Here is a 56,913-nt window from a genome sequence, read left to right on the forward strand (position 1 = left end):
ACGGTGATCCCGGCGCAGGAGTCGGCCAGGAGGCGGTCGAGGTCGTCGAGCTGGGTCCAGCGCACGCAGGCATCGAAAACGAGACCGGCGCGGGCGACCTCGGCGAGCCCCTTGCGCAGTGCGGGCGCCGCGAGCCGCTCGGGAGGCAGGTCCTGGAGCAGATGGCGGACCCCGCGCGCCAGCGGCAGTCCGGCCACCCGGTCGATCCGTTCGCCGGCGTCGGGCGCCCCCAGATCGGCCGCGACGACCATCGCCGCCAGCCCGGGCCAGTCCAGTCCAGCGGCCCAGCGGGCCTCGTCGAGGGCCGAGTCCGGGGTGACATCGGCCTCGACGAACACCCAATGGGTCACCGCCCCGTCGGCGTCGTCAATGTCGCCCGGCAGCCTCGGCCGGTCCAGCGCCGTGCCCGCGAGCCAGTCGTAACGCAGCCGACGCGGGTCCCAGACGTGCACATGTGCGTCGATCAGGTCCACACCGGTCCCGTCGGCGCGGCCGGCCTCGCCGTCGTCGCCCGCAATGCCGGTCGGCGGTGTCCGCCCGTCCCCGGCCCGCGGCCCGGTCACTGTCCGCCGTCCCGCTGCGCCGCAAGGTCCCAGATCAGTTCGAGCGGGCCGGTGCCCTCCGCGCCGTCAGCGTCACGGAACAGTTCGACGAACCGCCCGATATCACGCTGCCATGCCTGGTCAGCGGGCTCTTGAGGAAGCGCCGCGTAGGCCGCGTCCCAGTCGTCGCAGTCGACCAGGTGGAACAGCCGCCGTCCCGAACGCCAGATGGTCCAGTCATGGATGCCGAGCCGACCGAACGCGGCGACCAGGTCGTCAGGGATCCGCAGGTGCCGTTCCCGGTAGAGATCGAGGGCGCCCTCTCGGATCTCGGAGTGCAGCGCGACACGCATCAGCGGGCCTTTCTGAGCCAGTGCTCCACGCCGGAGACGTGGGCGACCATCAGTGCCTGGGCGAGCTCCGCGTCCCTTTGCCGTACGGCCTCCAGGATGCTGCGGTGCTCGTCGATCGTGCGGGCGACCGAGCCGCCCTCGGTGATGCCGCGCCAGACGCGGGCGCGGACAGTGTGGCTCGACAGAGAGTCGAGGAGACTCGTCAGATAGGCGTTGCCGGTCGCCTCGGCGATCGCATGGTGAAACGCGATGTCGTGGGCGACCAGGCTCTCGACGTCGGCATCCTCGCCGACGCCCGCGAGCTGCTTCTCGATCTCGGCCAGCTGGGCATCGGTGATCGAGCGGCACGCCAGGGCGGCCACCTGGGGTTCGAGCATCCGCCGTACCGCGAAGACCTCCAGGATCGAGTCGTCCCGGTGGAGATCGACGACGAACGACATGGCTTCCAGCAGCAGCCTCGGTTCGAGGCTGGTCACATAGGTGCCGTCGCCGCGGCGCACGTCCAGGACACGGATGACCTCCAGCGCCTTCACGGCCTCGCGCAGGGAGTTGCGCGAGAGCCCGAGTGACTCGCTCAGCTCCTTCTCGGTGGGAAGCCGGGATCCGGGGGAGAGCTCGCCCGAAACGATCATTTCTTTGATCTTGAGAATCGCTGTATCGGTGACCGCCATGCACCCCACTCTAGACCAAATGGTCGGATGTTTGGCCGAGTGGGGTGGATCGGCGCCGCGGCAACGGTGACCGATCTTTCGCTCGCCCTAGCCGAGCAGGGGCGTCGTTCTGGACAGCTGGGTCACGTGACGGGGGGTGAGTTCCTCCAAGGAGGAGACCTGGAGCAGCTTCATGGTACGGACGATCTGGTCGGAGAGGATGTGCACAGCCCGGTCGACACCTTCGCGCCCGCCTGCCATGAGGCCGTAGAGATACGCGCGGCCGACAAGGGTGAAGCGCGCCCCGAGGGCTACGGCGGCGACGATGTCGGCACCGTGCATGATGCCGGTGTCGATCGCGATCTCCATGTCCTTGCCGACCTCCCTGACGACCTTCGGCAACAGGTGGAACGGCACGGGGGCGCGGTCGAGCTGCCGTCCGCCGTGGTTGGACAGGACGATGCCGTCCACGCCCAGGCCGGCTAGCTTCTTGGAGTCCTCGACGGTCTGGACACCCTTGACGACGAGCCGTCCGGGCCACATGCCGCGGATGATCCTCAGGTCGTCCAAGCCGATGGAGGGGTCCATCGCCGAGTCCAGCAGTTCGCCCACGGTCCCGCCTGTGGAGGTCAGCGAGGCGAACTCCAGCTTGGGTGTGGTGAGGAAGTCCCACCACCACCAGGGCCGGGGCAGTGTGTTGAGGACGGTGGCCGGGGTCAGCTGGGGCGGGATCGAGAAGCCGTTGCGCTTGTCGCGCAGCCGGGCTCCCGCGACCGGTGTGTCGACCGTGAAGAAGAGGGTGTCGAACCCCGCGTCGGCGGCCCGCCGGACAAGGCCGTAGGAGATCTCGCGGTCGCGCATGACGTACAGCTGGAACCAGTTGCGTCCGTGGGGGTTGGCGGCCTTCACGGTCTCGATCGAGGCGGTGCCGAGCGTGGAGAGCGTGAAGGGGATCCCGGCGGCGCCGGCCGCTCCGGCGCCCGCGGTCTCGCCCTCCGCCTGCATGAGCCGGGTGAATCCGGTCGGCGCGATCCCGAAGGGCAGGGCGGAGGGGCCGCCGAAGACGGTGGTGCCGGTGTCCACCTCGGGCACGCTGCGCAGGATCGAGGGGTGGAACTCCACGTCCTCGAAGGCCTGGCGCGCCCGTGCGAGCGACAGTTCGCCCTCGGCGGCCCCGTCCGTGTAGTCGAAGACGGCGCGCGGGGTGCGACGCTTGGCGATGGCCCGCAGGTCGTGGATGGTCAGGGCCTTGTCCAGCCGGCGTCTGCGGCCGTTGAGTTCGGGCTTCTTGAACTTGGCGAGCTCAAGGATCTCGGCCGGTCTGGGTATCTGTCGCTGTACCAATGCGGTCACCGTTCGGTGTTCGGCGGCGGTCCTGGCGGGCCGCCGCTGGAGGCGAGGGCGCTGCAACCCGCGCCATGCGGCCGCGGGAGGCGTGTTCCGGTGCGCGACCCGGGCAGTGAGATCCCTCGGGCCGTCTCATCCGCCGGCGGCCGCAGCAACCATCGCATCATACTAAACATCCGATGTCCGGCGAGCTGGCCCGGAGCGTCGGACATCCCACCGGGAAGCCTGTTCTCCGCCCCACCTCAGCGGGCCCCTGGGCGGGGCGAACCTGGCCTGCCGTAAGCACCGCGCGAGGCATCGTCGAAGATGCTCGCACCGGTCAGCTGCCGGCAGCAGCGCTCAGCTCGCCGAGGGGTCCGAGGGCGCCGACGTAGGCATGGCACGGTAGGCGGCGCGGAAGCGTCCCGGGGACTGCGAGCGGGCGCGCCGGAAGGCCCGGCCGAAGGCATAGGCCGATGAATAACCGACCGAGGCGGCAATCGTGTCGTCCAGGGCTTGGCAGGGGCTGCGTGAATCCTGGTGACCGCCGCACCCACGAGATCACCTGCTCGGGGGCCCGACAGCTGCCACGGGGACGAGGGCGGTGCGGTCGAACGGGCCGCCGTGTGAACCGGCGTACGCGACGGCGTCGTTGACGGCATCGAGGCCGAACGACCGGACGTGTTCGGGGGCGAGGTCCAGCGCACCCGAGGCGAGGAGCCGGATGATGCCGACGTTCGCCGTGCGCGGGTACATCCACTGGCCGCGCACGGTGACCGAGTTGCGCATGATCCACCGGTACGGGAGCGCGAGGGCGTCGCCACCGAGCATGCCGACGCCGCCCATGAGGACGACACGTCCGTACTCGCGCACGGCCATGGCCGCCACCCGCACCGCGGAGCTGGGTGCGCTCGGCGGGAGCAGATCGATCACCATGTCGATCGGGCCGTCACCCGCCGCGGACATCGCCGCTCGGTCGACGGCCTCGTCCCCGGTCAGCGGCACCGGGCGCACACGCGGACCGAACCGGTCGGCGAGAAGGTCGAGCGCTGCCCGGTTGCGGCCCGGCGCGACCACGCGGCCCGCCCCCATCGCGAGCGCGACGGCGACCGCACTGCTGCCGAGGTTGCCGGTGGCCCCGCTGACGAGCAGCGTCTCACCAGCCGCGAGCCCGCCTGCCAGCAGCCCGCCGTAAGGGATGGTGTGCACACTGAGCGCGGCCCAGCGGGCCGGGTCGTCCCCAGCGGCACCCGGCAGCGGGAAGACGTTCTCCGTCGGGACCCGCATGAGTTCGGCGAACGCCCCGTCGTGCAGGTACCGGGCCAGCCGCGCGCCGCCCTCGCCGCGGGAGCTCCAGCCCTGAAGCGTGATGTCGGGCGTCAGGGCGTCGTCCCGCGAGCGCACCGTGGAGTCGCACCACACCAGGTCCCCGGCGCGCAACCGGGTGGCGTCCGGACCGACGTGGACGATCCGTCCCACGCCGCCGACCCCGGGCACGACGGGAGGGGCCAGGGGGTAGTTCCGTTCGCCGCCGAAGACCTCGGCCGCGTACGGGGGGACGCAGGTAGCCAGCACCTCGACCACCACCTCACCGCCGCCGGCCTCGGGGTCGGGCATCTCCCGCACCGTGAGCGGGGCGCCGAACCGCGTCAGTACTGCTGCGCGCATGCGATGACCTCCATGTTCGTCCGGATCCTTCGCCATCGACACTAGGAACCCGGCCCTCATGCGGGAAGCGACGATCTGGCATCTGTGGTATGCGTATGGCGCATGGACATCTCCAGTACGGGTCTGCGGGTCCTGCAGCAGATCGCCGAATCCGGCAGCTTCACCGCGGCAGCCGCCAGGCTCGGCTACACGCAGTCGGCGGTCTCACGACAGGCCGCCTCCCTCGAACGGAGTGCGGGTGCCACCCTGTTCGACCGCCGCCCCGACGGGGTGCGGCTCACCTTCGCGGGTCTGACCCTGCTGCGCCACGCCCGCACCATCCTGGACTGCCTCGCGGCGGCCGAGTCCGACCTCACCGGCACCGTCCCACGGACCGAACCGGTGCGGCTCGGACTGTTCCTGAGCGCGGGCGCCGTCATCCTGCCCGCCGCGCTCACCCGCCTCACGGCAACCGACCCGCAGATCATGGTCACGACGACCGAGGGCACCACGCCCACCCTGATCCGGGCGCTGCGGGCGGGCTCGATCGACCTCGCCGTGCTGACGTCCCGCCCGCCCCACCGGCCTTTGGACAGCGAGTCACCGCGCCTGCACGTCGAGACCGCCGTGGACACCGAACTGGTCCTGGCGACGCCTTCGACCGGGAAGTTCGCCGGCCGCACCACGGTGCATGTCGACGAACTGGTCGATGCCGCGTGGATCGTCACCCCGTCGTCGAACTCCGAGCCACTGCTCGGCGTCTGGCCCGGTCTGCCCGGACGGCCGCACGTCGTCCACCGGGCACGCGACTGGCTGACGAAACTCCAACTGGTCGCCAATGGCTTCGGGGTGACGACGGTGCCGTCCCGGCTCTCGCCGGTGCTACCGCCCAGGGTGAGCCTGGTACACGTCGAAGGCGCGCCCCCTGAGATCCGCCGCGTTCTCGTGGCACGCCTCCCTGGCCGCCCGACCCCGGCGATCACGGCCGTGAACCGAGCGATCACGTCGACGGTCTGACATGTGCCGCCGAGGCGGTCGGCCGACCCTGGTCGCCGTCCGTTGCTGGCGACGCTTGACGAAGCTCCCGTGTCAGCGGTCGCTGTCCAAGGCGGCTCTGAAGCCATGATCTTGCATCACCGGGAAAGCTCCCACTGCACCGGCAAGCCATGCGTCGATCTCATCGTGGGACGACCGGATGGCACTGACCAGCTCCGCGAGCCCTGACCCGGCGGAGTTCGGAAGAGGGCAACTGAACTGACCCAGGGGCTGTGGCTGGCGCTGCCGGGAGCGAACCGGCGTCGTCGAGGCCGGCGACGAAGTCCACGTCGGCCCAGCCACCACGAAACAGCACAACCGACAGCACGGCCTCCGCCGGGCCGTCCCGGTCAATGATCATCCGAGGTGGCTCTTCGGCTACGTCGGCTTCGGATACAGGAGGTCGGACGACCAGACTTCGCCGCCGTCAGCGTCGAGCAGTACGAGCCTGCCGTCGTCGCCGAGCACCGCGCGCTGAACATCCCGACCCTGCGTTCCACTGCTCCATACCTGTACGCCAGTGGGCGCGAACACCACCAGATTGCCGTTGTCCTGTAGCACCAAACGGTTCGACAGGCCGATGAGCTCATCTTCAAGCAGCGTGCCAGTACTCCACACCGTCGCGCCGTCCTGGGCACGGTAGATGACTACATCACCGTCCTCCTGATTCACGAGAAGGAAGGCTCCGGAGCTGGAGGACAACGCCCCCAGCCGAAGGGCGACGCCTGGCAGCAGTTCGGCCAGGATGGGCCTGCCTTCCAGCCGACGTTTCACATCCCGGTACTGATCAGCGCCGGAGCTTTGCGGATCCGAATTCATGCCCGCGCTCGGCGTCGAGCACCCGTCATCGAGCAGGACGTGGAAGTCGGTGAGGAAGCAGGCGACGTCGCCGTCGATGGTGCGGCCGATCCAGGTGGGGTAGTCACCGTCACCCCAGCCGGTGCGGAACACGATCACGGCATGGTCGTCGTCGCCGACCGACATGGTGATCGCGGCGCACTCGGGGACCGAACTGGCAGGAGCCTGGGGCCTGTCTCGCATGGAGTCCATGACCCGCACGGCGAAGTCCTCCTCCTCACTGACGGCTTGGAAGGTCTGGGCGTCCACGAAGCATCCCGTGCCGCTGTCGACGGGATAGCCGAAGAGCTCGTCGTCATCGAGTTCCTCCGTGTCCTCGCCGGGCCGGAGGGCCAACTCCCAGGTGGCGACGGGCTCGTCCCGTATCTCCAGCCGGGCCGCGGCCACGCGGGTGTCCCGGTGCCCGCCCTCCGGACCGATCACGTCCACGGTGACCAGGACGACCGGATAGATGCCCGGCCGGACCCGCTGGGTGAACGCCATCTCAGCGGGATCGCCGAGGCCGCAGCCGAGCGGCTCCATCGCGATGACGCGTCCAGATGGCAGCGACAGCGGAACGCCCGGTAGTACCCGCACCAACAGACTGACGCCATCGGGGCACGGATGACTGGTGCCGGGTGCGAAGAGACGTACGAAGTCGGGGGTGAGAACGGGCATGACATCTCCTGCGGTGCGCACGTCGGCCGAAGCGATTGATTGCCGGAAACGTATCGCGCGGCGAAGCGATATACGGGAAAGCGCAGGGTCGGCGACGCACATCAGGCCAGCTCAGTCAGCCCAACCGGTCTTTCAAACCTGCCGAGGTCAGAGCCGGGCAGTCCTCTCATGGACGGATCAGGAACAGGCTCTGGGCTTGTTCTCTAACCTCTACCCCTCCCTGGTGCTCCCCTCTACCGGGATGATCACGGCGGCCCGATCAGACACACTGGTTCGGTGCAGCATGATGAAGAACACCCGTTGTCCGGCGGTAACGTCAGCGATGGTGTCGTTCGAGTCGGAGATACCGTCCGCCGTCCGACCGGACCGTGGACTCCCGCAGTGCACGCCTTGCTCACCCACCTGAACGAGGTGGGATTCCGGGCGGCGCCTCGGCCTCTGGGCATTGACGAGCAAGGACGCGAGGTCCTGACCTATGTGCCGGGACATGTGGTCTGGCCCGACCGGTCCGCTCTGCTGGAACCCGCTCGGCAACTGGCCCGCGTGGCACGGCTGATCCGGGACTTCCACGATGCGGTGCAGGACTTCACGTCACCCCCCGACGCGCAGTGGCAGGTGCTGATCCCCGCCGAGGGCAGCGACATCATCGCCCATCACGATCTGGCCCCATGGAACCTTGTGGTCGCAGACGAGTCCCGGTGGGCCTTCATCGACTGGGACACCGCCGGCCCCGGTTCCCGCCTGTGGGACGTGGCGTATGCCATGCACGGGTTCATCCCGTTGTCCGCGTATCCTGACCGGGAACGCCGCGATGCGGGAGACCGGCTGCGAGTCTTTGCCGACGCGTACGACCTCGATGAAGCCGAACGCCGTCGACTGGTCCCTCTGCTGGGGCGCCGTACGCGCTCCATGCACGACTTCCTGCGCGACCAGGCCGCCCGGGGTGTCCAGCTCTGGGCAACTCTGTGGGCCGCAGGCCACGGCGACGTCTGGCGAAGCGACGCCGAATACATCGAACAGCGCGAAGACCAGTGGGTGCACGCCCTGCTCGCGGGTTGAGGCACTTCGGCCCGCTCCTCGCTTCCGACGTTGTGCTCCGACCAAGGTGCACGCTGTTCGAGCTGGCGGATGCGGTGTTGTGCCCGTCGGCTGCGATGTACTGGGCGGTGGAGCTGACATTGCTGCCCGAGCACCGGCGTGGGCACGGGGCGATGTACGACGACCTCGACCAGGGCAGGATCGAGACCGGCCGGCTGCGGCAGGTGCTGGCCGGTCTGCCGCTGCCGCGGTTCCCGGACGGGCGTCTGGTGCCGACCGTGGACGTCTCGCCGTGGCTGCGGTCGGACGCGTCGTGCTCGCCGAACTGGCTGTTGTGTCACGTCTACGGCCGGGCGAGGACGGCCTCACAGTGTGGGAGAGGCAGGCGATGTCGTAGCCGGAGCCCATGACGATCAGGATCTCGGGGTCGGCCGGCCGCCGGTGACCAGCTGTGGTCAACCTGCTGACGGCTTGCCGGAGTTGGCCGGTGGTGACCTGCGTGGCGTCGTCCGCATGGCCAGGGCGGACCGCGTCCAGGAGAGCAAGCCAGGAGGTGCGGCCGGACTCCAGAGCGGCGAAGAAGGAATACGGTCGGCCGGGCACGAACCGGTTCGAGCTGCGGTCTCCGCGTCCGTGGACGTGGCAGAACAGCCGCTCGTCGCTCGTCGGTTCATCGGGCTTGCGCAGGTGCGCCTGGATCCGGGCCGTGTGTGCGTCCCGCTCGACGTGACCCCCGCTTGTCGGTAGCGGATTTCAGGGATGTCCTTCGCCGAAGATTCGGGTTTCCGGATCGGAGACGTCTGGGCGGTCAGACTTGCTGTTGGTCCGATGTGTCTGCCTCGGGCCGGTGAACGTCGACGATTACTTTTCCTTTTGCATGTCGGCTTTCGACGCGGGCGAATGCCGCGGCCGCGTCGTCGAACGTGAAGCGGCTGTCGATGGGCACATGCAGGCGTCCGCTGTCGATGAGGTCGGCGAGGGTGCGCAGGTCCTCGGCGTCGGGGCGCATGGACAGTCGTTGGTAGTGCACGTCGCGTCGCTTGGCGTGACGTCGCACCCGTGCCGTCACGAGGAACAGGACGGTTTCGAGGGTGAGTGCGCGCCAGGCGGGCATGGCGTAGTCGTGGCGCATGGAGCCGGGGGTCGGGGTGGCGGCGACTGAGAGGAGTCGTCCTCCGGGTTGTGTGCGGTCCAGGAGAGCGCGGAGATCGGCGCCGGGTACGAGGTCGAAGATCTTGGTGTAGGTGCCGGGGATCTCGTGGTCGGGGTGTTGGTGGTAGTCGAGGACCTCGTCGGCACCCAGCCTGCGCAGTTCCACGGTGTGGTGCGCGGAGGCGGTTGTGGTCACCTGTGCGCCGGCATGGGCCGCGAGTTGGATCTCGAGCGTCCCCACCATGCTGGTGCCCGCGGTGATGAGCACGCGGTCCTCTGGTACGACGGCGAGGCCACGTGTGATGGCCTGCAGGGCGGTCGTGCCTGCGAGGGGCACGGCCGCCGCGGTGGCGAAGTCCACCGTGCGGGGCATGCGTGCGACCAGCTCGGACTGGATGGCGACCTTCTCGGCCAGTCCTCCCAAGAGTGCCTTGTCCGTCCGGGCGAACACGGCATCGCCGACTGCGAGACCGGTGACCGACGAGCCGATGGCTGAGATGGTGCCGGAGAACTCGTTGCCTGGCACGAGGGGGAAACGGCCGGGGTTGACGAATCGGAACGTGCCGGTTCGCTGCAGGATGTCGATGGGGTTCAGACCGGCGGCGTGGATATCCACCACCACTTCGGTGGGGCCGGCGATCGGATCCGCGCGTTCGCTGAGTCGCATGACCTCCGGTCCGCCGTAGGCGGTGAATTCGTACGCTCTCATGGTGTTCCTTGCGTGACGGTTCGTGTCGGCGTGCCTGGATGACGATGCGCTGCTCGTGCCCCGAGCGGCTCCCGACGTGAAGCCTACATTCATAAGTGACACTGAGTTTCATTCATGAAACGGTGCTCACAAGTGGCATGAGGGCCCGGGAGCGCCGGTACCCGTTCAGGGCCAGGTACGCCTCCGCGGAGTGCCACGCGAACCGCTCGTTGGAGTGCTCCGGGCAGGGCGGCCGCACCAGAGTTTCAAGCAGCGCGGCGGCTTTGAGGAAGACGGAGCTGTACACATCGCGTTGCATCGCATGGGAGTTCACCCGCGCGACCGCTGCGTACAGCGGACCGTAGTCATCCACCTGGCCAGGCGACCTGGCGCCGGGCCAGGACCACGTCAGGGTGGTCCGTCGTGGCCGGCAGCGGGACCGCAGGGACGGTCTTGGTCCGCGAGCCGCGTACCACTGTGCCGTCGACCGCGATCGCCTGCTGCTCCGGCTGGGGCTGGGGCTGCGGCGGCGGTCGGGCCCGCCGATACGTTCGGCGCGCAACACCAGTCTGCCCGGCGCACCACTCGTGCGCCGGGCAGACCTGTCGGCTACCGTGACCGACTTGGTACCTCAGGACGGTCAGACAACGGTCACGACCACTCGCTGGTAGGAGGTCAGGCCGCCATCATCGGTCACCGACAAGATGAAGTGCATGTTCTGGCCGACCTGAGCGTCTGCCGGAACAGTGACTTTCGCCGAGGAGAAGTTGCCGTTGCGCGCCTCAGCCATCCGCACGGGTGTCGCACCGTCGTAGGTGTCGGCATCGGCATACCGCCACCACTTGGCAGTGAGCTTGTTCTTGTCGGGGTCGCTGATCTTCGCGGTCAGCGAGATCTTCTCTCCCGGCTTTGTCGTACGGTCGAGCTTCCCCTGGACGTTGACTGTCGGCTCATGGTTGGCGGCCTTGTACTTGTCCGTGACAGTCCACTTGAGGCGTGCGGCAAAGTCCTCTTGAGCCGCTCCGAACCATCGGGCACTCGCGTAATCGGTTGACGGCGTGCCGTTCGTTCCGATGTCCGTACCGGCGCGGCCGCCCCATCCGCCCCAACTCGGGTCCACGTCTGCCCGGAGACCATTTTGGATCAGGTTCATGTAGATGGATGTGTCTCCCTCGGAGATCCACGATCCCTTCGCCTGCGGGGCCGTCCAGACGATATAACCCATGGCCTTCAACTGTTCGGTGGTGAGGCCTGAGTGTCCGAAGTAGTCGAAGATGTCGCCTGGCACCATCTGCTTTCCGTCGCCCCACACCCTGTAGAAATTCCCCAACGGACCGACGTCGGACACGTTGGCCTTCGTCCATTCGGCGGACAGGTATTTCGCATCGTCCGGCAGGACGGCAGAGCGTGCTCCATAGCCCCAGATGTTGGTGGACATCTGGCGGAACTTCACGTCGGGCCAGTTGGGCTGAATGTACTGGGCGTACATGCCGTCCTGGTCTCCGAATGACTGAATGACGGCCTTACTGGACACCTTGCGGTAAACGTTCGGCCAGTCGGGCGTCCCGAAGTACTCGTCCTTGATGGACTTCAGCGCACGCGCGATCGTCGACTGCCCGGCGCCGGTCAGCAGATAGACCGGCCTACTGGAATGATCCAGGAGAAGACGTCGGATGAGATTGGACCCGTCGGAGTCCTTGGCGATGTCGCCATCGAACTCGATGTTTCCGTTGAGGATCTTCGAGCGCAGGTCCTTTGGCGCGGGATACCCGTTGGCATGCTTCTTCAGGTTGGGGTAGACCTTCGCGTAGATGTCCACGGCGTCGTCGATGAATCGCTCCCCGGGCTTCCAACGCCATGATTCACACGGGCAGAGGTTCAAGCCGAAGCGCGTGTACTCGCGTCCGGGCACGAACCACTTTGTCCCCTTGCCGTCGCCGGCCCAGTGGACTCCGCTGCTCGCGTATACCAGACCCTCCGTATCGAATTCGTTGCTGTAAAGCAGATACCGCAGGACGGTGTTCTGGTCGTCGAGTTCTGGATCGTTCATCAGAACTATGCGTGGTTTCTCTTGCTTTCCCGTGCCAGAACTGTTGCCTCGCGCCAGTGCGGGCGACGCGGTACTGACTCCGAAGATCATGGCCATCAAGACCACAACGCCAAGCGCGTTCGCAAGACGCAAAGGTCCGCTGCGGGACAAATTGCTTCTGAACATTCTTGCTCCCTTCTGGTGTATCTGCCACGACCGGGTTAGGCCAGGCCCTCTCGGGCCGAGGCCGGAAACCGGGTCGTCTGACGAGCTATGTCCCCTGAACGGACTGCTCGTGGGTTGGCCGCTCCCAGGGCGCTGGAAGCTAGAGGTCGTGCATGGTGCGGCTGCCGTGCGTGGTCAAGTTGTCCCGGATCAGCACGATGGGGCCGCCGAGCTGCTGGTGCTTGGCATGCAGTGGACGGGCGCAGTCGGTCTCGGTGAAGCCCTTGCGACGGCCTCAGGCAGGGCTGCGGTCCAGATGGCTGACAGCTACCTCTTGGAAACGGTGACGACCACACGCTGGTAGTGCTTGAGCGCGGGAGTGCCGTCGTCCTTCACCTCCAGGATGATGTGGACAGTGGATCCCGGTGCGGCGTCGGCGGGCACGGTGAAGGTCACGCTCTGCTGGTCCGCCCCGTTCAAGACGACTTCCCCGGGGTAGGTGTCGGCGTCGGTGTACTGCCACCACTTGTACGACACGCGGTCCCCATCGGGGTCCTTGCCGCTGCCCCGCAGGGTGATCCTGGTTCCTGGCTTGGCGGTGATGTCGGTGCCGGGCTTCACGGATGCCGTGGGGCTGTGGTTGGCGCCGGCGTAGGACGAAGTGCTTCCCCAGTCGGCCCGGGCCGCGAAGTCGTTCTGGATGTCTTCGACCCAGCGAGTCTGGGGGTAACTGCGGTCGGCTGCGTTCCCGGTGTAGGGGTTGGCGTCGGAGGTGTCGGTCCATCCGGAGGCGTTGGGAGTGAAGCGGCCTCCCCATCCGCCAAATGCCGGATCTTCGGAGGAGCGCAGCCCGTTGAAGTCCAGCAGATGCAGGAACGCGGGGGAGTCCCCTTCGGAGATGAAGTCGTGTACGTCGTAGCCGACGTTCTGATTCGCGGAACTGGACTCCGGGCGCCAGCGGTTGTTCTCGTCGTCGCCGGGGGTCGGGTTGCCATCCCGGTAGGTGCGGTACTGCTCCAGCAGGGGTCCGTGTCCGTTGAGGAAGTTGTTCTCCATGTACGAGGCGCGGAGGGTGTACTGGAAGGGTTCAGGTACGGTTCTCTTCCACAGATAGGCGAAGCTCCAGAACTGGGACTGGTTGTCGATGACCTTGACGTCCGGCCAGTTGGGCTTGATGTAGTCCTTGAGAGTCGCGTCCTGTTCGAGGATGTTGTAGAGCACCAGCTTGTTGCTGACCTTGCTCTGGATGGTGGACCACTTCTTCGTGCCCTGGTACTGCTCTTGGATTGACATGAGTGCGCGAGCCACGGTGTTGAGCCCGCCCCAGGCCTGTACGTAGAGCGGCCCCGGCGTGTTGTCGAGAATGGCCTTCTTGATCAATTCGGACCCGGCGGTGGGCTTGGCGGTGTCGCTGACATTCTCGATGTTGCCGATCTTGTACAGCGAGCGGAGACGGGCGGGGGTGGGGAAGCCGTCCGCGTGCTTGCGCAGGTTGGGGTAGATCTTGGCGTACCGATCGATGTAGTCGTTGACCCATTGGTCCCCGGTCCACCGGTACGGCGCCACCGTGTTCCCGTTGCCCGCCCAGTGGAACCGCGAGCTGGTGAGGACGATTCCGGCGGTGTCGAATTCGTTGGCGTAGTAGAGGTAGCGGACGAAGGAGTCCATGTCGTCGACTTCGCCGTCGGTCGTCAGGATGACGCGTGGCTTGTGGTGAGGCTGCTGTCCCGCTGATGTGGCGAGAACACCGGCGGGGGAGTCGGGCGCTGCCCGGGCCACGGTCGGCAGGACGGCCGCCGTGAGGGCGACCAGGATTGCTATCGAGAGCTGACGACGTCGGCGGGGACTTGGGCCATGGGTGTGCATGTGTCTCCTAATGTGCGGGTGCGGGTGCGGGTGACGTGGGTGTGCTGTGGTTCCTGGCGGACATGCGGAGGTATTCGAGGTGTTACCGCTGTCCGGGCGCGTGCGTTGGTGTGAAGGTCTGGTGCCCGTGGCAGGTGGCAGGGGTTTCCCGGTCCTGCGATCAGCGGTGTCCCTGAGGTGTGTCGATGCCTGGGTGCCAACATCGCGTCCTGATCTTCAGCAGGGTGCGGTGCGTGACGGTGCGGCTGCTGCCGAAGAGCACGGCGAGGGGTTCCGGGGCCAGGCTGACGCGGTATCCAGACGTCGCCGGGATGGACGGGTCGGGCTCGGCAGCGGGCTGTGTCGCCTGCGGGTAGGCGGCGTGGCCCTGGCCGTGCCACCGGCGCCGGGTCGACTCCACCCTGTCGTGATCGCTACCGACGTTGACCGAGCCGGTGTTCGCCGGCAGGTCGTAGACCCCATAGGGGATCGATCGCCTTGCCCGGTTTCGGGTCGGCGAAGTCGTGGATGTGCGAGTTCCTTCTTCTTGCCGTCCGCGCTGATCACCGGGTGGCCGGCATCCCGTTGCTCGCGCGCCTGTTCATTGAGGTGGCTGAACTGGGCATCCGGGCCTGGGCGTTGCTAAGCCTCACGTTGATGATCTGCAAGCCCTTAGGTACAGCCTGTGCAGCTGCGTCCGATGCTCATGGATGCCTCCTGCTCTATGGGTGGTGGATGGCCGTTCCTGATAGCCTGTCATGCATGTCTATTCATGCCTGAGTTGATAGTTAAGGATTCTGTGAGCTGACCGGAACCCTGTCAATGGATCGGGCACAATGTTCCTGGCGAGCTTCAAGGGCTCGGTTCATGGCGGCAGACCGCATCCGTGCGAAGCTCGGCCCGGGCTCCGTCGAGCCGGCCGCCATCTTTCGGCGAGCGTCCTGGGCTGGTCCTGCGCACTGTCCTGGGCTCCCGCGCATAGGGGGCCGCGCCGCCCCGGCCGGTGTCTTCAGCGGGTCTATGCCGCCCCCGGTGACGTCGGCCGAGACGGCAGAGAGGCTGGCTGTGACGGTCCGGCGGGCCAGGCCAGGTATAGTTGAACTTGAGCTGGTCGATGCAACTCCGGTCGATTGGGGCTGCGTTGGTGGTCTAAGGAAAGACGTCCCGCTTCCTGCGGGGAGATGCAGGTGCAAGGCCTGCCCGGCGCTCGATCGTAGGGGGTTGTTCGCGTACTGCGCGGACAGCCCCCTACGCGTTGCCCGGCTTCACCGGTCCCGTACGCCGGCCGATGTGCCGCGATGGGTACGTCCGGCGTGCGGAGCGCTGTGCGAGCCGGCGCCGTGAAGATGTGGAACCTGTGGGTCGGTGGTCCAAGGCCCGCTCGTGCCGCACGAGATCGAGCGTCGGTGCTGCGGGGCTTCGACGCGGGCTGACCGGGCCCGTCGCCTCCGGTGGGTACGGCCACCCGTTCCGGTTTCGCTGCGTCGGCTCCCACCACTTCCGCACCGACCCGTCGTACTACACGCTCCTCCGGGACTGTGAATGTCTGCGGCCCCGCCCGCCTCCAGAACTGGTGAAGGGCCTTGACTACCCGATCCACCGCCACGGCGACCTGCACGCCGTCGAACCTGCGCCCGGCGCTACCGCCGGGACCCGGGTCACTCGGCAGTCACTGCTGGCTGACGCCGCGAACCCTACGGCCCGCAACAGCCGCCGCCTGCGCGCACATCACCCGGCTCGAACGGCGCCTCTCCGAGACTCTCGGGCAGGTAGACCGGGGCGCGGCAGGCCGATCGCGTGGTTCCTCCCCAACCTGGATGTCATGCTTACTGATCGTTTCAGAATGAGGATGACGAAGAGTGCGCTGTCGTGCTCGGCTTCCTTCGTAAGATCACTGCATGCCTGCTGACGAACCCGTAACTCGGTCCATGTGTCGTGTCGAGCCGATATCAGATCCTCGGCCGATGCCGCAGCTGCCTCAGCGGATCTGGTCAGATGAGGACTGGGAGTGGATCCAGCGTGGCTACGCCTCACGGGACATGGATGAGAAGTGGGACGTCTTCGCAGAGGGCGAGGTTGTCTTCCTGCATCGAAGCTGGACCGGCTACGGAGTATTCGCGGCGACCTTTGCGCCGGCTGATGGCGGTGGATGGCGGATCGTCAGTGCCGTAGTAGAGCGTGATGGCGAGCGCTATGGAGGCACGGACGATGCCTACGACTGCGTCATGCTTGAGTTGGTGATCACCGCCATCGTGCTTGGCGAACCGGCGCCTGAGCTCCGCTCGAAGTTGGTGGAGTTGACCCGTCGAAAGCCGCGTTCTGCAGATGCCCCGGCCGGCGTGATTCAGCACAGCGCCCTGGGACTGCGCTCAGACTCATAGTCGATCACCTGAGCGCCGGACAGACGTCGGATGCATATGAGGCTGCATGCCAGATCGAGTAGGCCCTGGTGGAGATCTGCGCGTCGTTCGTAACGGGTGCGGAGCCGTTTGAACTGGTGGAGCCAAGCGGTTGGGTCGGCCGTGCGGCGAGGTGCCCGCCGTGAGGGCGAGTCCTGTTCCGCGCGGCCTCCCGCCGAACCGGACATGACGGTTTCCCGGTCATCCGGCTCTCCAGTGACTACTGCGTGAATGGTCTGGCCGGCCGTTCCGAATGGATACGGTCGTGGCAGATGTCGCAGGCCACGACGGTTTTGCGTCGCCGGTGAAGCATGACGCGCGCCCAGTCGGAAGGCTGCCACCCGGCATGCGCAAGGTCAGCGAGAGCTCGGACGTGGTGCACTTGCACGTTGCCCTTGCTTCCGCAGATCTCGCAGGTATCCGCCAGGAGTCTCGCGATGAGTTCCTTCTGCGGGTAGTCCACCCGGACAGGCTCACGATCGGCGAGTTCTGCCGCCCGCTGCCGTTGGAGAGGAATCCCACCGAACCGGGCCACCAGTGGTTTCCTGTTCTTCCGCTCGATTCGGGCCTCGAAGCAGACTCGGGGCCCGTTGGGAGTGCCGATTCTCGCCTTGTGCCTGGCGGCCATCTTCGACACTGACGAGCGGTGCTTGGACGCAAGGGTCTTGAGCATGGAAGTCTCCATGACCCATTGCAGCCGGTGCAGCCGGAAGACGTCTCCGGCAAGCAGGTAGTACTGGACGATGCCCCGGTAAACGGTCCCGAAAGTCGCCACGATCGCGTGATCGCTGCTGTTGGTCAGGGCCGTCTTCTTCGCGGGTTTTCCGCGATCGATGTAGAGGGCGCACTTGGCCTTGATCACGTCCCGTGGGACACGGAGTGCTATCTGGCCGTTGACCCGACGGTAACGGCCGGTCTTCTTCGTGTCGTTGTGCTGGGTCGTGATCTCATAGCCGAGAAACCTTGCTGCCCGGGTACGGGCATGAGTGATCAGCGTCGTCTCCTGGGACAGTTCCAGCCTGAGTTCGTCACGCAGGAACTGGGCCAGGCGTTTTTTGCTCTGCTCGGCCTCGGCTTTCGGTCCGGTGAAACCGAGGAGGTGATCATCCGCGTAGCGTATGTAGCGCAGCCTGCGGTATCCCGGATCGTTAGGATCCGCGCTGGGCAGGCTGACCATCTGCTGACGCAGCGCACGGGCCTGAACCCGGTCGCCACGCCGGCGGGCTTTCGCCAGCAGATTCTGCAACTCCAGGTAGGCCGGGTTGCGGGCCCGGCGCTTCCCTCGGGTGTACTCCGGAATCAGAACTGTCTCGACGAACTCGTCCAGCTTGTGCAGGCAGATGTTGGACAGGACCGGGGAGGCTACTCCGCCTTGCGGCGCTCCGGAGAGCGTGGCGCCCCATCTCCAGTCCTCCATGTATCCGGCTGTCAACATGTTGCGCACCAGCCGCAGGAACCGCTGGTCATGGATCTTCTCACCGAGGGTGGACAGCAGGACCTGGTGGTCCAGGCTGCCGAAGCAGTCGGCGATGTCCCCTTCGATGAACCAGGATGTCCCGGTCCAGGTGTGGTCGACCTCCCGCAAAGCGGTGTGGCAGCCCCGGCGGGGACGGAACCCATGAGAGCGGTCGGAGAACGTCGGCTCGTAATACGCCTCCAATAACAGGCGGACCACTTCACCGACGAGCTTGTCCGACCAGGTCGGCAGCCCCAGCGGACGCATCTTCCCATTCTTCTTGGGAATATGGACGCGCCGGACCGGACGGAAGCGGTAATGCTCGTGGCGCATCACCTCGATGATCCGATCGATCTTCCGCTGCGACATGCCGTCCACGGTTTCCGACGTGACCCCGGGCGTCATCGCGCCATGGTTGGCGTAGATGCGGCCGTAGGCCAGCAGATACAACTGCGGGTTGAACAGCTGCCGATACAGTTCATCACACGGCAGGCCACGCCTGCCGCGTTCACGCAGGACACCCAGCACCGTTTTGGCGCTCTGCATTCCGCATACCTCCCGGGTTCGAGTGTCCGAATCACCTGGCCCCCTTCGCCCGATGTGGACGGCTTTCCCGTCCTCCCCGGCCGGTCGTGACTCCGGCGACTACTACGGGGCCTCCGTCGCCGTAGGACTCGCGTCCCGTAGGCGATCCCACGTTCGTCTCTGTCTGTACGTTCTAGCGCGAGTTAGGCGTCCCACTCATCCCCTTGAATGTCCTCGCTGGACATCGCTCCGCGCTCCGGAAGTTGACCCGACCACAGCAATCGAAGCCAGGGCAGAGTGCGGCGCCGGTTTCAGCTGTCTTTCCGGCGGATGGGAACTTGCATCTTCTGGGGATTGGGCTTCAAACGATCCAGTCTTCGCCATATCGCGCGGGCCACCCTGCACACCGTCCCTGACAACTGAACCCGGTCACAGGTTTTCTGACATGCTCTTGTCCCCTTCACCTTTCGGATCCAGGTAAGTCATCGGGCCCAGGAACCTCCTTCCGAGTTCCTCCCGGCTGAACCGGGGATACAAACAGAGCGCCTCGTGGCGCACAAGGCTCGTTCGACCACCCAGCGCACCTTGCCCAGCCCGGAGCCGTGGGCGACGCCGCGTCGGGCGATCAGGGGTTTGATGCCACGCTTCCACAGCATGCGGCGGTACTTGTCGAAGTCGTAGCCCCGGTCCGCATACAGACGCCGGGGTTTGCGGCGGGGGCGTCCTCGCAGTCCCCGGATCGATGGGATGGCATCCAACAGCGGCAGGAGCTGGGTGACGTCGTGCCGGTTGCCACCGGTGAGGGTGACGGCGAGCGGAGTTCCGTGTCGGTCGACGATCAGGTGGTGCTTGGAGCCGGGGCGGGCGCGGTCGACCGGTGAGGGGCCGACGTGATCCCCTCTTTGAGAGCCCGGACGTGCGACCCGTCCACGGAGCAGTCGTCCAGGTCCAACAGGCCGGCGCGGCGCAATTCGGCCAGCAGGGCAGCGTGCAGGCGTGGCCAGATGCCAGCCTCGGTCCAGTCCCGCAGCCGACGCCAGGCAGTCACGCCGGAGCAGCCCACGGTCTCCGCGGGAACATCGCGCCACGCGACACCGGTCCGCAGCACGTACATGACGCCGGCGAGCGCCGCTCGGTCGGGAACGCGTAGCCGCCCGGGGTGGCGATGGCGCCGTTCGGGAGCAGGCGGCAGCAGCGGGGCCACCCGCTCCCACAGGCCGTCAGGAACAAGATCAGCACGCACCCCGGACACCTTGCCGACCAAGATCAGCAGGCACAAGACCCGCAGCTCAACTCATTCTGAAACGATCAGTTAAGCATGCGGAACGGGCGACGTAGTCAGGCTGAGCGGGACGAGATCACGGTTGAGATCGGTTATGCGCTGCTCAGCGCGTGCTTTCTCGGCGCCGTCGTGTTCGCGGTGATTGCCGGACCAGTTTTCGTCTGGCAGTTCTCTCCTGCCGTCAACACGTTCTTGCTGGTCGCGGGAGCTTCGGTTGCTGGAGTTCTTGGAGCTGTCCGTGTCGTCCACGTCCTGTGGCGGCACGCGAGACAGCACCGCTGATTGAGGCTCTGACCAGGTCTGATGTTCTCTATCGGGCCGACAAGTGCTGCCAGGGCGCTGGCGGCACGGTCCGGGTTCCCTACCGTGGCCACTGGGACCAGTTCTCCGCAGGTCAGGTGGCTGTCAACGCCTCACACACCAATGTTCGCGCCGCTGCAGAGCCGGCCATAGCTGCCCTGAACACCGGGCGGCTCCTGCACAAGCTCCGCTCCTGAGTTCAGCTCGCCCTATTCACCAGGTCCGCCAGCTCGGCCTCGGTGGTACCTGGCTGAAGGCGAACATCGAATGTGTAGCCCTCATCGCAGAAGGCCAGGTCAAGACCGTCCGGCGTCAACTCGCGGAAGAGGACGGCCAACCAGATGGCGTCGTCTTCCCAGACGTCCATGTACAGGCACGTACCCTCCGCATGCAGATACGCCTCTCCGGGACCGTTCCTGGTTTCGAACTCCCAGATGAGACTGCGCACTTCGCTGCCAATCTTCGAGCGGATCGCGGCGTCGGTCCACCGACCGAGTATCGCCTCCGTCAGCGCATCCTGATCTACCCGCCATCCACTCGCATCACGCTCAACCGCCACCAAGAACGTCATGACCCAGGGTCTACCAGTCGCCGCTGACCAACGCTGCTCGGCCACCTCCTCAGGTTGGAAGGCGCTCCCCGGCCCGGGGAGAGGCGGGTCCGGATCTCGGGTGATCCGCTCGTCGAGGATGTCGACGTTGAGCGGTCGGCGCGGGGGATCGCCCTCGTACTCCATCGTGTGCAGAACCGAGTTGCCCTTGTGGAAGAACTCCTGCGGCGCCTCCCCGGGCCACTCCACGTGGACCTCGACCGTAGTGCGCAGCGGGCTGAGCCGAGGAACCGTGGCTTCCGGAGGATGAGCGATCACGAGCAGCAGCCGGCCCCTCACCGCAGCGCGGCGCACTACAGCTTGACCCTCCCCTTACGTCAGGCTTGAGGCTGTATGCCGACGAAAGGGCAGGTGGATGAGCTACTCCGTGGGGCAGGTCTCGGCCTTCGCCAAGGCGACGGTGCGTACACTGCATCACTACGACAAGGCAGGACTGCTCTCGCCCAGCGGCCGCAGTCACGCCGGATACCGGCTCTACAGTGACGCTGACCTGGTCCGTCTCCAGCAGATCCTCTTCTACCGTGAACTCGGTTTCTCCCTCGATGAGATCGCTGTGATTCTCAAGGATCCGCAGTCGAACGCCCTGAAGCATCTCCAGGCGCGGCAGCGCCAGTTGAGCGAGGAGACCGCCAGGCTGCAGCGACTGGCCGAGGTGGCGGAACGGGCGATAGAGGTCCAGCAGACCGGGGTGTCCCTGACACCTCAGGAACGCTTCGAGGTCTTCGGTGAGATTACCTTCGACCTGAGCTATGCCACCGACGCGGAGCTGAAGTGGGCGCAGTCGGACGGCCAGCGCGAGGCGATGGCGCGCGCGGATGCCCACACCAAGGAAGATTGGCGGCAGCTCATGGGCGAGGCCGCCGCCTGGCGCGCGGAGCTGCTCGCGGCCTTCGACGAGGGGGAGCCGAGCGATGGTGAGCGGGCCATGGACCTCGCCGAGGAGTACCGCCTGCACATCTCACGCTGGTTCACCGCCTGCCCGCACGACATGCACCAGCGCATCGCGGACGATTTCATCGCCGACCCGCGCGCGTTCGCTCTTGTCGTACCGCCGTCGCAGCAGCGCCCGGGCCTGGCCGCCTATGTGCGCAAGGCGGTCCACGCCAACGCGGCCCACCACGCAGGTGGCCGTACCGGTTCCGATGAGGACCGATGAGGATCCTGATCGCCGCGGCTGGATCACGCGGCGACGTCGCGCCCTACACGGGCCTGGGCGCGGAACTACGTCGGGCCGGAAACGAAGTCGCCCTCGCCACCACAGAGACCTTCGCACCCCTCGTACGCGACGCCGGACTGGAATTCCGGAGTCTCCCAGCCGACCCGCGGGGACGCGACGGCGTGACGGGCAAGCGTGAACTGATGCGTACTGCTGCCGCGTTCATCACCGAGCTGGGCAGGGGTTCGCCGGCGCACTGGCCGACGGCACGGATCTGCTCCTGCTGTCGGCCACCACGGCCCCACTCGGCTGGCACCTCGCCGAGGCCACGGGCACCCCGAGCGCCGGTGTGTACCTCCAACCCACCGCGCCGACCGGCGACTTCCCATCAGTCGTCACCGGCTCGCGTTCGCTGGGCCGTCCCGCCAACCGTATAGCCGGACGCTTCGCTCTTCGCATGGCCGACCGTGTCTACGAGCAGGCGGTGGCCAAGCTGCGCCATCGCCTCCAACTGCCTCCGGTCTCCGCTTCCGTGATGCGCCGACGGCAGGAACGGGCGAACTGGCCCGTCTTGCACGGCTTCAGCACCGCACTGGTGCCCCGCCCTTCCGACTGGCGCCCCGGCCTGGAGGTGGTGGGCAACTGGTGGCCCCATCACGGCACGTCCGAACGACTGCCCACGGACCTGGAGGACTTCCTTCGCGCCGGACCCCGGCCCGTCTTCATCGGCTTCGGGAGCATGGCGGCCGGCGACGGGGAACGGCTGAGCGACATCGCCGTGCGAGCCCTGCGCCGCGCCGGGCTGCGCGGCATCCTCCAGGTCGGCAGTGCCGGGCTCGCGGCCTACGGCGACGACGTGCTCACCATCGGGGACGTACCGCACGCCCTCCTGTTCCCACGGCTGGCGGCGGTCCACCATGCCGGGGCCGGCACGTCGGCCGCCGCGGTGCGCGCCGGAGTGTCCGTCCCCGTACCGGTGACCGCCGACCAGCCGTTCTGGGCGGGACGACTTGCTGCCCTCGGCGCAGCCACCGACCCGATCCCCTTCCGAGCCCTCACCGCCGAACGGCTTGCCGACTCGCTCGCCCAAGTCGTGAAGCGGCACGCATATACACGAGCCGCCGCAAGGGGCGCGCGACACATGGCGGTTGAGGATGGAGCGGGCCAGGCACTCAAGGCCATCCGGCAGCTAGTGAGGTTCAACTACTAGGCGACCTGCGGGACAGTGGCAGAGCACGAGGAGGCGGATCGTCCCGCGATGGACGCCGTCCGGAGGACCGTCGCACGGCGTCTCCCCAGGCGGGGCTCGCCCTGGCCCGGAGTAACGACCGACCTGCTTTGCGCGCGTCGGACTCCGATGGTCGCCTGTGTTCGCGCCGTCGCGACGGACGCCCGGGACAGCCCGCTCCACGTCCGCGACGCGGCATTCGGCGTGGTCGCCGGGGTGGAACCCACGGTGCCGGCGTTGACGGACGCCCCCTGAGCGCCTGGCGGGCCTCGGCTCGATCCGGGCGCTGGGTGACGTGGCACCGTGGGACGACGTCGACGCCCGCTCAGAGGTCGCGTCGTACGAGGAACGCCGACAGCGCTCGCAGCTCGTCCCCGGCTGTGCCCTGCGGCGCGACGTCCGCCAGCGCGGCCTCCGCCGCCGCGATGTGACCCCGTGCCTCGTCCAGCGCCGCCGCCCGGCCGCCCGCCGCCTCGATGAGTACGGCCACCTCCTGCGGGTCCGCTCCCGACTTCAGCAGCGCGGCCAGACGCCGCGCCTCAGGGGACGGGGAGTCGAGCGCAGCCAGCACCGGGAAGGTCTTCTTGCGCTCCCGGAGATCGCTGTGAACGGGTTTGCCGGTGACCTCGGGGTCGCCCCAGATGCCCAGTACGTCGTCGACGGCCTGGAACGCCAGGCCGAGACGGCGGCCGGCCCGGTCGAAGGCGGCAACCGCGGGCGGCGGCGCGCCGCCGAGCAGGGCGCCGAGCGCGGCCGCGCAGCCCAGCAGCGCGCCGGTCTTGTGCTCGGCCATCGCCCGGTACTCCGCCGGCCGCACCCGCTGCGGCCCCGTCCAGGGCCGTGCGGCGAACAGCAGGTCGTCCGCCTGCCCGCGCACCAGATCGCCCAGTGCCGCCGACAGCATCCGCAGCGCGGATGCACCCGCCTGAGTGGTGGCGAGCGTCTCGACGGCCAGCGCGAACAGGCCGTCGCCCGCGAGGACCGCGGGCCCGGTGCCGTACGCCTTCCAGACCGCGGGGCGGCGGCGCCGGGCCGGGTCGCCGTCCATGATGTCGTCGTGGAGCAGCGAGAAGGCGTGTACCAGTTCCACCGCGACCGCTGCGGGCACCCCGGCCCGGCCGGGGGCACCCGCCGCCTCGGCCCCGAGTACGGCCAGCGCCTGCCGCACCCCCTTGCCGCCGGATGCGGCAGCGGGCGCGCCGCCCACCTCGCACCAGCCGAAGGAGTACGCGGCCATCTCGCCCACCCACGGGTGCATCCGCCCGACCGCTTTCAGCAACGCGGGCCGCACCACCTCACGGCAGCGATCCAGGACGAGGGGGACATCGACCGGCGCCTGTGGCGGCGAGGAGAGCGGCGTCACCGTGCGACCTCCGCCGGGACGCCGCGGTCCTCCTGGGCCTGCACACCGAGCTCATCCTGCGCCCGCGCCACCATCTCCCTGGCGTGCCGCAGGCCGATTCGATCCAACTCGGCTGCCAGAGCGGACAGTTCGGCAACGGTCTCAGCGCGGTCGCGGCCCAGCCGGGCGAGTGACTTGACCAGCCCTAAGCGGGCCAGCGCCTCCCCGCGCGGCTCACTCATCTCGCGGAACTCCGCCAGCGCCAGCTCGTACATGTCCCGCGCCTCGGCGCAACGCCCGCCCCGGTAGAGGACGTTGCCGCGCATCTTGTGGTTGTAGGCCAGTGCGCTGGAGAGCCGCATCGCCCGGCAGGTGGCCTCTGCCTCCGACAGCAGGGCAAGTGCCCGCTCGACGTCACCGTCCCGCGCCGAGACGATGTCGGCGAGCCCGCGCAGCGCCCAGGCGTGGCCGCGCCGGTCGTCGGCGCGCGCGGCTATCCCGGCCGCCTCCTCGAACAGTGCGTACGCGCTGTCGTACGACCCCCGCTGGCGGTGGATCTGCGCGATGCCCTCCAGCGCCCACACCGTGTGCCGTGCCTCGCCGCGCCGACGGGCCTCGGCCAGCAACTGCTCGTGCAGCCGGGCGACGCCCTCGTAGTCGCCCTGGATCCTGCCCGTCTCGGCCAGCCCCGCGAGGGAGTAGCCGCGTACGACGACATCATCTCCCTGTTCGCCCATGTCGGCCGCGAGCCCGAGCAGCCGCCGGGCCAGCGCGAACGAGCCACGCTGCCGGGCCAGGGTGCCGCCGCTCCACAGCGCCCAGGCCATCGTCCCCTTGTCTCCCGCCGTCTTGGCCGCCCGATAACTGGCCTTCCATGCCCGGTCGGCCTCCCCGATCTGTCCCAGTCGCCGGTGCGCCTCGGCCACCGCGAGCCCGGAGCGCGCGGCCTCGCCGTGCTCCCCGGCGCGCTCGGCCTCTCTCAACTGCCTTGTGCCGGCCGCCAGTACGTCGGTGAGTGAGGAGTTCACGGACAGGGTGGTCAGGGCGCCCTGGTATTCCGGGGCGATTGCCTTGCCGTACATGGTTGCCTTTCGATCGGTATGCGCGCCATCTATACATGCAATCTCTACATGTTGCGTATACATGGCGTGTATAGAGCGTCGAGGGTGAACCCCGGCCCAGGGGGCGGGGCTTCCTCTGTTGCCGATCAAGACGCCAGGTGCGCCAAGGTGGTTGCCCGTGAGACGCAGATCAGTCGGTTTCCTGATCTGGAGTCAAGAACGGTTGCTCGCTGTCCGACCCGAAGCACGCTGCAGCTTCGGCGGCGTACAGCTTGACTGTGCTCTGTGGGCCGACATCGTCCCGCGGTACCAGAATGGAAGGTGGGTGCGCTATACGGCCCGCGCCGACAAGCCGCGGCATCACTCCTGAAGAGGTGCTCGCCCGCTACGGCTCCGACACCCACGCCGCTCGGCTCCTCACCCGGCAGCAGGCCGCCCAACTGGCGGATGGGTCGGTACTGCGGGCAGGGCAGCTGGGCGACTGGTTGTTCAGCTTCGAGGACTACGGAGTCATGGGACGGATGCCCGGCCCCTTGTCCGTGTGTCGGGCGAGGAGTACACCGGCCTGGTACCGGTGCTGGAAGCGACAGCGCACCACACCGGGGTCGTACTCGACACGGACACCCTCGACGGGCCGCTGCTCACCCTGCGGCTCGAGGACGGCGAGCGGACCCCTGACCCGCAAACTCGCCGTCCAGGAGGGCCCGCGACACCGCGGCCGTGATGACCGGCGCCGGGCTGCGCGCGGCCGTGCTGCCGCGGCCCCTAACAGCTGATGCTGATCGAGAGCGAGGAGGGGCGCAGGGTTGTGCTCGGGCGCGTGCTGGGTGCGTGGCTGGCACTGGTCGAACAGTGGCACCGCGGGACACACGGCGAGGACTGCACCGTTCTGCATGCCGATGTGCCGCGCTGGCGTCCGTCGGGGTCGAAGGTGGGCATCGTCCAGGCAGGCACGATCCGCTGGGCGCAGGAACTGAGATCGCTCATCGCGGCTGTCAGGCTCGCCTCCGATGCCGGATTCGACGAGCTGCGCTGGGACTTGGCGTTCACGTCAGCGAGCATCTTCGAGCACGGTGGTTACGTCGATGAGTGGCAGAAGACAACGCAGTTGGCGCTGGCCGCGACCGAACGCGCCGGGAACCGGCGCGGCAAGGCGGCCATGTTGTACTCCGTCGGCAGGCTGGACATGATGCGGCAACGTCTGCGTGACGTTGAGCACAAGGCCATAGAGCGTCGTGTTGTGTCCGCCGGCGGAGCCAGGACCTGTGGTGGGTTACGTGCCACAGGTCCCGGGCCGAAGGATCGGCTACGCACAAAGAAGGGGTGTGAACTTGACGTCGGGTGGTCAGATGCCGGTCGGCACACTCTCGGTGAAACCGAGTTCGCGCAGCGCGGTACGCAGCCGCGTCGCGGCATCGTCGAGAGCGGCCTCATCCTTTTCGACCGTGGCCTTGGAGAAGTCGAAGTCGGCCATCCCCCATGTGGGAGCCACGTGGATGTGCATGTGCGGAACCTCGAAACCCGCGATGACCACTCCGGCACGAGGCGCGTCCCAGGCCCGCCGTACACCGCGTCCGATCGCCTGGGCCACCGTCATGCAATGGGCCAGCAGTTCGCCGTCCGCATCGGTCCACTGGTCCACCTCGCGCCGCGGCACGACCAGCGTATGACCAGGAGTCAGCGGAGCGATGCTGAGGAAAGCGGCCACCTCGTCGTCCTGCCAGACGAACCGTGCGGGCAGCTCTCCCGCGAGAATCTGCGAAAAGACTGTTGCCATGCGCTGATTGTCGCATCAACCGGCGACTCCGGGGCGGCTGTCACCGGAGGCATCATGACGTTGGCCGATGAAGTCGGCCCAGGGGAGGGGCTGTTGCGTGAGTTCACCGGGACGCGAGCCCACGTGAGCGGTGCCGTGACCCAGGGACGAATCCCTCGCGGTGGCCGTGCTCGCCGTGCGCATCGCCGGCGGAGCGCTGGGTGTGGCCATGGCCGTCGCGGTGGAGCGCTGCGCGGTCCGCGCCGAGTCGACGGGCGGTCAGGACGCGATGTCCGGTGCGCTGCTCGGGCCCGCGTTCAGCGACGAGGAGATCGGGGCCCACCTGGACGGTGCGGGAATCCCGTACAAGTAACTCGGCGCGGACGGGATCGCCTAACGGGTCGCCAAGGCGCTTGCCGACAAGCAGATCGTCGGCTGGTTCCAGAGACGGATGGAGTTCGGCTCACGCGCGCTGGGCGCCCGCTCGATTCTGGGCGATCCCCGCGATCCCGAGATGCAGACCACGATGAACCTGAAGATCAAGTTCCGGGAGTCGTTCCGGCCGTTCGCCCCCGCGGTGCTCTCCGACGCGGCCAGGGACTACTTCGACCTCGACCAGGACAGCCCCTACATGCTCCTGGTCGCCGAGGTCGCGAAGGCACAGCGGCTGAGCGGAGTCGAAACCGCAGGGCTGACCGGTCTCGAACTACTGCGTATGCCGTGGAATCTTGTTCTCATCCCCTTGTACTGCCTGGTGTTCGTCCCGATCAGCCCGGTGATCGTGCTGGTGCACGACCCGTTGCGGTGCAGTTGGCTGCCCGCCGCCGACAATTACTGGTACTACCGCTCGCCGAGTGAGGGGGTGACGGGCGATGGCGTACGCGCCTTTGACGCACCCCGCTGACGGTTCGCCCGCCGCGGTGATCGCGGGGATCGGCCACTGGCTGCCGCCGACCGTGCTGACCAACGACGTGCTCGGCGAACGCCTCGGAGTCCCTGCCGACTGGCTCAGCAGCCGCACCGGAATCGACAGTAGGCATGTCGTCCCGCCGGGGATGGCGACATCGGATCTCGCTGTCGAGGCCGCCCGGCGGGCGCTGGGCTCGGCCGGAGTCTACGAGGTGGACGCGGTCATCGTCGGCACGACGACGCCGGACCGAAGGCTCCCCGCCGTCGCGCCCGCCATCGCAACACGACTGGGCCTCGGCACGGTGGGGGCGCCGCGGGCAGCGCGCAGCGCGTCCTGGTCATCGGTGCGGAGACGATCAGCCGCTACCTCGATCCCCAGGACCCGTCGACCTCGGTCCTCTTCGCCGACGGCGCGGGAGCGGCGGTGGTGCGGGCCGGTGTCCGGGGTACCGAGCGGGGCGAGATCGGACCGGTGACGCTCGGCAGCGACGGCAGCCTCGCCGACCTGATCCACGTCCCGGGTTGAGGATCGCGCCACCCGGTGCCCGGCGGGCCCGGTTCCGGTCTGGAGCGGTACATCACCATGTCCGGGCTTCCGGTCTTCAACAACTGGCCGACGTCGACCGGTTCGTGATCCACCAGGCCAACACCCACATTCTCAAAGCCCTGGGTGAACTGCTCGACATCCCCTTCGAACGCATGGCCACCAACATCCAGCACGTCGGCAACACCTCAGCGGTCTGGCCGGAGTTGCCCTACGTTCCCTGACGGTGTTTGCGCTGGCCGCACCCCGCGTACCGCGTGCCCGGTCACCCGGGGGATGATGACGCCGGGGCGGTGAGGGAAGAAGCGTCGGAGGGGAGTGTCGCTGCGCATGCGGGTACGGAGGAGCGTTGTGACCGCGGTTGCCTGCGCCCTGCTCGCTGGGGCCTCGATGTCCTGCACCGGTGGCTCCGCGCCCGCAGAGGGACGGGCGACGGACCTGCTCGACGGCCGGGACTGGGCCCACTTCGCCGGGGCGAAGCCGACGCCGTCAGGAGTTCGCATCACACGCCTCGACCGGCGCATCACCCGACAGGACGGCAGCGGCGGGCAGCCGAATCCACCGGTGAACCTGCGCGGTCCCCACCTCGTGTTCCGGGGCGACATCCGTATCGAGGCGCGCCTGAGACACACGGACGGCACGGATGCCTACCTGCATCTGTACGGTGAGACTCCCGTCGTGTACGACGAGTGGCGTCGCGAGCGGCGCGGCGTGCGGATCGGTGTGGCCGGCGGTCGGCTCCGCTTCGACCGCTGGGACGGAGACTCGGACCGGCCCGCTCTGACCCGCACCTTCGGCAAAGGCTTCGGGGACGAGGTCCGCCTCGCCGTCGAGGTGCGGGGGGACAGGCTGGTGCTGGAGGCCGACGGCAACGTCGTGGGGACCGTTCCGGGGCGGAACGTCTTCGGCCATGGCCGTATCTGGTTCGGTGCGGACGCGGGGGGTGGCGGGGAGGGCTGGACGCTCGGCGGACTCCGCGCGATGCCACTGGGCCGGGGACGGATGTCCGTCCGGGACGCCCCCGGGCTGAAAGTACCCCGATCCACCGATGCGTTGCGTGACCTGGCGGCGGACCTCCAGCGCCCGATCCGCTTGGGGACCGCCCTGGCCGCGGGCCCTTTGCTGACCGACGGCGCCTACCGCAGGACGGCGGGTGAGGAGTTCTCCATGCTCACGCCGGAGAACGACTTCAAGGCACAGTTCGTCCAGCCGCGACGCGGCGTGTTCGCCTTCGAGGAAGGCGACACCCTGGTGGACTTCGCCGACGCCAACGGGATGCAGGTGCACGCGCACACGCTCGTCTGGTTCGAGGCGCTGCCCTCATGGATGCGCGCCGAGATGACGCACGAGGACCGCCGGCGCGTCATGACGGAACACATCCGGGCGGTCGCGGGCCACTTCCGGGGGAAGGTGGCGGAATGGGACGTGGTGAACGAGCCCATGTCCGACGAGGACGAGGACTACACCAACGGCAACCGCGGCGTGCGGCCGCACCTGTGGTTCGACGCGATGGGCGAGCAGTACATGGACATCGCCTTCCGTACGGCCCGGGAGGCCGACCCGCAGGCGGTGCTCTACCTCAACGAGTACGGGGTGGAGGAGGACGGACCGCGCTGGGACGCCCTCTACGCGCTGCTGATCCGGCTCAAGAAACGCGGCGTTCCGATCGACGGTGTCGGTTTCCAGAACCACGAGTACGCCGCCGACGACCGTACCGACCCCGAAGCCTTCCGGCGCAAGGTCCGGGCGCTGGCCGCGCTCGGCCTGAAAGCCCGAGTCTCGGAGATGGACGTCCTCGTCGGCGAGGGCGAGGAGGACGCCCAGGCCCGCCAGTTCGCGGGGAAACTCACCGTCTGCAGGGAGGAACCCAACTGCACCTCCTTCTCCACCTGGGGCTTCACCGATGGCTACGGTTCCACGGCCGACATCCGCAACTATCCCCCGAGCCCGGGGAACGCCCTTCCCTGGGATGCGGAGTACGAGGCGAAACCCACGTACTGGGCACTACGCGACGCCCTCGGCCGCTCAGTAGACGGCGCCGGGTTGTGACCTACGGCAACGCGGTGGCAGGGCCGACTTCGGGGCCGTCGATCTGCGCGAGGCGCATGCGGTGCGGCAGTTGGCGCGGCGGTCCCTGGACCTGGGCGGTGGCCGGGTCGACGTGAGCACCATTGCCGCCGCGTTCGGGGTCGCGGGCTTGGCCCTGCGCGGGGCGAGCGAGGCGGCCGTGGAGCTGATGACCAAGGCGTGGGCTGCGGAGTACGGTCCGCGCGGGGTGCGGGTCAACGCCGTCCGCGCCGGGGCGGTACGCACCGAGGGCACGTCGGGCATGGGGGAGTACCTCGATGTCCTGGCCGCCCAGGCCCCGGCCGGCCGACCGGCCGAGCCTGAGGAGATCCCTGAGGCAATCGCCTACACGGCCAGCGACGCGGCGAGCTTCGTCCAAGGTGTTCTGCTGCCCGTGCACGGTAGCCGCACAGCCGTCTGCTGACCCGCGCGGGCTGCCGTACGTATTCGGCCGCCTACCACTGGCCCGGGGCATCCGGCAGGACACCGCATCACTGTTCAGGGACGTGGCCTCCAGATGCCCGACTTCCTCATCGCCGACACCGAAGTCGGCAGACGACGCTTCGGCCAGGGTGTGGGCGGTGGTTGCCGGCCGGGGCAGCGCGTGCGGTCCCGGTGCCGGTGGCCTCACATGAGTGCGGTTTGGCCGGGTTCCCGCCGGGTAACTCGGACGACCCAGGACCGTAACCATGAAGCATGGAAACCGCGGAAGTCGGGCTTCTGCTGCCGATACCACCCCCGCCGTGGTTGCCGAGTACCGGCAACGTCTGTCTCGGGGTGAGGACGTCGTCGACCCCGAGACCTGGGCCGGGTCTGTTCCCGCCGCCCGGGGCGTCGCCCCGCGGATGCGGGTGGGCCGCAGTAAGTGGTTCAACCTGTTGTGGCTGCTGCCGATCGGCTGGGGAGTCCTGATCATCTCCGTAGCCGCCGCGCAGGGGCTGCGACGGGCACGGCGCTCCGCTACGACTGCGCAACGAGGCGCAGCCCGGCTTCAAACACGCCACATGGCTGGCCCGCATTTCCGAGGTCGGCGGCTACGGCGGCTACAACCCCGACCATGAATTCTTCGGCGGAAGGCCGGGATGAACGGCTGATCAGAGCAGGAGAAGAAAGGCACCAGCGGACAGGAACAGGAGGAGCGATCATGACCAGCAGCCATGCGCATGGCCGCTCGGATGCCCTGGTATTTTTCGGGGCGACCGGAGACCTCGCCTACAAGCAGGTTTTCCCGGCCCTGGCCGCGCTGGTGGCCAGGCATCGGCTGAATGTGCCGTTGATCGGGGTGGCCAAATCCGGCTGGGACCGAGACCAGCTCATCAGCCGGGTACGGGACAGCCTCGCCCACCACGGCGGCACCGATGCGCGGGCCGCGGACCGGCTGTACGGGCTCCTGCGCTATGTGGACGGCGACTACAACGACCCGGGGACGTTCAAGGCGCTCCGTGCCGAACTCGGCGACGCCAAAGCTCCGCTGCATTATCTGGCCATCCCTCCGGCGCTGTTCCGCACAGTGGTCAACGCCCTGCACGAGTCCGGATCCGCCGACGGTGCCCGGGTGGTGGTGGAGAAGCCGTTCGGCCACGACCTGACGTCGGCGCGGGAGCTGAACACCGCCCTGCACCGGGTGTTCCCCGAGACCTCGGTCTTCCGCATCGACCACTACCTGGGCAAGGAGGCGGTGCTCGGCCTCCTGTACTTCCGGTTCGCCAACTCCTTCCTCGAGCCGATCTGGAACCGCGCCTATGTGGACTCGGTGCAGATCACGATGGCCGAGGACTTCGGCGTGGCCGGCCGGGGCGCGTTCTACGACCAGACCGGGGCGATCCGAGACGTGGTGCAGAACCACATGCTCCAGGTGCTCTCCCTGGTGGCGATCGAGCCGCCTGCCGGATACGGACACGAGGACATCAGGGACGAGAAGGCAAAGGTGCTGCGCGCCATGCCCCCGCTGCGGCCGGACGATGTGATCCGCGGCCAGTTCTTCGGCTACACCGATGAGCCCGGGGTGGCCGAGGACTCCGCCGTGGAGACCTTCGTGGCGCTGCGGGCGCACGTCGACACCTGGCGCTGGGCCGGGGTGCCGTTCTTCATCCGGGCCGGCAAGCGGCTGCCGGTCACCGCGACCGAGGTCCTGGCCCGGCTGCGCCGGCCCCCGGAGGCCATCGCGGGCCGCGAGGCCGCCGCTGAGGCGAACTACGTGCGGTTCCGCCTGACCCCGGACATCGCGATCTCGCTCGGCGCCCGGATCAAGGCGGCGGGGGAGGCGATGACCGGCACGGGTGTCGAACTGGCCTTGCACGAGCAGCCCGGGCCGGCCGAGCTGGCACCCTACGACCGGCTGCTCGGCGACGCGATCGACGGCGATGCCTCGCTGTTCGCCCGCGAGGACGCCGTGGAGGCAGCGTGGGCGGTGGTCGACGCGGTCCTCGACGACGCCACCCCGCTGCACCGTTACCAGCCCGGCACATGGGGCCCGGAGCAGGCCGCAGGCCTGACGGCCCACCATGGCGGCTGGCACGATCCGCGCTCCGCGGAGGCCGGGAAGTGACGAGCGCCGCCGAGGCCCGGGGCCTGGCCGCCGGCCAGCGGGCGCAGGACGCGGAAGCGCAGGACGCGCAAGTGCGGGCCGCGACGCAGCGCGCGGCCGGGCTCGTCCGTCCGGGCACGATCGTCGGCCTCGGCCCGGGATGCACCGCCGGCCGGCGGCCCGAGGCGCTCCACCTGGAATCCCTCGGCGCCACGGTGAGCCTGCGCCGAGGGAATGACGGATCGCCGTTCCTCATGGACCAGGGAAACCATGATCCCGGACGCGGGCTTCGGGCCCAGCGACGATTTCGCCGAGCTCACGGCCGGTCTGCCGGCGCGAGCCCGGGTGACCGAGGCCGGCCTGTTCTGTGGCCCGGCAATCGACCAGATCATCGCGACTCCCAGCGGGGTCGACCACCGGAAAAGGCCGCGGCGACGGCCTGCCCGATCGAGAGCGCGCCATCCATCGCGGGACAGCCGACCAGTCGGCTTACCAGCACAGACGCCGAGGTGGACGGAGGCAGCCATGAACAGACCATCCCCATGGTGGTCGACGCCGGGGCAGACATCGCCGTCGCCGGCTTGGCCACCGTCGACACCACGCGGCCGGTACCGGCCTGCGTGACCGCCCCGCGCGACGCCGTCGCGCGGACAGCCAGTTCCCGCACGACCACTGCCGGAGGAGCGTGAAACCCATGACCGGTCAAGCAAACCAGCCCGTCACCGACGATGCGGACCGGCGCACCATCGACACGATCCGCACCCTGTCCATGGACGCGGTGCAGGCGGCGGAATCCGGGCATCCCGGCACCCCGATGGCGCTGGCCCCGGTCGCGTACTGCCTGTGGCAGCGGTACCTGCGGTTCGACCCGGCCGACCCGATCTGGCCGGACCGGGACCGGTTCGTCCTGTCCAACGGCCACGCCTCGATGCTGCTGTACTCACTGCTGCACCTGACCGGGGTGCAGGCGGTGAACCCGAAGTACGAGGCCACCGGCAAACCCTCGGTGACGCTGGAGGACATCAAGGCGTTCCGACAGATCGGCAGCCGCTGCCCGGGGCACCCGGAGTACCGGTGGACCTCGGGGGTGGAGACCACCACCGGGCCGCTGGGCCAGGGGGTGGCCACCAGCGTGGGCATGGCGGCCGCGGGCCGCTGGCTGGCCGAGCGCTACAACAAGCCAGGCTTCCCGCTGTTCGGCTACGACGTGTACGCGCTGATGGGCGACGGCTGCATGATGGAGGGAATCAGCAGCGAGGCGGCGTCGCTGGCCGGGCATCTGCGCCTGGACAATCTGTGCTGGATCTACGACAACAACCACATCACGATCGAAGGATCCACCGCGCTGGCGTTCTCCGACGACGTGGCCGCCCGCTTCCAGAGCTACGGATGGGACGTCACCCGGGTCGGCGACGCCAACGACCTTGACCTGCTGTCCAAGTCCTTTGACATATTCAAGGCGACGTCAGGGCGGCCCACGCTGATCATCGTGGACACCCACATCGGCTACGGCGCCCCGCACAGGCACGACACCGCCGCGGCACACGGCGCGCCGCTCGGCGAGGACGAGGTCCGGGCCACGAAACGGTTCTACGGCTGGCCCGAAGAGGCACACTTCCTGGTGCCGGACGGGGTGTACGAGCACTTCCGGGAGGGCATCGGCCGTCGTGGCGCGAAACTGCGGGCGGAATGGTTCGCACTGTTCGAGCGCTACCGTCAGGCCCACCCAGAACTGGCCGACGAGGTGTACCGGATGAGCCACCGTCAGCTCCCCGACGGCTGGGACTCCGGCCTGCCCGCCTTCCCTCCCGACCCGAAGGGACTGGCCAGCCGGGAGTCTTCCGGCCAGGTGCTCAACGTCCTGGCCCGCAACGTCCCCTGGCTGCTCGGCGGAGCCGCCGACCTGTACCCCTCGACCAAGACCCGGCTCACCTTCGACGGCGCCGGGGACTTCGAGGCCGACAGTTACACCGGGCGGAATTTCCACTTCGGCATCCGCGAGCACGCCATGTGCGCCATGGCCAACGGCATGGCGCTGACCAAGGTGCGGCCTTTCGCCTCCGGGTTCCTGATCTTCACCGACTACGCCCGCGGCGCGATGCGGCTGTCGGCGCTGATGGAGATCCCGGTCATCTACATCTGGACCCACGACTCGATCAGCCTGGGCGAGGACGGCCCCACTCACCAGCCGATCGAGCAGCTCGCCTCGCTGCGGGCCATGCCCGGCATCCTGGTCATCCGCCCCGCCGACGCCAACGAGGTGGCCGAGGCATGGCGGGTGATCATGCCGCTGCGTCATGAGTCCGCCGTTCTCGTGCTCTCCCGCCAGCCGCTGCCGACCCTGGACCGCTCCCGCTACGCCGCCGCCTCCGGCCTGGCCCGCGGCGGCTACGTACTGGCCGACCCGCCGGACGGGGAACCCGACGTGATCCTGATCGGCACCGGCTCGGAGGTCGCGCTGTGCGTGGCCGCCCATGAGGCGCTCAGCGAGGAAGGCATCCCCGCGCGCGTGGTGTCGATGCCCTGCTGGGAGCTGTTCGAGAAACAGGACCAGGCCTACCGCGACGAGGTGCTGCCGCCGCGGGTTGCTGCCCGGGTCGCGGTCGAGGAGGGCGCCGACTTCGGCTGGTCCCGGTATGCCGGCATCGGCGGAGCCATCCTCGGCATGGAGACCTTCGGAGCCTCGGCACCGATCCAGAAGGTCCAGGCGAAGTTCGGCTTCGAGCCCACCCATGTCGTCCAGGCGGCCCGGGACCAGTTGGCCCGCCGGCCGTGACCGGCACCGTTCCCGGTCGCACAAGAAGGAGACACGAGATGCAGATCGGAATGGTCGGGCTGGGTCGGATGGGCGCCAACCTTGTCCGGCGGCTGATGCACGCCGGTCATGACTGCGTGGTGTTCGACATCAACCCGGATACGGTGAAGGAACTGCAAGGTGAGGGGGCCACGGGGGCGTCCTCCCTGGCGGACCTGGTGGCCAGGCTGGCCAAACCCCGCGCGGTGTGGGTCATGGTCCCGGCCGGCGAGATCACCGGCAAGACAGTCAGCGACCTCGCGGCCCACATGGAACCCGGCGACGTGGTCATCGACGGTGGCAACTCCTACTACCGGGACGACATCGCCAGGTCCGGGGCCCTTTCGGAGACAGGCATCCACTACGTCGACGCGGGCACCAGCGGCGGGGTGTGGGGACTGGAACGCGGCTACTGCCTGATGATCGGCGGCCAGGACCAGATCGTGGACCGGCTCCGGCCGATCTTCGAGGCGATCGCCCCCGGCGTGGACGCGGCGCCGCGTACCCCCGGCCGGGACGGGACATGCGCGCCGTCGGAGCACGGCTATCTGCACTGCGGACCCGCCGGGGCCGGGCACTTCGTGAAAATGGTGCACAACGGGATCGAGTACGGGGTCATGGCCGCCTACGCCGAGGGCCTGAACGTCCTGAAGAACGCGAACGCCGGCACCGCGAGCCGCCAGGCCGACGCGGAGACCGCCCCGCTGGAGCAGCCCGAGTACTACCGCTACGACATCGACCTCGCCGAGGTGGCCGAGGTGTGGCGCCGCGGCAGCGTGATCGGGTCCTGGCTGCTGGACCTCACCGCCGCTGCCCTGCTGCGGTCCCCGACCCTGGACGAGTTCTCCGGGCAGGTCTCGGACTCCGGCGAGGGCCGCTGGACCGCGGTCGCCGCAGTGGAGGAGGGGGTGCCCGCGCCCACCCTGGCCACCGCGCTGTTCTCCCGCTTCGGCTCCAGGGACCTGGACCACTTCGCCAACCAGGTCCTCTCGGCCATGCGCAACGGCTTCGGTGGACACGCGGAACGTCCGGCCGGATGAGCTCCCCCACGAAACCTGCTGGGACGGCGGCGACCGCATCAGGCTGCAGGAGCGAGCCCATCGGCTGAAGGCAATAATGTATGAGGACACCAGAACACGGCGGCCGAGTCCGCGGGCGGTGCTGACGTCCGGGACTCGAGAAGGGGTGACGCTGCCATGCAGGATGTGCGTGCGCGCCGCGTTTATGAGCAGGCCGGACCGTCCGACGGCATACGTGTGTTGGTGGACCGGCTGTGGCCTCGCGGCCTGTCCAAAGAAGAGGCCCACCTGGACGAGTGGCTCAAGGCGGTGGCGCCGTCCAATGAGCTGCGCCGTTGGTACGGCCATCAGCCCGCCAAGTTCGCCGAGTTCAAGCGCCGCTACGAGACCGAGCTGACAGAGCCGGACCGGGCCGACGCGTTGCGTCACCTGCGTGATGAGGCCAGGACCGGGCCGGTGACGTTGCTGACCGCGACGAGGGACCTCGAGCACAGCGAGGCAGAGGTTCTCGTAGAGCTTGTACGTTCGGAGTAGCCGCGTCAGGTTGCCGATCCGAAGCGGGCGTCGCCGCGACCTTTGCCAGGGGAGAGCTTGCCGTCAGGTCGGGCGGGACGCCCGGGGCGGCGTCCGGGCGGTTGGGAGGGCTCCGGCAGGGCGGCCGGCTGTTTGACGGGACGTGACTGCGGGGCGCCGCGGGACACGGTCAGTGGCTCCCCGCAGTGTCTGATCTGGAGCGGTTCCCCCTCCACCAGGGTGTATGTGGCCTGAGCATGGGTGATCTCGACCCGCAGACACCGCTGTCGCACATGGACGGAGAAGGCCAGCCGACGGAGCTTCTCGGACAGCCTGGGAGCGAAGTGCACGGTTTCCCCGTGGTACCGCATCCCGCCGAAGCCGGCGACCAGCGCGATCCAGGAGCCCGCCAGGGAGGCGATGTGCAGGCCGTCGCGGGTGTTCTTCTCCAGATCGTCCAGATCCATCAGCGCCGCCTCCCCGAGGTAGTCGTAGGCCAGGCGCAGATGTCCCACCTCGGCGGCGATCACCGCCTGGATGCAGGCGGACAGGGACGAGTCACGGACGGTGAGCGGCTCGTAGTAGGCGAAGTTGCGTGCCTTGTGGTCTTCGGTGAAGGCATCGCCGCGCAGATACATGGCCATCACCAGATCCGCCTGCTTGATCACCTGCTTGCGGTACAGGTCGAAGTACGCGGAGTGCAGCATCAGCGGATAGTCGTCGGGCCCGGTGGCGGCGAAGTCCCACACCTGGCGACGGGTGAACCCCGCCGACTGCTCATGGATGCCCAGCGCGCTGTTGTACGGCACGGTCATCGCCTCGGCCGCGTCCCGCCAGGCGGCGGTCTCCTCGTCGTCGACCCCGAGGGCGGCCGCCTGCTCGGTGTGACGCTCGGCGGCGTCGGCGGCGGCCAGCAGGTTCTCCTGGGCCATCAGGTTGGTGTACGTGTTGTCGTCGGCGACCGCGCTGTACTCGTCGGGCCCGGTGACCCCGTCGATGTGGAAGCGGCCGTTGGAGTCGTGATGGCCGAGCGAGTGCCACAACCGAGCGGTCTCCACCAGCAACTCCACGCCGGTCTCGCGCTCGAAGTCCACATCGTCGGCGAGGGAGAGGTAGCGCCGGACGGCATGGGCGATATCAGCGTTGATATGGAAGGCCGCGGCGCCGGCGGGCCAGTATCCGGAGCACTCCGGCCCATCGATCGTCCGCCAGGGGAAGGCCGCGCCGTTCAGCCCCAGCTGGCGGGCGCGGGACCGGGCCGCGGGCAGGGTGTCCTGGCGCCAGCGCAGGGCGTCGGCGACGCATTCCGGGTAGACGAAGCTGAGCAGCGGCAGGACGAAGATCTCGGTGTCCCAGAAGGCGTGCCCGTCGTATCCGGAGCCGGTCAGGCCCTTGGCCGGGATCGCCCGCTGCTCGGCTCTGGCGGCGGCCTGCAGCACGTGGTAGAGGGCGAATCGGACGGCCTGCTGGATCTCCGGGTCACCGTCGACCTCGACGTCGGCGTGTCCCCAGAAGTCGTCCAGGAACGCCCGTTGCTGGTCGACCAGCCCCTGCCAGCCGCTGCTGCGCGCGCCCGCGAGTGCCGCCTCGACCTGGTCCCGCAGGGCCGGCAGCGAGCGCGCGCCCGACCAGCCGTAGGAGACGAACTTCTCCAGCCGGAGCGTCTCGCCGGGCCGGAGATCGGTGATCACGTTGAGCCGGGCCACGTCGCCCGCACTCTCGGCGGAGGTCTGGGTGGACCGCGGTCCCCGCACGATGTGGTCGGCGGCGGCGGCGACCCGCAGGCCGCTGGCGGCGGTGCAGTGCACCAGGCGCAGCCGCAGGTCATGGGCGCTGTGCTCCTCAGGCCGCAGCGGGGACTCCAGGGCGGCGGCTACCCGCGGGTCACCGGTCAGGGTGGGCAACTGCTCGTTGGCGACGAGTTCGGACTGGATGACGAGCTGTACGTCGTCGAGCGGTTCCACCTCGTACGCGATCGCGGCCACGGCCCGCTGGGTGAAGGAGACCAGGCGGGTGGAGCGCACCCGTACGGTCTTGCCGGCCGGCGAGGTCCACTCGCAGGTCCGGTGCAGCAGCCCGCCGCGCAGATCCAGCACCCGCTCGTGCGAACGCAGCGCTCCGTAGCGCAGGTCGAACGGTTCGTCGTCGACGAGCAGACGGATCAGCTTGCCGTTGGTGATGTTGATGACCGTCTGACCGGACTCCGGATAGCCATAGCCCGCCTCCGCGTACGGCAGCGGATGCTGCTCGTACACACCGTTGAGGTAGCTGCCCGGCAGGCCGTGCGGCTCGCCTTCCTCGAGGTTGCCGCGCCAGCCGATGTGTCCGTTGGACAGGGCGAAGACCGATTCGCTCTGTGCCAGGACGTCCCAGTGGAGCCCGGTCTCGCGCACACACCAGGGTTCGACCACGAAGGCGGAATGAGTAATCACATGCCGGCCTCCAGCAGCTCGACGAGGTCGCCCACGACGATGTCGGCGCCGTGCTCGCGCAACGCGTCGGCCTGACCGGCCCGGTTGACTCCGACGACGTATCCGAAGTGGCCCGACCGCCCGGCGTCCATTCCGGCCAGCGCGTCCTCGAAGACCGCGGCCGCGCCGGGCTCGACACCGAGGTCGTGCGCTGCAGCGAGGAAGGTGTCCGGGTGCGGCTTGCCGGGCAGCCGGCGCTCGGCGGCGACGACACCGTCGATCCGTACGTCGAAGAGCGCCTGGAGCCCGGCCGACGTCAGGACGTCATGGGCGTTGGCACTGGAGGACACCACGGCGGTGGACAGCCCGGCCGCCCGCACGGCCTCGACGTAGCGGACGGAACCCGGGTACGCCTCGACTCCCTCGGTGCGGATCTTCTCCAGCAGCAGCGCGTTCTTGCGGTTGCCGAGACCGTGCACCGTGTCCAGCTCCGGAGGGCTGTCGTCGTCGCCCTCGGGCAAGTCGATCCCGCGTGAGGCGAGGAAGGCCCGTACGCCGTCGGCGCGCGGCCGGCCGTCGACGTACTCGTCGTAGTCGGCGACCGCGTCGAAAGGCCGGAAACCGGGGCCCTCCCGGCGTCGCAGGAACTCGTCGAAGGTTTCCTTCCAGGCCTTGTCGTGCACCTCCGCGGTCTTGGTCAGCACCCCATCCATATCGAACAGGCAGGCGCGTACGACCTCCGGAAGACCAAGTTTCCGCATGACACCCGCGTGCCCACTTTGTTGCCTTTTACCCCCCGGTCCGTAGCGCGGGGTGTGTTACCAGGTGATGGGGAGGGTGAGGGGGGATTTGCTGGGGGAGTTGTCTTCCCAGATGGGGGTGTGGCCCTCCGCGAGGCGCATGTGGGGGAGGTGGTCGAAGAGGGCTTGTAGGCACACGGTGAGTTGGGTGCGTGCGAGGTGGGCGCCGATGCAGTTGTGGGTTCCGCGGCCGAAGGTGAGGTGGGGGTTGTGGGTGCGGTGGAGGTTGAGTCGGTCGGGGTCGGTGAAGATGGTCTCGTCGCGGTTGGCCGCGGCGAGTACGGGGAGCAGGGCGTCACCGGCTTGGACGGTCCGGCCGTGCAACTCGATGCCCTCGGTGGCCTGGAGGAGGACGACGCCGTTCATGACGGGTATGTAGCGGAGGAGTTCCTCGACTGCGGTGGGTATGAGGTGAGGGTGGTCGCGTAGGTGGGCGTAGTGCTGGGGGTGGGCGAGGAGAGTGTGGGCGGTGTCGGCGAGGAACATGGTGCTGGTGCGGTAGCCGGCGACCAGCATGGAGAGCCCGAAGGTGATGGCGGAGTCGTCGTCGAGGGTGCCGTGTTCGCACTCGCGGACGAGTCTGGTGAGGATGTCGTCGCCGGGCTCGCGTCGCTTCCGGTCGAGGAGTGCGGTGATGTATTCGCGGAGGCGGGAGGTGGCCTCGCGGCCCTCTTCGAGGGTGAGGATGGCTCCGAGCGCGGCGTCTGCTAGGGGAAGGAAGTACTCGCTGTCGTCGTAGGGGATGCCGACGAGGTCGCACATGACGGTGACGGGGAAGGGTTCGAGGAAGCGGACGACGAGGTCGGCGGGCTGGTCGCTGCGGGTGAAGGGGGTGAGGAGTCGGTCGGCTGTCCGGCGGATGCGGGGGAGACGGTCGCGGATGGAGCGGATGCTGAATGGTTCGCAGAGGGCTTTGCGGAGGGCGGTGTGCTGGGGGCCTTCGAGTTCCATCATGGTGATGAGGCCGGGTTCGTCGTGGGGGGTGTGGCCGGGGCGGGGTGGCCAGTCGGTGATGCTGGGTCTGATGAAGCGGGGGTCGGCGATGAGGTGTTTGACATCGTTGTAGCGGGTGGCGTACCAGGCGGTGGCGCCGATGGGCAGTCTGACTTTGGCCAGGGGGCATTCGCGGCGTAGCCGGTCGTATTCCTGGGGCGGTCCCATGGTGCCCGGGGGCGGGATGGGCATGTCGATGACGCCTCGGCCGGTGTCGGTGTCGATGTCGGTCTGGGTGTCGGGTTGGGGTGTTGTGTCCATGGGTGGGCCTTCCCTGATGGTGTGCGGCCGCGCGTGGTGGCTTGGTCGTGCGGGGTTGGCCGGGCGCCGGTTGCCGGGGTGTGGGGTTACCAGGTGACGGGGAGGGTGAGGGGTGATTTGGTGACGGATTGGTCGTGCCAGAGGGGTTGTTGGTCGTCGGCTGGGCGCAGTCGGGGGAAACGGTCGAGGAGTGTGTGCAGTGCCGTGGTGATTTGGGCGCGTGCGAGGTGGGCGCCGATGCAGTTGTGGGTTCCGTGACCGAAGGCGAGGTGGGGGTTGTGGGTGCGGTGGAGGTCGAGTTGGCCGGGGTGAGTGAAGATGTTCTCGTCGCGGTTCGCGGAGGCCGGTACGGGGATCACGGCGTCGCCCTTGCGGATGGTGTGGCCGCCTGTCTGGATGTCCTGGGTGGCGAGCAGCAGGATGGTGCCGTTCATGACAGGCATGTAGCGGAGGATTTCTTCCACTGCCTGGGGTGTGAGGCCACGGTTCGTGTGCAGGTGGGTCCACTGGCCGGGTCGGTTGATGAGGGTGTGGACCGTGTTGGCGAGGTAGAAGCTGCTGATGCCGAAGCCGACGGTGAGCATGGACAGTCCGAAGGCCATGACGTCGTCGTGGGTGAGTGCGGTGTCGTCGCAGTCGCGGATCAGCTGGGTGAGGATGTCGTCGCCGGGATGGTGGCGTTTGTGGGTGATGAGTTCGGACATGTATGTGCGCAGCAGGCCGGTGACCCGGCGTCCTTCCTGCGCGGTGACCATGTCGTCGAGGGCCGCGTCCAGTACGGGGAGGTACCAGTCCCGGTCCTCGTAGGGGATGCCGGTCAGGCCGCACAGGACGAGGAGGGGGAAGGGCTCGGTGAAGCCGGCCACCAGGTCGCCGGGTCGGCCGATTTCCTGGAAGGTGTCGAGGAGGTGTTCGGCGTGCCGCCGGATGCGGGGGAGATGGCTGCGTATGGTCCGGGCGCTGAAGGGCTCGGCGAGGGCCCGGCGCAGGACGGTGTGCCGGGGACCGTCGAGTTCTGCGATGGTGACGAGGCGTGATCCGTGGTCGGTGGCCTGGCCGGGGCGGGGTGGCCAGTCGTTGATGGCGGGTCTGATCAGGCGGGGGTCTGCGAGGAGGTTGCGGACGTCCCGGTGGCGGGTGGCGTACCAGGCGGTTGCGCCCATCGGCAGTCCGACTTTGGCGAGGGGGCATTCGCGGCGTAGCCGGTCGTGTTCCTGGGGCGGTCCCATGGTGCCCGGCGGCGGGAGCGGGAAGTCCAGGACGTCCGTCTGGGGACCGGGTGCCTCTGCGCGGGGTGGCTGTGGAGTCATGCCCGCTCCTCTCTTCGGAGGTGCGCCGGTTACGGGTCTGTGGGGGTGTGCCGGTTATGGGCGGTTGATGTAGCCGGTGGTGTAGAAGTATTCGAGGTAGCGGTCGAGGAGTTCGGTGTCGACGGGTGGGCAGTGGAGGCCGGTGGTGGCCAGGTCGTGTTCGACGTTGGTGCGGCCGACGGTGGGGAAGGTGCCCTCGAAGTACATTTCCTTGACGGATATGTCTGCCTGTTTGCAGCGGTCGACGCAGAGGGAGACGAATGGGGCGGTGGGGCTGGTGGGGTGTTGGGTGACGTGGTGGATGAGTTCGTCCACCCATTTCTCGTAGGGGAGTCGTTGGATGTGGTGGCCGGCCGCGTCCATGCGGTCGAGCATGTCGTGGAGGCTCGCGGGGTGAGGGTTGGTCATGTGGTAGGTGCGGTGGGTCGTGGGGTGAGTGGTGGCGATGTGCAGTACGGCCTGGGTGAGGAAGTCGACGGGGACGAAGTCGAGGGGGAGCGGGATGTCGGGGGCGAGTCCGGTTTCGCTGATGGTTTTGAACAGGGAGCAGATCGCGGTGTCGGTGTTGCATGCGCCGGAGTGCTGGTCGCCGGTGATCTCGTAGGGTCGGTAGATCGCTACGGGCAGGCCCTGGTGCGCCGCGTCGCGCAGGACTTCTTCGGCGACCCATTTGCTTTCGGCGTAGCCCATGGTGAGTTGGTCGGCGTGGTCGAGTGGCTGGTCCTCGTCGACGTGGTGGGTGCCGGTGGTGCCGAAGCCGGCGAGTACGGCGATGGTGGAGAGGAAGTGCACGGGCACGGCGCGTTGGGCCGCCAGGCGTATGAGCTGCCGGGTGCCCTCTACGTTGGCGTGGCGCAGTGCTTCGTAGGGGTAGAGGAAGTTGACCTGTGCGGCGGAGTGGATGATCAGGTCGAGGGTGTCGGTGAGTTCCTCGGCGTGGTCCGGTTCGAGGCCGAGGCCGGGTTGGGTGAGGTCGGCGGGGAAGCACACGATGCGGTCGGCGGCGTCCGCGGTGGGGAGGTTGAAGCGGGCCAGGTTCCGTATCACTTTCTGCCGGGCGTGGGTACGGTCGCGGCTGCGTACGGGACAGTGCACGCGGGCGTCGGTGTGGCGCAGCAGCTGGTCCAGGAGGAAGGCGCCGACGTAGCCGGATGCGCCGGTCAGGAGTATGTGGCGGGGGTCCTGCCAGTTCGGTCGCGGGCCGTGCGGCGGTGGCAGGGTGAAGCCCAGTTGTGCCTCGGCGTGGAAGTCCACCGTGCCCGTACCGACACCTGTGCCTGTGCTGTTGCTTTCTGGGGTGTGCTGGTTCTCGGTGGTGGTGAGGGTGGTGACGGAGGTGGTGAAGTCTTTGAGGGTGGGGGAGCGCAGCAGGCTGCGGACCAGGGTGCGGCCGTGGCGGGCGTCGAGATGGAAGGCGGTCAGTGTGCGGGTGACCGTCTCGGCGGCCAGCAGGGAGTCGCCGCCGATGTCGAAGAAGCTGTCGTCGGGTGCCGGGTGCACTCCCAGTACCTTGTGCCATATCTGCGCAGGCGTGTTCTGGGTGCCGGGCTGCGGATGGCGCTGTGGTGTCTGTGCCGAGGGTGTGTGGCCGGCTGTCTGCTGGTGGAGCCGCTGGCGGTCGATCTTGCCGGCTGCGGTTACCGGGAACTGTCCGACTTCCACCAGTTGGGCGGGTACCGCGGGCGCGGGCAGCCATGCCGCGAGGTGGTTGCGGATACGGTCCACGGGCAGTGTCCGGCCGGGCCGGGCTGGTGTCACGTATCCGATCAGGCTGCCGTCCTCCAGTTCGACGACGGCTTCGCCGACGGCGTCGTCCGCCCGTAGCCGGGCTTCTATCTCGTCGGGTTCGATGCGGTGGCCGCGCAGTTTGATCTGACGGTCCGTCCGTGCCCGGTACTCCAGTACGCCGTCCGCGTGCCGGATGACCCGGTCGCCTGTGCGGTAGAGACGGGAACCGGGTTCGAAGCGGTTGTCGACGAAGCGTTCGGCGGTCAGTTCCGGGTCGCCGGGGTATCCCAGGGCGAGTCCGTCTCCCCCGACGAGGAGTTCGCCTTCTTCGCCGGTGTCGGTGAGGGTGCCGTCTGCGCGGACCACGTAGCAGGTGGAGTTCTCCAGCGGGCGGCCGATCGGTACCCCTGTTGCTCCGGGTGGCAGGTCATGCACCAGATGTGCGGTGGAGACCACGCTGTTCTCGGTCGGGCCGTAGAAGTTGACCACGGTGGTGTCCGGGCAGGCGGCCAGTATGGCGCGGGCCAGCTCGGGGTCCATCGCTTCACCGCCGGCGGAGGCGAACCGCAGGGACCGCAGCGCCGACGGCCGGGTGCGTCCGATGTGGTGGAACACTCCCGTGGTCAGGTAGGCGATGCTGACCCGCTCGGACAGCAGCCGGGATTCCAGGGCGGCCGGTGACAGCAGTTCCTCCTGGTCGGTGATCACCACGCAGGCGCCGGCGAGGAGTGTGGACCAGATCTCTATCGTGGAGGCGTCCGAGGACAGGCCGTAGGCGTGCAGCACGCGTTCACCGGGCCGGGGCCGTTGCCACACCAGGTCGGAGGCGGCCAGCCGGACCACGCCGCAGTGCGGGATCGCGACGGGTTTGGGGCGGCCGGTGGAGCCGGAGGTGAACATCACGTAGGCGCATTCGCCGGGGAGTACCCCGGCCTGCGGGACCGCGGCCGACCCGTCCGGTGTGGCGGCGGGTGCCGGTTCGCCGTTCAGGTTGATGCGGGTGCGTATTCTGCGGATGCGGCAGTCCGTGCCGGGGAGCGTCACCACGGTGTGCACGTCGGCGTCCTCGGTCATCGCCTGCAGTCGCCCGGGTGGTTGGGCGTCGTCGAGCGGGACGTACGCCGCGCCGGTCTTGAGGATGCCGAGGAAGGCGACCAGGGCTTCCAGGGAGCGGCTCCCGTACACGCCGACCCCGTCGCCGTGGCGTACTCCGGAAGCGAGCAGCCGGGTGGCCAGGGTGTCGGAGCGGGTTTTGAGTTCGCCGTAGCTGATGCTGCGGCCGTGTTGGGTGGAAGCCGTCGCCCGCGGGCGGAGTTCTGCCTGGGCGTCGAACAGCTCATGCAGGCAGTGGTCGCGGGGATACGGCATGGTCCCCGTGTTCCAGGCTGCCGTTGAGAGTGTCGTCGTGTCGGTGACCATCGGGGTGTTCCGTCCTCTGCTGCACGTGAACCGTCTGCTGCCCGCGGGACTATGCGTCGAACTCTCCGGCGAAGGCGGAGAAGTCGGCTGTCCTCCAGTGCTGGGGGCGCATGCGGATGAAGATGTCGTCGGTCAGCTGCTCGTCGTTGGCCGCCAGGTAGGCCGTTGCGGTGTCCGTGTCGAGATAGCGATGCGCCAGTACCTCGCGCTCGGCTGGGGGCAGCGGATCCTCGATGCCCGCGACCGGTCCCTCCACGCTTACATAGCGGTACGGGGCCGATTCGTCCTGCACACAGAGGCTGAACCGGCCGGCGTCGCGGATGAGGCGGGCTTTCAGCGTTTTGCGTCCGGTTTCGATCGCCACCAGCCCGCCCGGCCGGTAGGAGTACCACAGGGGAACCAGCAGCGGTCCGCCCCCGTGGCGCGGATCGTCCACCCCCAGGATTCCCACATGGAGGCCGGCCAGGAATTCTTCCCGGTCTTCGACAGACATCCTGAGATCCACGGGTACCACCTCGATCAGGCAGAACATCGCGAACGGCGTCGGTCGCGGTGCAGGCGTATGGGCCGATTCGGTTGATGTCCGGCGGCGGATCGGCGGTCGTCGACGGCCTGTCAGGAACCCGTATGGTCCTGGGGCGGTCTGTACGGTCTGGACGGCCTGTGGATTCCGGCCGCCGGCCTGGGACTGGCCGCTGGTCTGGGACCAACCGCCGGATCGGGCCGCGTCCCTATTCAGGCTTTCACCAGACCCCGCCGGTTCGCATCCCGGCGGCTTCGATCACGGGGATTTCCGCTCCGGGGACGCCCGGTAGGAGGGTGCCTCCGGCCGGGCTCCGCTTGCGATCAGTGGTGGACCGTGGTCCGGAAGGCTCACCGGTGCCGGCCGGGACCGCGGTGGCGGCCGCGGTATGCCTGCGGGGGCGTGGGCCGGTGGGCTGTTCCCCGGCGGGAAAGCACAATGAGAGGGCTGTTGTCCGTGGCGGGCCGCGAGAGGGAAGAGGCGCATGGGGGCAGCGATCCGAGCCGTGGGCCTGGTGAAGGCCTTCGGCGGCATACGGGCTCTGGACGGGGTCGAGCTGGACGTGCCGGAGGGGGCGGTGCTGGGCCTGCTCGGACCCAACGGCGCGGGCAAGACCACTGCGGTGCGGGTGCTCACCACGCTGCTGCGGCCTGACGCGGGCAGTGCCCAGGTCGCCGGGGTGGATGTGCTCCGGCATCCCGACCGGGTCCGCGGCCTGATCGGTCTGTGCGGCCAGCACGCGGCGGTGGATGAGTACCTCACGGGCCGGGAGAACCTCCGGATGGTCGGCGAGCTCTATCAGATGCGGGCCGGGGAGGCGAGGACGCGGGCCCGGGAGCTGCTGGAGTGGTTCGGTCTCGCCGGGGCGGCCGACCGGCAGGCCAGGACCTACTCCGGTGGTATGCGCCGCAGGCTCGACCTGGCGGCGGCGCTGGTGGCGCGGCCCCCGGTCATGTTCCTCGACGAGCCGACCGCGGGCCTGGACCCGCGTAACCGGCTGGCGCTGTGGGGGCTCATCGAGACGCTGGCGGCGGAGGGCACCAGCTTGCTGCTCACCACCCAGTACCTGGAGGAGGCCGACCGGCTGGCGCACGGCATCGCCGTGGTCGACCACGGCCGGGTGATCGCACGGGGCTCCGCCGACGAGCTCAAGACCAGGATCGGCGGTGAGCAGGTGGAGGTGGTGGTCCACGACCGCGAGCTGATCGGCGCGGCCGTGGCGGCGCTCACCCCGTACGGCGACGGCCGGGCCCCCGGCGTGGAGCGGCATACCCGGCGGATCACCCTGCCGGTGAACGGGGGTGCCCGGGTACTCGCCGACGTCATCCGCGAGCTGGACAGGCGGGGCATCCTCATCGACGAGATCGGCCTGCACAGGCCGACCCTCGACGATGTCTTCCTCTCCCTCACCGGCCACGCGGCCGAGGAGAGCGGCCCCGGGAAGAACGCATGACCATGGCATGGCTCTCGCTGCGAAGCGCCACGAGGCCGATGCGGGGCGGGGCTGGCATCGATGCACGCCGCTGCGAGGGCTCTTGTGCAGGGTCGGTGTGTGCGGCGATGCTCGGCCGGTCGGCTCCGTTTTGTGTGGTCACCCACGCCGGGCCGCTGTCCGCGTCGGACTGGGCGCTTATTTTCCCGCCGGTGTCTACCAATGGAACATGGCATGTGACATGGTACTGAAATGCGGAGTTCAGACGTCGTCATCGTGGGGGCCGGGATCGTCGGGGCCGCCGTTGCCAGGCGGTTGGTCCTGGGCGGGTTCCGGGTCACCGTGCTGGATCGTGGCGCGTCCGCCGGCGGGACGTCGTCCAGCGGTGAGGGCAACATTCTCGTGTCCGACAAGGGTCCCGGTGCCGAGCTCGATCTCGCGGTGCTGTCCGGCCGCCGCTGGACGGAACTCGCCGCCGGGCTTCGCGCGGAGCTCGGTTCGGGCTTTCCTGACCTGGAGTTCGAGGCGAAGGGCGGCCTGGTGGTCGCGACGACCGCGGCGGGGGCGGACGCTCTGCTCGCCTTCGCGTCCACGCAGCGCGGCGCGGGTGTCGACGCCCGTCCGGTGACCGCCGCGGAGGCGGCCGAACTGGAACCCGACCTCACGCCGCAGGTCGCCGCGGCCGTTCTCTATCCCGGTGACGCCCAGGTGCAGCCGGCTGTCGCGACCGAGGCTCTGCTCGCGTCGGCCCGCCGGCACGGCGCGCAGGTGCGGCAGGGTGTCACCGTGCGCGGCGGCATCGTCTCCAAGGGACGGCTCGTCGGCGTGGATACCAGTGCCGGGCCCGTCCACGCCGAGCATACGGTCGTGGCCGCCGGGCCCTGGTCGGCCGAGGTCGCCGCGAGTCTCGGTGTGCGTCTACCGGTGCTGCCCCGGCGCGGGACCGTGCTGGTGACCGCGCGGATGCCGCGCCGTATCCGGCACAAGGTGTATGACGCCGACTATGTCGGTGCCGTCGAGTCGGCGGCGGCGGCCCTGCAGACCTCCAGTGTTGTCGAGTCGACGGCGGCCGGGACCGTGCTCATCGGCTCGTCGCGGGAGCGCCGTGGGTTCGACGGGCGGATCGAGGCCGCGGTGGTCGGTGAACTGGCCGGCAAGGCGATGCTTCTCTTCCCTTTCCTGGCCGGTGTTCCGGTCATGCGGGCGTACGGCGGGTTCCGGCCGTATGTGCCTGATCATCTCCCGGTCATCGGGCCCGATCCCCGCCTGCCCGGCCTGTGGCACGCGACCGGACACGAGGGCGCGGGCATCGGGCTGGCACCCGGTACGGCGGACCTGATCGGCGCGCTCATGGCGGGGGAGGAGCCCGAGATCCCGGCCGCCCCTTATGCCGTGACCCGTCCGTCCCTGAAGGAGGAGACGACCGGATGAAGATCTGTGTGACCGTGGACGGTGAACGGCTGGACGCCTGGCAGGGGCAGACGGTTGCCGGGTTGCTGATGTCGCGTGGCCGAGTCTCCTGGCGTACGACGGCCGGGGCCGGCCGTCCCCGCGGCCTGTTCTGCGGTATCGGTGTCTGCTTCGACTGCCTGGTGACGGTGAACGGGCTCGGCGATGTGCGTGCCTGTCAGCGTCTGGTGGCCGACGGCGATGTCGTCGAGACGGGGGCGGCTGATGAGAAGCGTTGACGTGCTGGTGATCGGAGCGGGACCGGCCGGGCTGGCCGCGGCCCATGCGGCCCGACGGGCCGGCGCCCGGGTGGTGCTGCTCGACGCGTCGGCCGTGGTGGGCGGCCAGTTCTGGCGGCATCCGCCGGCCGGGAGTTCCGCCGCGGACAGCCTTGCGCTGCAGCACAAGTGGGACGGGTTCACCGCGCTGCGGGCAGCACTGACCGAAGACCCCGGCTGTGAGGTCGTCACCGGCGCCCAGGTCTGGGCGGTGGACCGCCGTGACGCGGGGCCGCCGGTCGTGCACGCGCTGGTCGGGCCGGCCGACGGCGGTGATCGCCGGCGCCGGGTCTTCGAACCACGTGCTCTGGTGCTTGCCACCGGTGCGCACGAGCGCACGCTGCCGTTCCCGGGCTGGGACCTGCCGGGTGTCTGTACGGCCGGTGCCGCGCAGGCGATGGCCAAGGGCGAGGGTGTCGCCGTGGGCAGGCGGGTGCTGGTCGCGGGCACCGGGCCGTTCCTGCTTCCGGTCGCCGCGGGCCTCATCCATGTGGGCGCGACCGTGGCCGGTGTCGTCGAGGCGAGCAGCCGGCGGCGGATCGCCCGCGGCTGGCTGCCCCGCCCCCACCGGATGAGGCCGAAAGACCTGCTGGCCAAGTCGGCCGAACTGGGCGGATACGTGCGTACGTTGGCCGCACACCGTGTTCCCTACCGCACCGGGGCGGCCGTGGTGGCCGCGCACGGCGAGGACCGGGTGACCGCGGTCACCGTGGCCCGGATCACCGAGGACTGGACGCCTGTGCCGGGCACCGGGCGACGTGTCGAGGTCGACGCGGTGTGTGTCGGCCACGGATTCGTGCCGCGTACGGAGCTCGCCATCTCCGCGGGCTGCGCGCTCGCCGCCGACGGGAGTGTGCGTGTCGACGACGGGCAGCGCACCTCTGTGCCGGGTGTCTATGCGGCCGGTGAGATCACCGGCATCGGCGGTGCCGACCTGGCCCTCGCCGAAGGTGCGGCGGCCGGGCGGGCCGCGGCGGGCGCGGCCGGACAGACTGCGGTGGGCGGGGCCGTGAGCACAGCTGAGGTGGCCCGCCACCGCGCTTTCGCCGCGCGCATGCACCGCGCGCACGGCATCCGGCCCGGCTGGACGTCCTGGGTCGGTGACAGCACGGTCGTGTGCCGCTGTGAGGAGGTGACCGCCGGGCAGGTGCGTGCCGCGCTCGCCGAGACCGGGACGTGCGGTCTGCGCTCTCTCAAGCTCAGCTCGCGTGTCGGCCTCGGTATGTGCCAGGGCCGTACCTGCGGGCGGAACGTCGAAGACCTTCTTCCCGGCCCGCTGCTGGATGCGGGACGCATGGCGAATCGCCCGATCGCCGTCCCGGTCCGGCTCGGCGAGATCGCCACCACCCCCACCGAATGACCACCGCCCCACTGAATGACCACAGTCCCACTGAATGACCACGACCCCCACTGAAGGAGAGCCAGAACATGACCAGCAAGGGATTCGACCTCGGCGGTGTCATCGTTGCGACGCCGATGTTCTACAAGGAGGACAGTTCCGCCCCCGCGGGTCTGGCCGTCGACTACGACCGTTATGCCGAGCACTGCGACTGGCTGATCAGCAACGGCTGCCGCGGTGTCGGACCGAACGGTTCGCTCGGCGAGTACTCGTCGCTGACCGACGAGGAGCGGCGCCGTGTGGTGCAGGTGGCCGTCGAGGCGGTCGGCGGGCGCGGCCTGGTGGTGGCCGGCGTGCACGGCGCGGGCTGGCACCAGGCCAGGCACTGGGCCGAGCTGGCCAAGGCGGACGGCGCCGACGGCGTGCTCGCCCTGCCGCCGATCCTCTACCGGGCCAGCGACGAGGAGGTCGTCGACCACTACCGGCACATCGCCGAGGCCGGCCTGCCGATGATGGTCTACAACAACCCGTTCGACACCAAGGTCGATCTGGTGCCGGAACTGGTCGCCAGGCTCGCCGAGATCGACGAGGTGGTGGCGATCAAGGAGTTCAGCACGGATGTCCGGCGGGCCTTCGCGATCCGTGAGCTGTGCGACATCGACGTCATCGCGGGCGCTGACGATGTGCTTCTGGAGCTGATGGTCGACGGTGCGGTGGGCTGGTTCGCCGGTTTCCCCAACACGTTCCCGGCGGAGTCCGTCGAGATCTACGAGCACATGGTGGCCGGCCGCTACGAGCAGGCGCGTGAGCTCTACAAGCAGCTGGTCGCGGTGTTCCGGTGGGACTCGCGGACGGAGTTCGTGCAGGCCATCAAGCTGGGGATGGACATGGTCGGCCGGTTCGGCGGTCCGTGCCGGCCGCCGCGCGGGCCGCTCACCCCGGCCCATGAGAAGCAGGTGCGGGCCGCCATGGAACGCGCGATCTCCGGGATCGCCGCGCTGTCGGCGGAAGCGGTCTGACATGCGGGCCGAGCGGCTGTTCTCGGCGGTCGACTCACACACCGAGGGCATGCCCACCCGGGTGGTCACCGGCGGGATGGGCGTCGTTCCCGGTGCGACGATGAACGAGCGCCGGCTGTACTTCATGGAGCATCTCGACGACGTCCGCCGCCTGCTGATGAACGAGCCGCGCGGGCACGCCGCGATGAGCGGGGCGATCCTGCAGCCGCCGACCCGGCCGGACGCCGATTTCGGGGTGCTGTTCATCGAGGTGTCCGGGTGTCTGCCGATGTGCGGGCACGGGACGATCGGCGTGGCCACGGTGCTCGTCGAGACCGGCATGGTCGCGGTCACCGAGCCGGCCACCGTCATCCGGCTGGACACCCCGGCCGGGCTGGTGGTGGCGACGGTCCAGGTCAGCGACGGGCATGCCGAGTCGGTGACGCTGGAGAACGTGCCGGCGTACAGCGACCGGCTGGACGCGTCGGTCGAGGTGCCGGGGTTCGGCCGGGTGCCCTACAGCCTGGCCTTCGGCGGCAACTTCTACGCGATGGTCGACCTGGACGCGGTCGGGCTGCCGTTCGACCGGGCCCGCAAGACCGAGATCCTCACCGCGGGGCTGGCCGTCATGGAGGCGATCAACACCCAGGCGCCGCCGAAGCATCCGGAGATCGCCGGCCTGGACCACTGCCACCACGTGGAGTTCATCGCGCCGGGCTCGACGGCCCGGCACTCCCGGCACGCGATGGCGATCTACCCCGGCTGGTTCGACCGGTCGCCGTGCGGCACGGGGACGTCGGCGCGGATGGCCGAGCTGTGGGCCCGCGGCGAACTGGAGATCGGCGCCGACTTCGTCAACGAGTCGTTCATCGGCAGCCGGTTCACCGGGCGGCTGACGAGGGAGACGACGGTCGGCCCGCACGCCGCCGTCGTGCCGACCGTCACCGGCCGCGCCTGGGTCACCGGGCTTGGGCAGTACCTGCTCGACCCGTCGGACCCGTACCCGGCCGGCTTCGAGTTCTGAGAACGTTCTTCGAGGAAGACACATGGACGTGACCGAGACCTCGCCCGCCGTGCGGGCCGGCATGCTCAACGCGATCGCGGACGAGCTGACGGCCGCGGCGGGCGAGCTGATACCGCAGGCGATGGCCGAGACCCACCTGGCCGAGGCACGGCTGGCCGGAGAGCTGAAACGCACGGTGGTGCAGCTGAGGATGTTCGCCGACGTCTGCGCCGAGGGGGAGTTCCTGGATGTGCGCATCGACGAGGCCGACCCGGGATTCGTCCTGGGCCCCCGGCCCGACCTGCGGCGGTTCAACCTGCCGGTGGGCCCGGTGCTGGTGTTCGCCGCGAGCAACTTCCCGTTCGCGTTCTCGGTCGCCGGCGGCGATACGGCCTCCGCACTGGCCGCCGGCTGTCCCGTGATCCTCAAGGCGCACCCCGGCCATCCGCGCCTGTCCGCGCTGACCGCCCAGAAGGTGCGGTCCGCGCTGGTCAGGACCGGCCTGCCCGCGGATTCGAGGTGGTTTACGACCAGGACGCCGCCGTACAGGTGCTGCGCGACGAACGGACCGCCGCGGCGGCGTTCACCGGTTCCTTCACGGCGGGCCGGCTGCTCGCCCGGATCGCCGCCGGACGCGAGCGACCGATCCCGTTCTACGGCGAACTGGGCAGCGTGAACCCGGTCGTGGTGACGCCTGACGCACTGGCCGAACGGGCCGGCGCGATCGCATCAGGCTTCGTCGCCAGCGTGTCCGGTTCGGCCGGGCAACTGTGCACCAAGCCCGGCTTCCTGTTCCTGCCGGACGGCCACGGCCTCGCCCAGCGGCTCGGGGCGGCGGCGGACGCGGTGCCGGGCCACCCGCTGCTGCACGAGGGCATCGCCGCCGCCTACACCGGGCGCCGCGCCGCCGTGCTCGCGGCCCGTGGCGTGTCCGTGCTGGCCGAGGGCGCCGTGGAGACAGGACCGGACGGCCTCAGCCGGGCCGCGCCGACCCTGGTGGAGGTGGGCCTCGACGATCTGCTGGACCAGCGTGGCGCACTGCTGGACGAGGCGTTCGGCCCGCTGTCGGTCGTCGTGCCCTATGCACCGGACCGGCCCGATCTGCTGGTGGACGCGGTCGGCGAGCTGTTCCCCGGCGCGCTGACGGGCACGGTGCACCGCGGCGCCGGGGAGGACCACGCGTGGCTGCGAAGGCTCGTCGTGGTGCTGAGGGACCGTGTGGGCCGGTTGCTGTTCGACGGCTGGCCGACGGGGGTCGCGGTGACTCCCGCGATGCAGCACGGTGGTCCCTATCCGGCCACCACCGCCCCGGCGACGACATCCGTCGGCACGGCGGCGATTCAGCGCTTCCTGCGCCCGGTGACCTTCCAGAACTGCCCGCCGGAGCTGCTGCCTGCGGCGTTGCGGGACGACAACCCCTGGCGGGTACCCCAGCGCCGTGCGCTCGCCGGTGCGTCGCTGAACTGGGGAAACCACTCCGTCTGACACCGCTGGCCGAAACAGAGTTGTTACCGTCGCTCTCTTCCGCCATGAGTGCGGTGTGACATATTACTACGCCATAGCAATCTACCGGAGGTTCTCCGATGAACAGTTTGCGCATCTCCGGCACTGTGGCGCTGACCGCCACCGCCCTCCTCCTCACCGGCTGCGGTGCCGCCGATTCGACCGGCTCGAACGGCGGCACCCTCAAGGTGGCCGTGCTCGCCGCCTCCAGCCAGAACGGCTACAACCAGGCCGTCTACCAAGGCGTCCAGGAGGCCGCGGCCGCATCCGGCAAGAAGATCAGCCTGAAACTCCTCGACGGCCAGTTCGACTCGAACACACAGCTGTCGCAGCTCCAGAACGTCACCAGCACCGGCGACTACGACGGCGTCGTCGTCGTGCCCAACGACGGCGTCGGCCTGGCAGCGGCATTCCCGCTGTCCCGGAAGATCCCCGTCGCGACGGTCCTCAACCCCGTAGGACCGGACATCAACAAGATGGAACCGCAGGTCGACGGCGTGGTCACCACCGTCGGCGTGCCGCCCACCACGGCTGCGGAGAAGCAGGCAGAGGGTGTGGCCACCTACTGCGCCGACATCAATCCCTGCAACGTCGTACTGCTGGTCGGCAATCTGTCGACACCGCTCGACGTGGCCCGCCGTGACGCCTACAAGAAGGTCCTCGGCACCCACTCCAACATCAAGGTGGTCAGCACGGTCGAGGGCCAGTACGACCGGGACACCTCGCTCAAGGCGATCAGCAACGTGCTCCAGGCCCACAAGGACGTCAACGTCATCCTGTCCAACGCCGACCAGGAGGCCGCCGGCGCCCAGATCGCCCTGCAGAACGCGGGCATCAAACCGAGCAGCATCTATCTGACCGGCGCCGGCGGCACCAAGGACGCCGTGGCCGCCGTCCGCGCCGGCACCTGGAAGGCGGCCTACGTCAACTTCCCCGTCAGCATGGGCAAGGCCGCCATGGAACAGCTGGTCAAGGCCATGGACGGGGGCACCGCGAAGGCCGTCGTCAACGCGGACGAGGTCGGCGCGACCGAGCCGTACGCGACCAAGGAGACGCTGGCCAAGACCCCCGACTTCACCGGCGAGTGGAACGGCTGACGCCGATGGCCACCGCCCAGCCGGTCATCGAACTCACCGGCATCACCAAACGGTTCGGCGGCACAGTGGCCCTGGACGATGTACACCTGGCCGTGCACGCGGGCAGCGTGCACGCCCTGGTCGGGGAGAACGGGGCAGGAAAGTCCACCCTCGGCAAGATCGCATCCGGCATCTACACACCCGACACGGGCCGCATCGCCGTCGACGGGCAGCCGGTCGGACGCTGGGACACGGTACGGGCACAGCGCCGCGGGATCGTGATGATCGCGCAGGAACTGTCCCTCGTACCGGACCTGACGGTCGCTCAGAACGTGTTCCTCGGCATCGAGCAGAGCACATTCGGTCTCCTGCGCCGCGACCACGGCCGCCGGTTCGCCGCTCTCGACGAGATGGCCGGGTTCGGCCTCGACCCGGAGGCACGGGTGGGCGACCTGCGCATCGCCGACCAGCAGAAGGTGGAGATCCTGCGCGCCCTGGCCCGCGAGGCCAAGGTGATCGTGATGGACGAGCCGACCTCGTCGCTCACCGCGCACGAGACCCGGCGGCTGCACGAGGTGATCCGCCTGCTCACCACGCAGGGACGGGCGGTCGTCTATGTGTCGCACTTCCTCGACTCCGTGCTCGAGGTCAGCGACACCGTCACGGTGATGCGTGACGGCCGCCGGATCCGCACCGCACCCGCGGCGGACCAGACCAAATCGTCCCTGGTGGAGGCGATGCTCGGCCGGGAGCTCGCCGTCTCGTTCCCGGCACTGCCGCCCGCGCCCCACCCCGGCACCGAACCGCTGCTCAAGGTGGAGGCGCTGGCCAGCGACCGGGGCGTGAAACGGGCCTCGTTCGAGGTACGGCCTGGCGAGATCGTCGGGCTGCTGGGGCTGGTCGGCTCCGGGCGCACG

Annotated in this window: 45 protein-coding genes and 9 pseudogenes (2 of these 54 running past the window's edge); 29 read left to right on the forward strand and 25 right to left on the reverse strand. The window is 68.9% G+C overall.

Going from position 1 to position 56,913, the window contains the following annotated elements:
• The 5 genes from CTZ28_RS16570 to CTZ28_RS16595 form a co-directional block, all read right to left on the reverse strand.
• Positions 1-563: the 5' portion of an amidohydrolase family protein gene (locus CTZ28_RS16570; RefSeq protein WP_183154423.1), read on the reverse strand. It extends 367 nt beyond the left edge of the window; only the first 563 of its 930 coding nucleotides appear in the window; its start codon is at positions 561-563; its stop codon lies beyond the left edge, outside the window.
• Positions 560-895 carry an L-rhamnose mutarotase gene (locus CTZ28_RS16575; protein WP_121890187.1) on the reverse strand — a complete coding sequence of 112 codons (336 nt, stop codon included), beginning with the start codon at positions 893-895 and terminating at the stop codon, positions 560-562. Before CTZ28_RS16575 ends, CTZ28_RS16570 begins: the two co-directional genes overlap by 4 nt.
• Positions 895-1,566 (reverse strand): FadR/GntR family transcriptional regulator, encoded by a 672-nt coding sequence (locus tag CTZ28_RS16580; RefSeq protein ID WP_121890188.1) that lies wholly within the window; start codon positions 1,564-1,566, stop codon positions 895-897. Before CTZ28_RS16580 ends, CTZ28_RS16575 begins: the two co-directional genes overlap by 1 nt.
• Before the next feature lie 87 nt (positions 1,567-1,653).
• Positions 1,654-2,898, reverse strand: coding sequence for an alpha-hydroxy acid oxidase (locus tag CTZ28_RS16585; RefSeq protein WP_310887611.1), 1,245 nt, complete (start codon positions 2,896-2,898; stop codon positions 1,654-1,656).
• A 534-nt stretch (positions 2,899-3,432) separates the two neighbouring features.
• The gene (locus CTZ28_RS16595; protein WP_183154424.1) at positions 3,433-4,539 is read right to left on the reverse strand and encodes an alcohol dehydrogenase catalytic domain-containing protein; all 1,107 of its coding nucleotides are present in this window, start codon (positions 4,537-4,539) and stop codon (positions 3,433-3,435) included.
• Between the two features lie 102 nt (positions 4,540-4,641).
• On the opposite strand from CTZ28_RS16595, the gene CTZ28_RS16600 reads away from it, so the two are divergent.
• The gene (locus CTZ28_RS16600) at positions 4,642-5,535 is read left to right on the forward strand and encodes a LysR family transcriptional regulator (protein WP_121890190.1); all 894 of its coding nucleotides are present in this window, start codon (positions 4,642-4,644) and stop codon (positions 5,533-5,535) included.
• 396 nt (positions 5,536-5,931) lie between these two features.
• On the opposite strand, the gene CTZ28_RS16610 is transcribed toward CTZ28_RS16600, so the two are convergent.
• On the reverse strand, positions 5,932-7,068 hold the full coding sequence (locus tag CTZ28_RS16610; protein WP_121890192.1) for a DUF4241 domain-containing protein: 1,137 nt from the start codon (positions 7,066-7,068) through the stop codon (positions 5,932-5,934).
• Positions 7,069-7,344: 276 nt separating this feature from the next.
• Between CTZ28_RS16610 and CTZ28_RS16615 the strand changes: the two genes are divergently transcribed.
• Together CTZ28_RS16615 and CTZ28_RS16620 are read left to right on the forward strand one after the other, a co-directional pair.
• Positions 7,345-8,127: a phosphotransferase enzyme family protein gene (locus tag CTZ28_RS16615; protein ID WP_259471658.1), complete on the forward strand. Its 783-nt coding sequence runs from the start codon at positions 7,345-7,347 to the stop codon at positions 8,125-8,127.
• A gap of 53 nt (positions 8,128-8,180) precedes the next feature.
• Positions 8,181-8,477 (forward strand): annotated as a pseudogene (locus CTZ28_RS16620) (transposase); the annotation flags it as partial.
• On the opposite strand, the pseudogene CTZ28_RS49540 reads toward CTZ28_RS16620, so the two are convergent.
• From CTZ28_RS49540 to CTZ28_RS47700, 7 genes and pseudogenes are all read right to left on the reverse strand, one after another.
• Positions 8,401-8,709, reverse strand: a pseudogene (locus tag CTZ28_RS49540) (hypothetical protein); the annotation flags it as partial. The pseudogenes CTZ28_RS16620 and CTZ28_RS49540 overlap by 77 nt on opposite strands.
• Positions 8,710-8,914: 205 nt before the next feature.
• On the reverse strand, positions 8,915-9,967 hold the full coding sequence (locus CTZ28_RS16625; protein WP_183154425.1) for an NADP-dependent oxidoreductase: 1,053 nt from the start codon (positions 9,965-9,967) through the stop codon (positions 8,915-8,917).
• A gap of 157 nt (positions 9,968-10,124) precedes the next feature.
• Positions 10,125-10,322, reverse strand: a pseudogene (locus CTZ28_RS16630) (fic family toxin-antitoxin system, toxin component); the annotation flags it as partial.
• A gap of 264 nt (positions 10,323-10,586) precedes the next feature.
• Entirely contained in the window at positions 10,587-12,161 is a 1,575-nt protein-coding gene (locus CTZ28_RS16635) for a DUF1593 domain-containing protein (RefSeq protein ID WP_220795349.1), read from the reverse strand.
• A gap of 142 nt (positions 12,162-12,303) precedes the next feature.
• Positions 12,304-12,459 (reverse strand): annotated as a pseudogene (locus CTZ28_RS49955) (IS630 family transposase); the annotation flags it as partial.
• A gap of 8 nt (positions 12,460-12,467) precedes the next feature.
• The gene (locus tag CTZ28_RS16645) at positions 12,468-14,006 is read right to left on the reverse strand and encodes a DUF1593 domain-containing protein (RefSeq protein ID WP_121890195.1); all 1,539 of its coding nucleotides are present in this window, start codon (positions 14,004-14,006) and stop codon (positions 12,468-12,470) included.
• Between the two features lie 160 nt (positions 14,007-14,166).
• A pseudogene (locus CTZ28_RS47700) lies at positions 14,167-14,487 on the reverse strand (ISAzo13-like element transposase-related protein); the annotation flags it as partial.
• A 26-nt stretch (positions 14,488-14,513) separates the two neighbouring features.
• Here CTZ28_RS47700 and CTZ28_RS47705 point away from each other — a divergent pair.
• Positions 14,514-14,765 (forward strand): hypothetical protein, encoded by a 252-nt coding sequence (locus tag CTZ28_RS47705; RefSeq protein WP_220795350.1) that lies wholly within the window; start codon positions 14,514-14,516, stop codon positions 14,763-14,765.
• A 1,184-nt stretch (positions 14,766-15,949) separates the two neighbouring features.
• Positions 15,950-16,366: a hypothetical protein gene (locus tag CTZ28_RS16655; RefSeq protein WP_121890196.1), complete on the forward strand. Its 417-nt coding sequence runs from the start codon at positions 15,950-15,952 to the stop codon at positions 16,364-16,366.
• 238 nt (positions 16,367-16,604) lie between these two features.
• On the opposite strand, the gene CTZ28_RS16665 is transcribed toward CTZ28_RS16655, so the two are convergent.
• The gene (locus CTZ28_RS16665) at positions 16,605-18,386 is read right to left on the reverse strand and encodes a reverse transcriptase/maturase family protein (RefSeq protein ID WP_183154426.1); all 1,782 of its coding nucleotides are present in this window, start codon (positions 18,384-18,386) and stop codon (positions 16,605-16,607) included.
• Between the two features lie 539 nt (positions 18,387-18,925).
• Positions 18,926-19,608, reverse strand: a pseudogene (locus tag CTZ28_RS16670) (IS5 family transposase); the annotation flags it as partial.
• A gap of 75 nt (positions 19,609-19,683) precedes the next feature.
• Here CTZ28_RS16670 and CTZ28_RS47710 point away from each other — a divergent pair.
• Positions 19,684-19,929, forward strand: coding sequence for a DUF6332 family protein (locus tag CTZ28_RS47710; RefSeq protein WP_121890198.1), 246 nt, complete (start codon positions 19,684-19,686; stop codon positions 19,927-19,929).
• 217 nt (positions 19,930-20,146) lie between these two features.
• Here the strand turns inward: CTZ28_RS47710 and CTZ28_RS48290 are convergent, their stop codons facing one another.
• Positions 20,147-20,746, reverse strand: coding sequence for a hypothetical protein (locus CTZ28_RS48290; protein ID WP_259471659.1), 600 nt, complete (start codon positions 20,744-20,746; stop codon positions 20,147-20,149).
• Between the two features lie 166 nt (positions 20,747-20,912).
• Between CTZ28_RS48290 and CTZ28_RS16690 the strand changes: the two genes are divergently transcribed.
• Positions 20,913-21,713, forward strand: coding sequence for a MerR family transcriptional regulator (locus CTZ28_RS16690; protein WP_121890199.1), 801 nt, complete (start codon positions 20,913-20,915; stop codon positions 21,711-21,713).
• Positions 21,710-22,923, forward strand: a pseudogene (locus CTZ28_RS16695) (glycosyltransferase). The gene CTZ28_RS16690 and the pseudogene CTZ28_RS16695 overlap by 4 nt, the downstream one beginning before the upstream one ends.
• 343 nt (positions 22,924-23,266) lie before the next feature.
• Here the strand turns inward: CTZ28_RS16695 and CTZ28_RS16700 are convergent.
• Together CTZ28_RS16700 and CTZ28_RS16705 are read right to left on the reverse strand one after the other, a co-directional pair.
• Positions 23,267-24,304, reverse strand: a complete 1,038-nt coding sequence (locus CTZ28_RS16700; protein ID WP_121890200.1) for a polyprenyl synthetase family protein — start codon at positions 24,302-24,304, stop codon at positions 23,267-23,269.
• Positions 24,301-25,365, reverse strand: coding sequence for a tetratricopeptide repeat protein (locus CTZ28_RS16705; RefSeq protein ID WP_121890201.1), 1,065 nt, complete (start codon positions 25,363-25,365; stop codon positions 24,301-24,303). Before CTZ28_RS16705 ends, CTZ28_RS16700 begins: the two co-directional genes overlap by 4 nt.
• Before the next feature lie 520 nt (positions 25,366-25,885).
• Between CTZ28_RS16705 and CTZ28_RS16710 the strand changes: the two genes are divergently transcribed.
• On the forward strand, positions 25,886-26,068 hold the full coding sequence (locus tag CTZ28_RS16710) for a hypothetical protein (protein WP_121890202.1): 183 nt from the start codon (positions 25,886-25,888) through the stop codon (positions 26,066-26,068).
• A 621-nt stretch (positions 26,069-26,689) separates the two neighbouring features.
• Here the strand turns inward: CTZ28_RS16710 and CTZ28_RS16720 are convergent.
• Positions 26,690-27,121 (reverse strand): HIT family protein, encoded by a 432-nt coding sequence (locus CTZ28_RS16720; RefSeq protein ID WP_121890204.1) that lies wholly within the window; start codon positions 27,119-27,121, stop codon positions 26,690-26,692.
• A 160-nt stretch (positions 27,122-27,281) separates the two neighbouring features.
• Between CTZ28_RS16720 and CTZ28_RS47025 the strand changes: the two genes are divergently transcribed.
• From CTZ28_RS47025 to CTZ28_RS16765, 11 genes and pseudogenes are all read left to right on the forward strand, one after another.
• Positions 27,282-27,473 carry a hypothetical protein gene (locus CTZ28_RS47025; protein ID WP_183154427.1) on the forward strand — a complete coding sequence of 64 codons (192 nt, stop codon included), beginning with the start codon at positions 27,282-27,284 and terminating at the stop codon, positions 27,471-27,473.
• Between the two features lie 42 nt (positions 27,474-27,515).
• Positions 27,516-28,004, forward strand: a pseudogene (locus CTZ28_RS16725) (carbamoyltransferase C-terminal domain-containing protein); the annotation flags it as partial.
• 360 nt (positions 28,005-28,364) lie between these two features.
• A complete protein-coding gene (locus tag CTZ28_RS49960; protein ID WP_472926669.1) occupies positions 28,365-28,535 on the forward strand; it encodes a hypothetical protein in 171 nt (56 codons plus the stop codon).
• Positions 28,532-28,777, forward strand: a complete 246-nt coding sequence (locus CTZ28_RS47715) for a 3-oxoacyl-[acyl-carrier-protein] synthase III C-terminal domain-containing protein (RefSeq protein WP_121890206.1) — start codon at positions 28,532-28,534, stop codon at positions 28,775-28,777. Before CTZ28_RS49960 ends, CTZ28_RS47715 begins: the two co-directional genes overlap by 4 nt.
• A gap of 127 nt (positions 28,778-28,904) precedes the next feature.
• Positions 28,905-30,602: an endo-1,4-beta-xylanase gene (locus CTZ28_RS16740; protein WP_259471660.1), complete on the forward strand. Its 1,698-nt coding sequence runs from the start codon at positions 28,905-28,907 to the stop codon at positions 30,600-30,602.
• A 43-nt stretch (positions 30,603-30,645) separates the two neighbouring features.
• Positions 30,646-31,044: an SDR family NAD(P)-dependent oxidoreductase gene (locus tag CTZ28_RS16745; RefSeq protein ID WP_121890208.1), complete on the forward strand. Its 399-nt coding sequence runs from the start codon at positions 30,646-30,648 to the stop codon at positions 31,042-31,044.
• 720 nt (positions 31,045-31,764) lie between these two features.
• On the forward strand, positions 31,765-33,168 hold the full coding sequence (zwf, locus tag CTZ28_RS16750; protein ID WP_121890209.1) for a glucose-6-phosphate dehydrogenase: 1,404 nt from the start codon (positions 31,765-31,767) through the stop codon (positions 33,166-33,168).
• Positions 33,165-33,836, forward strand: coding sequence for a hypothetical protein (locus CTZ28_RS46610; protein WP_147481159.1), 672 nt, complete (start codon positions 33,165-33,167; stop codon positions 33,834-33,836). The genes zwf and CTZ28_RS46610 overlap by 4 nt, the downstream gene beginning before the upstream one ends.
• Positions 33,837-33,841: 5 nt before the next feature.
• Positions 33,842-35,923 (forward strand): transketolase, encoded by a 2,082-nt coding sequence (tkt, locus tag CTZ28_RS16755; protein WP_121890210.1) that lies wholly within the window; start codon positions 33,842-33,844, stop codon positions 35,921-35,923.
• A gap of 38 nt (positions 35,924-35,961) precedes the next feature.
• The gene (gnd, locus tag CTZ28_RS16760) at positions 35,962-36,981 is read left to right on the forward strand and encodes a phosphogluconate dehydrogenase (NAD(+)-dependent, decarboxylating) (protein WP_121890211.1); all 1,020 of its coding nucleotides are present in this window, start codon (positions 35,962-35,964) and stop codon (positions 36,979-36,981) included.
• A gap of 156 nt (positions 36,982-37,137) precedes the next feature.
• A complete protein-coding gene (locus tag CTZ28_RS16765; protein ID WP_121890212.1) occupies positions 37,138-37,494 on the forward strand; it encodes a DUF488 domain-containing protein in 357 nt (118 codons plus the stop codon).
• 5 nt (positions 37,495-37,499) lie between these two features.
• Here CTZ28_RS16765 and CTZ28_RS16770 read toward each other — a convergent pair whose 3' ends face one another.
• From CTZ28_RS16770 to CTZ28_RS16795, 6 genes are all read right to left on the reverse strand, one after another.
• Positions 37,500-39,905, reverse strand: coding sequence for a glycoside hydrolase family 65 protein (locus CTZ28_RS16770; RefSeq protein WP_121890213.1), 2,406 nt, complete (start codon positions 39,903-39,905; stop codon positions 37,500-37,502).
• The gene (locus CTZ28_RS16775) at positions 39,902-40,645 is read right to left on the reverse strand and encodes an HAD family hydrolase (protein ID WP_121890214.1); all 744 of its coding nucleotides are present in this window, start codon (positions 40,643-40,645) and stop codon (positions 39,902-39,904) included. The genes CTZ28_RS16770 and CTZ28_RS16775 overlap by 4 nt, the downstream gene beginning before the upstream one ends.
• Before the next feature lie 57 nt (positions 40,646-40,702).
• Positions 40,703-41,938 (reverse strand): cytochrome P450, encoded by a 1,236-nt coding sequence (locus tag CTZ28_RS16780; protein ID WP_121890215.1) that lies wholly within the window; start codon positions 41,936-41,938, stop codon positions 40,703-40,705.
• An 86-nt stretch (positions 41,939-42,024) separates the two neighbouring features.
• Positions 42,025-43,248, reverse strand: a complete 1,224-nt coding sequence (locus tag CTZ28_RS16785; protein WP_259471661.1) for a cytochrome P450 — start codon at positions 43,246-43,248, stop codon at positions 42,025-42,027.
• Between the two features lie 54 nt (positions 43,249-43,302).
• A complete protein-coding gene (locus CTZ28_RS16790; protein WP_259471662.1) occupies positions 43,303-46,344 on the reverse strand; it encodes an amino acid adenylation domain-containing SDR family oxidoreductase in 3,042 nt (1,013 codons plus the stop codon).
• A 100-nt stretch (positions 46,345-46,444) separates the two neighbouring features.
• Positions 46,445-46,888 carry a pyridoxamine 5'-phosphate oxidase family protein gene (locus tag CTZ28_RS16795; protein WP_121890328.1) on the reverse strand — a complete coding sequence of 148 codons (444 nt, stop codon included), beginning with the start codon at positions 46,886-46,888 and terminating at the stop codon, positions 46,445-46,447.
• A gap of 514 nt (positions 46,889-47,402) precedes the next feature.
• Here CTZ28_RS16795 and CTZ28_RS16800 point away from each other — a divergent pair.
• From CTZ28_RS16800 to CTZ28_RS16840, 9 genes and pseudogenes are all read left to right on the forward strand, one after another.
• Positions 47,403-48,371 (forward strand): ATP-binding cassette domain-containing protein, encoded by a 969-nt coding sequence (locus CTZ28_RS16800; RefSeq protein WP_121890218.1) that lies wholly within the window; start codon positions 47,403-47,405, stop codon positions 48,369-48,371.
• Positions 48,372-48,602: 231 nt separating this feature from the next.
• Entirely contained in the window at positions 48,603-49,781 is a 1,179-nt protein-coding gene (locus CTZ28_RS16805) for an NAD(P)/FAD-dependent oxidoreductase (protein ID WP_121890219.1), read from the forward strand.
• Complete coding sequence (locus tag CTZ28_RS16810) at positions 49,778-50,038, forward strand: (2Fe-2S)-binding protein (protein ID WP_183154430.1); 261 nt, start codon at positions 49,778-49,780, stop codon at positions 50,036-50,038. Before CTZ28_RS16805 ends, CTZ28_RS16810 begins: the two co-directional genes overlap by 4 nt.
• Complete coding sequence (locus CTZ28_RS16815) at positions 50,025-51,437, forward strand: FAD/NAD(P)-dependent oxidoreductase (protein ID WP_310887612.1); 1,413 nt, start codon at positions 50,025-50,027, stop codon at positions 51,435-51,437. Before CTZ28_RS16810 ends, CTZ28_RS16815 begins: the two co-directional genes overlap by 14 nt.
• Positions 51,438-51,505: 68 nt before the next feature.
• Complete coding sequence (locus tag CTZ28_RS16820) at positions 51,506-52,435, forward strand: dihydrodipicolinate synthase family protein (protein WP_121890221.1); 930 nt, start codon at positions 51,506-51,508, stop codon at positions 52,433-52,435.
• A gap of 1 nt (position 52,436) precedes the next feature.
• Complete coding sequence (locus CTZ28_RS16825; protein ID WP_121890222.1) at positions 52,437-53,438, forward strand: proline racemase family protein; 1,002 nt, start codon at positions 52,437-52,439, stop codon at positions 53,436-53,438.
• Positions 53,439-53,499: 61 nt separating this feature from the next.
• Positions 53,500-54,902: pseudogene (locus CTZ28_RS16830) on the forward strand (aldehyde dehydrogenase (NADP(+))).
• A gap of 98 nt (positions 54,903-55,000) precedes the next feature.
• Positions 55,001-56,017: a sugar ABC transporter substrate-binding protein gene (locus CTZ28_RS16835; protein ID WP_121890223.1), complete on the forward strand. Its 1,017-nt coding sequence runs from the start codon at positions 55,001-55,003 to the stop codon at positions 56,015-56,017.
• Positions 56,018-56,022: 5 nt separating this feature from the next.
• Positions 56,023-56,913: the 5' portion of a sugar ABC transporter ATP-binding protein gene (locus tag CTZ28_RS16840; RefSeq protein WP_121890330.1), read on the forward strand. It continues 657 nt past the right edge of the window; the window shows 891 of its 1,548 coding nt (coding positions 1-891); it begins with the start codon at positions 56,023-56,025; its stop codon lies beyond the right edge, outside the window.

Source organism: Streptomyces shenzhenensis, from assembly GCF_003688995.1.
Classification (GTDB): Bacteria; Actinomycetota; Actinomycetes; order Streptomycetales; family Streptomycetaceae; genus Streptomyces; species Streptomyces shenzhenensis_A.

What these genes read in the sequence shown, in the direction of transcription:
- CTZ28_RS16835 (WP_121890223.1), top strand. Translation starts at nt 55,001, where the DNA reads ATGAACAGTTTGCGCATCTCCGGCACTGTGGCGCTGACCGCCACCGCC.
- CTZ28_RS16810 (WP_183154430.1), top strand. Translation starts at nt 49,778, where the DNA reads ATGAAGATCTGTGTGACCGTGGACGGTGAACGGCTGGACGCCTGGCAG.
- CTZ28_RS16600 (WP_121890190.1), top strand. Translation starts at nt 4,642, where the DNA reads ATGGACATCTCCAGTACGGGTCTGCGGGTCCTGCAGCAGATCGCCGAA.
- CTZ28_RS16780 (WP_121890215.1), bottom strand. Translation starts at nt 41,938, where the DNA reads ATGGACACAACACCCCAACCCGACACCCAGACCGACATCGACACCGAC.
- tkt (WP_121890210.1), top strand. Translation starts at nt 33,842, where the DNA reads ATGACCGGTCAAGCAAACCAGCCCGTCACCGACGATGCGGACCGGCGC.
- CTZ28_RS16625 (WP_183154425.1), bottom strand. Translation starts at nt 9,967, where the DNA reads ATGAGAGCGTACGAATTCACCGCCTACGGCGGACCGGAGGTCATGCGA.
- CTZ28_RS47705 (WP_220795350.1), top strand. Translation starts at nt 14,514, where the DNA reads ATGTGCGAGTTCCTTCTTCTTGCCGTCCGCGCTGATCACCGGGTGGCC.
- CTZ28_RS16635 (WP_220795349.1), bottom strand. Translation starts at nt 12,161, where the DNA reads ATGTTCAGAAGCAATTTGTCCCGCAGCGGACCTTTGCGTCTTGCGAAC.
- CTZ28_RS16705 (WP_121890201.1), bottom strand. Translation starts at nt 25,365, where the DNA reads ATGTACGGCAAGGCAATCGCCCCGGAATACCAGGGCGCCCTGACCACC.
- CTZ28_RS16655 (WP_121890196.1), top strand. Translation starts at nt 15,950, where the DNA reads ATGCCGCAGCTGCCTCAGCGGATCTGGTCAGATGAGGACTGGGAGTGG.
- gnd (WP_121890211.1), top strand. Translation starts at nt 35,962, where the DNA reads ATGCAGATCGGAATGGTCGGGCTGGGTCGGATGGGCGCCAACCTTGTC.
- CTZ28_RS16610 (WP_121890192.1), bottom strand. Translation starts at nt 7,068, where the DNA reads ATGCCCGTTCTCACCCCCGACTTCGTACGTCTCTTCGCACCCGGCACC.
- CTZ28_RS16790 (WP_259471662.1), bottom strand. Translation starts at nt 46,344, where the DNA reads ATGCCGTATCCCCGCGACCACTGCCTGCATGAGCTGTTCGACGCCCAG.
- CTZ28_RS16765 (WP_121890212.1), top strand. Translation starts at nt 37,138, where the DNA reads ATGCAGGATGTGCGTGCGCGCCGCGTTTATGAGCAGGCCGGACCGTCC.
- CTZ28_RS16665 (WP_183154426.1), bottom strand. Translation starts at nt 18,386, where the DNA reads ATGCAGAGCGCCAAAACGGTGCTGGGTGTCCTGCGTGAACGCGGCAGG.
- CTZ28_RS16775 (WP_121890214.1), bottom strand. Translation starts at nt 40,645, where the DNA reads ATGCGGAAACTTGGTCTTCCGGAGGTCGTACGCGCCTGCCTGTTCGAT.
- CTZ28_RS16795 (WP_121890328.1), bottom strand. Translation starts at nt 46,888, where the DNA reads ATGTCTGTCGAAGACCGGGAAGAATTCCTGGCCGGCCTCCATGTGGGA.
- CTZ28_RS47710 (WP_121890198.1), top strand. Translation starts at nt 19,684, where the DNA reads ATGCGGAACGGGCGACGTAGTCAGGCTGAGCGGGACGAGATCACGGTT.
- CTZ28_RS16800 (WP_121890218.1), top strand. Translation starts at nt 47,403, where the DNA reads ATGGGGGCAGCGATCCGAGCCGTGGGCCTGGTGAAGGCCTTCGGCGGC.
- CTZ28_RS16575 (WP_121890187.1), bottom strand. Translation starts at nt 895, where the DNA reads ATGCGTGTCGCGCTGCACTCCGAGATCCGAGAGGGCGCCCTCGATCTC.
- CTZ28_RS16820 (WP_121890221.1), top strand. Translation starts at nt 51,506, where the DNA reads ATGACCAGCAAGGGATTCGACCTCGGCGGTGTCATCGTTGCGACGCCG.
- CTZ28_RS16805 (WP_121890219.1), top strand. Translation starts at nt 48,603, where the DNA reads ATGCGGAGTTCAGACGTCGTCATCGTGGGGGCCGGGATCGTCGGGGCC.
- CTZ28_RS16580 (WP_121890188.1), bottom strand. Translation starts at nt 1,566, where the DNA reads ATGGCGGTCACCGATACAGCGATTCTCAAGATCAAAGAAATGATCGTT.
- CTZ28_RS16595 (WP_183154424.1), bottom strand. Translation starts at nt 4,539, where the DNA reads ATGCGCGCAGCAGTACTGACGCGGTTCGGCGCCCCGCTCACGGTGCGG.
- CTZ28_RS16825 (WP_121890222.1), top strand. Translation starts at nt 52,437, where the DNA reads ATGCGGGCCGAGCGGCTGTTCTCGGCGGTCGACTCACACACCGAGGGC.
- CTZ28_RS16815 (WP_310887612.1), top strand. Translation starts at nt 50,025, where the DNA reads ATGAGAAGCGTTGACGTGCTGGTGATCGGAGCGGGACCGGCCGGGCTG.
- CTZ28_RS16645 (WP_121890195.1), bottom strand. Translation starts at nt 14,006, where the DNA reads ATGCACACCCATGGCCCAAGTCCCCGCCGACGTCGTCAGCTCTCGATA.
- zwf (WP_121890209.1), top strand. Translation starts at nt 31,765, where the DNA reads ATGACCAGCAGCCATGCGCATGGCCGCTCGGATGCCCTGGTATTTTTC.
- CTZ28_RS16785 (WP_259471661.1), bottom strand. Translation starts at nt 43,248, where the DNA reads ATGACTCCACAGCCACCCCGCGCAGAGGCACCCGGTCCCCAGACGGAC.
- CTZ28_RS16720 (WP_121890204.1), bottom strand. Translation starts at nt 27,121, where the DNA reads ATGGCAACAGTCTTTTCGCAGATTCTCGCGGGAGAGCTGCCCGCACGG.
- CTZ28_RS16690 (WP_121890199.1), top strand. Translation starts at nt 20,913, where the DNA reads ATGAGCTACTCCGTGGGGCAGGTCTCGGCCTTCGCCAAGGCGACGGTG.